The sequence below is a fragment of the Rhodopseudomonas sp. AAP120 genome (assembly GCF_001295845.1).
In the GTDB taxonomy this organism is placed as follows: Bacteria; Pseudomonadota; Alphaproteobacteria; order Rhizobiales; family Xanthobacteraceae; genus Rhodopseudomonas.
Genome location: NZ_LJIC01000018.1, coordinates 56,414 through 104,179, shown reverse-complemented (window position 1 = coordinate 104,179; position 47,766 = coordinate 56,414). Strand labels below are relative to the sequence as shown.

General features: G+C 66.0%; 44 protein-coding genes (1 of these 44 running past the window's edge). 14 read left to right on the top strand and 30 right to left on the bottom strand.

What is annotated here, in order from left to right; translation table 11 throughout:
• Window positions 1–112: 112 nt before the first annotated feature.
• The 6 genes from IP86_RS04345 to IP86_RS04320 all read right to left on the bottom strand — a co-directional run bounded on the left by IP86_RS04345 (window position 113) and on the right by IP86_RS04320 (window position 5,010).
• Window positions 113–1,354: an ABC transporter substrate-binding protein gene (locus IP86_RS04345; RefSeq protein ID WP_054161291.1), complete on the bottom strand. Its 1,242-nt coding sequence runs from the start codon at window positions 1,352–1,354 to the stop codon at window positions 113–115.
• Window positions 1,355–1,423: 69 nt separating this feature from the next.
• Window positions 1,424–1,888, bottom strand: coding sequence for an Lrp/AsnC family transcriptional regulator (locus IP86_RS04340; protein WP_054161290.1), 465 nt, complete (start codon window positions 1,886–1,888; stop codon window positions 1,424–1,426).
• Between the two features lie 178 nt (window positions 1,889–2,066).
• Window positions 2,067–2,825, bottom strand: a complete 759-nt coding sequence (locus IP86_RS04335; protein WP_054161289.1) for an SDR family NAD(P)-dependent oxidoreductase — start codon at window positions 2,823–2,825, stop codon at window positions 2,067–2,069.
• Between the two features lie 20 nt (window positions 2,826–2,845).
• Window positions 2,846–3,256, bottom strand: a complete 411-nt coding sequence (locus IP86_RS04330; RefSeq protein ID WP_054161288.1) for a PaaI family thioesterase — start codon at window positions 3,254–3,256, stop codon at window positions 2,846–2,848.
• Window positions 3,253–4,272, bottom strand: a complete 1,020-nt coding sequence (locus tag IP86_RS04325; protein WP_054161287.1) for a quinone oxidoreductase family protein — start codon at window positions 4,270–4,272, stop codon at window positions 3,253–3,255. The genes IP86_RS04330 and IP86_RS04325 overlap by 4 nt, the downstream gene beginning before the upstream one ends.
• A gap of 15 nt (window positions 4,273–4,287) precedes the next feature.
• A complete protein-coding gene (locus IP86_RS04320) occupies window positions 4,288–5,010 on the bottom strand; it encodes an aspartate/glutamate racemase family protein (RefSeq protein ID WP_054161286.1) in 723 nt (240 codons plus the stop codon).
• Window positions 5,011–5,437: 427 nt separating this feature from the next.
• Between IP86_RS04320 and IP86_RS04315 the strand changes: the two genes are divergently transcribed.
• Window positions 5,438–6,709, top strand: a complete 1,272-nt coding sequence (locus IP86_RS04315) for an acyl-CoA dehydrogenase family protein (RefSeq protein ID WP_054161285.1) — start codon at window positions 5,438–5,440, stop codon at window positions 6,707–6,709.
• 215 nt (window positions 6,710–6,924) lie between these two features.
• On the opposite strand, the gene purU is transcribed toward IP86_RS04315, so the two are convergent.
• The 5 genes from purU to IP86_RS04290 all read right to left on the bottom strand — a co-directional run bounded on the left by purU (window position 6,925) and on the right by IP86_RS04290 (window position 12,922).
• Window positions 6,925–7,788, bottom strand: a complete 864-nt coding sequence (purU, locus tag IP86_RS04310) for a formyltetrahydrofolate deformylase (protein WP_054161284.1) — start codon at window positions 7,786–7,788, stop codon at window positions 6,925–6,927.
• A 66-nt stretch (window positions 7,789–7,854) separates the two neighbouring features.
• The gene (locus IP86_RS04305; protein WP_156332394.1) at window positions 7,855–8,436 is read right to left on the bottom strand and encodes a sarcosine oxidase subunit gamma; all 582 of its coding nucleotides are present in this window, start codon (window positions 8,434–8,436) and stop codon (window positions 7,855–7,857) included.
• Window positions 8,429–11,392 (bottom strand): sarcosine oxidase subunit alpha family protein, encoded by a 2,964-nt coding sequence (locus tag IP86_RS04300; protein ID WP_054161282.1) that lies wholly within the window; start codon window positions 11,390–11,392, stop codon window positions 8,429–8,431. The genes IP86_RS04305 and IP86_RS04300 overlap by 8 nt, the downstream gene beginning before the upstream one ends.
• On the bottom strand, window positions 11,389–11,664 hold the full coding sequence (locus IP86_RS04295; protein ID WP_054161281.1) for a sarcosine oxidase subunit delta: 276 nt from the start codon (window positions 11,662–11,664) through the stop codon (window positions 11,389–11,391). Before IP86_RS04295 ends, IP86_RS04300 begins: the two co-directional genes overlap by 4 nt.
• A 7-nt stretch (window positions 11,665–11,671) precedes the next feature.
• On the bottom strand, window positions 11,672–12,922 hold the full coding sequence (locus IP86_RS04290) for a sarcosine oxidase subunit beta family protein (protein WP_054161280.1): 1,251 nt from the start codon (window positions 12,920–12,922) through the stop codon (window positions 11,672–11,674).
• Between the two features lie 82 nt (window positions 12,923–13,004).
• Here IP86_RS04290 and IP86_RS04285 point away from each other — a divergent pair, with 82 nt between their 5' ends.
• Window positions 13,005–13,970, top strand: a complete 966-nt coding sequence (locus IP86_RS04285) for a GlxA family transcriptional regulator (RefSeq protein WP_054161279.1) — start codon at window positions 13,005–13,007, stop codon at window positions 13,968–13,970.
• Here IP86_RS04285 and IP86_RS04280 read toward each other — a convergent pair.
• The 11 genes from IP86_RS04280 to IP86_RS28530 all read right to left on the bottom strand — a co-directional run bounded on the left by IP86_RS04280 (window position 13,950) and on the right by IP86_RS28530 (window position 24,541).
• The gene (locus IP86_RS04280; RefSeq protein ID WP_054161278.1) at window positions 13,950–14,606 is read right to left on the bottom strand and encodes a tetratricopeptide repeat protein; all 657 of its coding nucleotides are present in this window, start codon (window positions 14,604–14,606) and stop codon (window positions 13,950–13,952) included. The genes IP86_RS04285 and IP86_RS04280 overlap by 21 nt on opposite strands.
• Before the next feature lie 200 nt (window positions 14,607–14,806).
• Window positions 14,807–15,112 carry a hypothetical protein gene (locus IP86_RS04275; protein ID WP_054161277.1) on the bottom strand — a complete coding sequence of 102 codons (306 nt, stop codon included), beginning with the start codon at window positions 15,110–15,112 and terminating at the stop codon, window positions 14,807–14,809.
• A 3-nt stretch (window positions 15,113–15,115) separates the two neighbouring features.
• Entirely contained in the window at window positions 15,116–16,159 is a 1,044-nt protein-coding gene (locus tag IP86_RS04270; protein ID WP_054161276.1) for an aromatic ring-hydroxylating oxygenase subunit alpha, read from the bottom strand.
• Between the two features lie 54 nt (window positions 16,160–16,213).
• Complete coding sequence (locus IP86_RS04265; RefSeq protein ID WP_082363836.1) at window positions 16,214–18,613, bottom strand: N,N-dimethylformamidase beta subunit family domain-containing protein; 2,400 nt, start codon at window positions 18,611–18,613, stop codon at window positions 16,214–16,216.
• A 48-nt stretch (window positions 18,614–18,661) separates the two neighbouring features.
• Window positions 18,662–19,102 (bottom strand): N,N-dimethylformamidase alpha subunit family protein, encoded by a 441-nt coding sequence (locus IP86_RS04260; protein ID WP_054161275.1) that lies wholly within the window; start codon window positions 19,100–19,102, stop codon window positions 18,662–18,664.
• A 30-nt stretch (window positions 19,103–19,132) separates the two neighbouring features.
• Window positions 19,133–19,831 carry an urea ABC transporter ATP-binding subunit UrtE gene (gene urtE, locus IP86_RS04255; protein WP_054161274.1) on the bottom strand — a complete coding sequence of 233 codons (699 nt, stop codon included), beginning with the start codon at window positions 19,829–19,831 and terminating at the stop codon, window positions 19,133–19,135.
• A 2-nt stretch (window positions 19,832–19,833) separates the two neighbouring features.
• Window positions 19,834–20,574, bottom strand: a complete 741-nt coding sequence (gene urtD, locus IP86_RS04250) for an urea ABC transporter ATP-binding protein UrtD (RefSeq protein ID WP_054161273.1) — start codon at window positions 20,572–20,574, stop codon at window positions 19,834–19,836.
• 10 nt (window positions 20,575–20,584) lie between these two features.
• Window positions 20,585–21,691 (bottom strand): urea ABC transporter permease subunit UrtC, encoded by a 1,107-nt coding sequence (urtC, locus tag IP86_RS04245; protein WP_054161272.1) that lies wholly within the window; start codon window positions 21,689–21,691, stop codon window positions 20,585–20,587.
• 27 nt (window positions 21,692–21,718) lie between these two features.
• Window positions 21,719–22,621, bottom strand: a complete 903-nt coding sequence (urtB, locus tag IP86_RS04240; protein WP_054161271.1) for an urea ABC transporter permease subunit UrtB — start codon at window positions 22,619–22,621, stop codon at window positions 21,719–21,721.
• A 143-nt stretch (window positions 22,622–22,764) separates the two neighbouring features.
• Window positions 22,765–24,081 carry a transporter substrate-binding domain-containing protein gene (locus tag IP86_RS04235; RefSeq protein ID WP_054161270.1) on the bottom strand — a complete coding sequence of 439 codons (1,317 nt, stop codon included), beginning with the start codon at window positions 24,079–24,081 and terminating at the stop codon, window positions 22,765–22,767.
• Window positions 24,071–24,541: a hypothetical protein gene (locus tag IP86_RS28530; RefSeq protein ID WP_156332392.1), complete on the bottom strand. Its 471-nt coding sequence runs from the start codon at window positions 24,539–24,541 to the stop codon at window positions 24,071–24,073. The genes IP86_RS04235 and IP86_RS28530 overlap by 11 nt, the downstream gene beginning before the upstream one ends.
• Between IP86_RS28530 and IP86_RS04230 the strand changes: the two genes are divergently transcribed.
• The 5 genes from IP86_RS04230 to glnT all read left to right on the top strand — a co-directional run bounded on the left by IP86_RS04230 (window position 24,522) and on the right by glnT (window position 29,617).
• The gene (locus IP86_RS04230) at window positions 24,522–25,175 is read left to right on the top strand and encodes a helix-turn-helix domain-containing protein (protein WP_054161269.1); all 654 of its coding nucleotides are present in this window, start codon (window positions 24,522–24,524) and stop codon (window positions 25,173–25,175) included. The two genes, IP86_RS28530 and IP86_RS04230, sit on opposite strands and share 20 nt — an antisense overlap.
• A 191-nt stretch (window positions 25,176–25,366) precedes the next feature.
• Complete coding sequence (locus IP86_RS04225; RefSeq protein WP_054161268.1) at window positions 25,367–26,263, top strand: class II glutamine amidotransferase; 897 nt, start codon at window positions 25,367–25,369, stop codon at window positions 26,261–26,263.
• Window positions 26,263–26,949 (top strand): GltB/FmdC/FwdC-like GXGXG domain-containing protein, encoded by a 687-nt coding sequence (locus tag IP86_RS04220; RefSeq protein WP_054161267.1) that lies wholly within the window; start codon window positions 26,263–26,265, stop codon window positions 26,947–26,949. Before IP86_RS04225 ends, IP86_RS04220 begins: the two co-directional genes overlap by 1 nt.
• A gap of 12 nt (window positions 26,950–26,961) precedes the next feature.
• Window positions 26,962–28,287 (top strand): FMN-binding glutamate synthase family protein, encoded by a 1,326-nt coding sequence (locus tag IP86_RS04215; RefSeq protein ID WP_054161266.1) that lies wholly within the window; start codon window positions 26,962–26,964, stop codon window positions 28,285–28,287.
• Window positions 28,288–28,318: 31 nt separating this feature from the next.
• Window positions 28,319–29,617 (top strand): type III glutamate--ammonia ligase, encoded by a 1,299-nt coding sequence (gene glnT, locus IP86_RS04210; RefSeq protein ID WP_054161265.1) that lies wholly within the window; start codon window positions 28,319–28,321, stop codon window positions 29,615–29,617.
• A gap of 234 nt (window positions 29,618–29,851) precedes the next feature.
• Here glnT and qhpR read toward each other — a convergent pair whose 3' ends face one another.
• On the bottom strand, window positions 29,852–30,889 hold the full coding sequence (gene qhpR, locus IP86_RS04205; protein ID WP_082363834.1) for an AraC-like transcriptional regulator QhpR: 1,038 nt from the start codon (window positions 30,887–30,889) through the stop codon (window positions 29,852–29,854).
• A gap of 325 nt (window positions 30,890–31,214) precedes the next feature.
• Between qhpR and IP86_RS04200 the strand changes: the two genes are divergently transcribed.
• Complete coding sequence (locus IP86_RS04200; protein ID WP_054161264.1) at window positions 31,215–33,170, top strand: primary-amine oxidase; 1,956 nt, start codon at window positions 31,215–31,217, stop codon at window positions 33,168–33,170.
• A gap of 180 nt (window positions 33,171–33,350) precedes the next feature.
• The gene (locus IP86_RS04195) at window positions 33,351–34,055 is read left to right on the top strand and encodes a sulfite exporter TauE/SafE family protein (protein ID WP_054161263.1); all 705 of its coding nucleotides are present in this window, start codon (window positions 33,351–33,353) and stop codon (window positions 34,053–34,055) included.
• Between the two features lie 17 nt (window positions 34,056–34,072).
• Here IP86_RS04195 and IP86_RS04190 read toward each other — a convergent pair whose 3' ends face one another.
• Window positions 34,073–35,413: an aspartate aminotransferase family protein gene (locus tag IP86_RS04190; protein WP_245290530.1), complete on the bottom strand. Its 1,341-nt coding sequence runs from the start codon at window positions 35,411–35,413 to the stop codon at window positions 34,073–34,075.
• A gap of 355 nt (window positions 35,414–35,768) precedes the next feature.
• On the opposite strand from IP86_RS04190, the gene IP86_RS04185 reads away from it, so the two are divergent.
• From IP86_RS04185 to IP86_RS04175, 3 genes are read left to right on the top strand one after another with little or no spacing between them, the layout of a single operon-like run.
• Window positions 35,769–36,605 carry a DeoR/GlpR family DNA-binding transcription regulator gene (locus tag IP86_RS04185; protein WP_082363833.1) on the top strand — a complete coding sequence of 279 codons (837 nt, stop codon included), beginning with the start codon at window positions 35,769–35,771 and terminating at the stop codon, window positions 36,603–36,605.
• A 59-nt stretch (window positions 36,606–36,664) separates the two neighbouring features.
• Window positions 36,665–37,609, top strand: coding sequence for a helix-turn-helix domain-containing protein (locus IP86_RS04180; RefSeq protein WP_245290529.1), 945 nt, complete (start codon window positions 36,665–36,667; stop codon window positions 37,607–37,609).
• A 45-nt stretch (window positions 37,610–37,654) separates the two neighbouring features.
• Window positions 37,655–38,452 carry an inositol monophosphatase family protein gene (locus tag IP86_RS04175; RefSeq protein ID WP_054161260.1) on the top strand — a complete coding sequence of 266 codons (798 nt, stop codon included), beginning with the start codon at window positions 37,655–37,657 and terminating at the stop codon, window positions 38,450–38,452.
• A gap of 231 nt (window positions 38,453–38,683) precedes the next feature.
• On the opposite strand, the gene IP86_RS04170 is transcribed toward IP86_RS04175, so the two are convergent.
• Both IP86_RS04170 and IP86_RS04165 read right to left on the bottom strand, forming a co-directional pair.
• Complete coding sequence (locus tag IP86_RS04170) at window positions 38,684–39,640, bottom strand: choline/ethanolamine kinase family protein (protein WP_054161259.1); 957 nt, start codon at window positions 39,638–39,640, stop codon at window positions 38,684–38,686.
• Window positions 39,640–40,593: a phosphotransferase gene (locus tag IP86_RS04165; protein WP_082363831.1), complete on the bottom strand. Its 954-nt coding sequence runs from the start codon at window positions 40,591–40,593 to the stop codon at window positions 39,640–39,642. The genes IP86_RS04170 and IP86_RS04165 overlap by 1 nt, the downstream gene beginning before the upstream one ends.
• 205 nt (window positions 40,594–40,798) lie before the next feature.
• On the opposite strand from IP86_RS04165, the gene IP86_RS04160 reads away from it, so the two are divergent.
• Together IP86_RS04160 and IP86_RS04155 are read left to right on the top strand one after the other, a co-directional pair.
• Window positions 40,799–42,199 (top strand): amidase, encoded by a 1,401-nt coding sequence (locus IP86_RS04160; RefSeq protein WP_054161258.1) that lies wholly within the window; start codon window positions 40,799–40,801, stop codon window positions 42,197–42,199.
• 11 nt (window positions 42,200–42,210) lie between these two features.
• The gene (locus IP86_RS04155; RefSeq protein ID WP_245290528.1) at window positions 42,211–43,428 is read left to right on the top strand and encodes a Zn-dependent hydrolase; all 1,218 of its coding nucleotides are present in this window, start codon (window positions 42,211–42,213) and stop codon (window positions 43,426–43,428) included.
• 385 nt (window positions 43,429–43,813) lie between these two features.
• Here the strand turns inward: IP86_RS04155 and IP86_RS04150 are convergent, their stop codons facing one another.
• The 4 genes from IP86_RS04150 to IP86_RS04135 form a co-directional block, all read right to left on the bottom strand.
• Complete coding sequence (locus IP86_RS04150) at window positions 43,814–45,640, bottom strand: ABC transporter ATP-binding protein (protein ID WP_054161256.1); 1,827 nt, start codon at window positions 45,638–45,640, stop codon at window positions 43,814–43,816.
• Window positions 45,640–46,554 carry an ABC transporter permease gene (locus tag IP86_RS04145; protein WP_054161255.1) on the bottom strand — a complete coding sequence of 305 codons (915 nt, stop codon included), beginning with the start codon at window positions 46,552–46,554 and terminating at the stop codon, window positions 45,640–45,642. Before IP86_RS04145 ends, IP86_RS04150 begins: the two co-directional genes overlap by 1 nt.
• Window position 46,555: 1 nt before the next feature.
• Window positions 46,556–47,536, bottom strand: a complete 981-nt coding sequence (locus IP86_RS04140; protein ID WP_054161254.1) for an ABC transporter permease — start codon at window positions 47,534–47,536, stop codon at window positions 46,556–46,558.
• A 74-nt stretch (window positions 47,537–47,610) separates the two neighbouring features.
• Window positions 47,611–47,766, bottom strand: partial view of an ABC transporter substrate-binding protein gene (locus IP86_RS04135; protein WP_054161253.1) — the end only. It continues 1,407 nt past the right edge of the window; 156 of the gene's 1,563 nt are visible here — the last part of the coding sequence; the start codon falls outside the window, past its right edge — the gene reads right to left on this strand; it ends in the stop codon at window positions 47,611–47,613.

Sequence of the window (47,766 nt, the reverse complement as noted above, 5' to 3'; positions counted from 1 at the left end):
CCATGTGGCAAGACGTGGATGGCCGGGACGAGCCCGGCCATGACGGGTTGAGAGATGCGTGCGCGTGCCGAGGCGTCGGAGCGTGCGGACGCACGCCGCGGGAAGGCCGCCGCTACTTCTTCACCAGCGGGCAGGCGCTTTCGGACAGCGGGCGGAACGCCTTGTCGCCCGGGATGGTCTCGAGGATGGTGTAGAAGTCCCACGGACCTTTCGAGTCCGCCGGCTTCTTCACTTCGGCCAGATACATGTCGTGCACCATGCGGCCGTCGATCCGGATCTTGCCGCCCTTGGCGAAGAAGTCGTCGACCGGCATTTCGCGCATCTTGGCCATCACGGTCTGCGCGTCGAGCGTACCGGCGGCAGCCACTGCCTTCAGATAGTGCATCGTCGACGAATAGTCGCCGGCCTGGGTCGAGGTCGGCATCTTGCCGAACTTGTCGTTGAAACGCTTGGCGAAGGCGCGGGTTTCGTCGTTGAGGTCCCAGTACCAGGCTTCGGTCAGCAACAGGCCTTGCGCAGCCTGCAGGCCGAGCGCTTTGGTGTCGTTGAGGTTGATGGCGAGCCCGACGACCTGCTGCTTGCCGTCGCGGCCGATACCGAACTCGGCCGCCGACTTGATGGCGTTGATGGTGTCGGCACCGCCATTGGCGAGCGCGATCACATCGGAGCCCGAGCTCTGCGCCTGCAGCAGGAAGGACGAGAAGTCGGCCGTGTTGATCGGGTGCTTGATGGTCGAGACCACGCTGCCGCCCGCCGCTTCGACGAACCGCGTCGCGTCGCCGGCGAGCTGATGCCCATAGGCGAAGTCCGCCTCGAGGATCGCCCACTTCTTCTTGCCGCGGCTGACGACGGCGTTGGCGGTGCCGCGCGCCAGCGCGTAGGTGTCCCAGGTGTAGTGGATGCTGTTGGGCGTGCACTTCTCGTTGGTGATCACCGAGGTCGAGGCGCCGTTGACGATGGCGATGCGATCCTTGGTCTTGGTCAGCTCCATCACGCCGAGCGCGACCGAGGAATTCATCAGGTCGGCCAGCATCACGACATTCTTCTCGTCGATCCAGCCGCGCGCCAGCGACAGGCCGATATCGGCTTTGTTCTGGTGATCGGCCGACAACACCTCGACCGGGCGACCCAGCAGCTTGCCGCCGAAATCCTCCACCGCCATGTTGACCGCGACCACCGCGCCGGGGCCGGAGATGTCGGCGAACAGGCCCGACATGTCGGTGAGCACGCCGATCCGGATCGGCGAAGTGTCGGCCTGCTGCGCAAAGGCGCCGCCGAGCCCCGCGAGGCCGAGCGCCGCGCCGAGAGCGAGCGCGGTGGCGCGCCTGGTGATCGTCCGCTGAGTCTTCGTCATGCTGTCTTCAATCCCCCGCTTCTGTCGATGTTCCAACTCGTGACTTGATGCGGCCTGCCCGGCTTTTTCTCAGACATCCGCGTAGTTCAGCGGCAGCGCGGTGGAGTATTTGATCGTCTCCATCGCGAAGCTCGAACTGACGTCGAACAGTTCGGCGGCGCTGATCAGCCGCTTGTAGACATTGTCGTAGGCCGCGACGTCCGGCACCACGATGCGCAGCAGATAGTCGACGTCGCCGCTCATCCGGTAGAATTCGGTGACCTCGGGAATCTTGGCGACCTCGCGCGCAAACGTCGTCATCCATTTGCTGTGATGCTTGCTGGTTTTCAGCGTGACGAACACCGTCACCGGCACATTGACCAGGTTGGCATCGAGCAGCGCGACGCGGCGGCGGATGATCTTCTTCTCGATCAGCGCCTGGATGCGACGCCAGCACGGCGAGGTCGACAGCCCCGCCTTCTCGGCCACAGCGGCGACCGGCATCATCGCGTCTTCCTGCAAGCAGCCGAGTATCTTCAGATCGATCCGGTCCATCAGCGCACCATCCTTGCCGCGTTGGATGCGCAGCGTTGCGGATGAATTGCATAAAGCACGTCACATGCCAAACATGCCGCGCACGTAGCACGATCGTGCACGAAACAGCAGAACGGGAGAGAAATCGTCCGGCGCGAACCCGGTTTCGGAGAAACACATTCGCGGCCGGATCGACGATTCATAGCCGCTGGCCGCCGCTCGCTTCGATGGTTTCGCCGGTGATCCAGCCGCCTTCCTTCGAGGCGAGGAAGGCGACGATCGGCGCAATGTCCTCGGGCCCGGCGATGCGGCCGAGCGCCACACTGTCGCGGACCGCGGCGGCGCGCGCCGGATCGGATAACGGATTGAGGTCGGTGGAAGTGGCGCCCGGCAGCACCGCGTTGACGGTGATGCCGCGCGGCCCGAGATGCGCCGCGAGGATGCGGCTCAGCGTCGACAGCGCCGCCTTGGTGGGCGCATAGACCGGCATGGTCGGAAACGACAGCCGCGCCGCCATCGACGAGATGTTGATGATGCGGCCGCCGTCGGCCAGCACCGGCAGCAGCTTCTGGATCAGGAAGAACGGCGACTTGAAGTTGATCTGCAGCATGCGATCGAAATCGGCTTCGGTCACCTGCTCGATGGTCTTGCGATCGTCGATGCCGGCGTTGTTGACCAGGATGTCGAGCCGCGGCGGATCGCGCCGCGCCCGCAGCTCGGCCGTCAAAGCGTCGGCAAGCTGCGTCGCGCCGGCCGGATCGGCGAGATCGGCCGCGATCAGAAAACCGTCGCCGCCGGCGGCGCGGATCTCGTCGAGCGTCTGCTGCGCCTTGTCGCGCTCGGCGCGATAATGCACGCCGACGAGCGCACCGTCCTGGCCGAGCCGGACAGCGATCGCGCGCCCGATGCCGCGGCTGGCGCCGGTGACGAGAGCGATCCTGTCGGCGAGCGGCTTCATCGCGGCGGCGCCTTTCCTCTCTAGATGGCGTAAGTGGCGCGCCCGATGGCGAGCAGCGCGCCCTTCTCGTCGTGCACGTCGACATCGGCAACGCCGACGGTGCGGCCGAGCCGGCGCACGCGGCCGGTCGAGATCAGCGCGGTGTTGATCGCCGGGCGGAAATAATCGACGCGGAAATTGATGGTCGGCAGGCCGCGGCCGACGAACATCACCAGCGCGTAGTCGCCGACGGTGTCGATGATCGAGGCGATCGGGCCGCCGTGCCACTGCCCGGTGCCCGCCTCGCGCTCGAATTCCGGCCGCATCGGCGCGCGCATCACAACTTCCTGCTTGGCGGCGTCGAGGCTCGACACCGTCAGCCCGAGGAAGGAGATGAACGGCGATGCCTGCAGCATCGCCTCGATCTGCGCGGCGGAGAGCGGCTCGCTCATGGCGTCACCACCACCTTGCCGATCACGGTGCGCTCGTCGAGCATCCGCAACGCATCGGCGGCCTGCTCGAGCGGGAACGCCTTGTCGATCCGCGCGGTGAGCTTGCCGCTCGACACCAGATCGAACAGCTTTTCCAGATCCTCGCGCTCCCAACCGTTGGAGCCGCGGACCTGCAATTCGAACGTCCAGATCACGCGCAGATCCTCGGCCGGATCGTAGCCCGCGGTCGCGCCGCAGGTCAGGATGCGGCCGCCGAGCTTGAGCGTGCGCAGCGACTTCACCCAGGTGTCGCCGCCGGTGAAGTTCACCACGACGTCGACGCCGCCATTGACAGACGAGCCGCCGCCGACCCGCGCCGGCCGGCCATGCCGCTCGCGCACCACCTTCATGAAGTCCTCCTGGGTGTAGAGGATGACTTCGTCGGCGCCGAGTTCCTTGAGGCGCTCGCCCTTCTCTTCCGAGCCCGCGCAGGCGATCACATAAGCGCCAGCGATCTTGGCGAGCTGCACGCAGCACACGCCGACGCCGCCAGAGGCGCCGAGGATCAGCACCTTCTCGCCGGCCTTGACCTGGCCGTTGGTGGTCATCATGCGATGCGCGGTGCCGTAAGCGACCGGCAGCGCCGCTGCCTGCTCGAAGCTGACGTTATCCGGGATGCGCAGCAGCTGATGCGCGCGCGCCTTGCACAGCTCGGCAAGGCCGCCATTCATGGTCTCGCCCATCAGCCCGCCTTCGACGCGGTTGAGCGGATCGACCAGCACGCGATCGCCGGCCTTCCAGCCCTCGACGCCGTCGCCGACCTTGACGATCTCGCCTGCGACATCGAGTCCCATGATCACCGGCAGCGGGATCTTGATGCCCGGCATGCCGCGGCGCGTGAAGATGTCGTGATAGTTGAGCGACGTCGCGCGAACGCGCAGCAGCACATCACCGGGGCCGATCTCGGGATCGGGAAAGTTCGAGTCGAACGAGAGCTTGTCGAGCCCCCCGTGCTCCCGCAGGACCATCGCGCGCATGTCTTGTTATTCTCCTTAGGCTGCGTCGGCGCGGCCGAGCGGGCCGCTGCCAAGGGCGAAGTCGACCGCCGCATCGGCATGCAGCAGCGTCGAGTCGTAGGCGGGTAAATCAATGTTCTCGGGCTGGATCAAGAGGCCGATCTCGGTGCAGCCGAGAATCACGCTGTCGGCGCCGGCGGCGCGGCCCCGCGCGATCGTCTCCATGTAGCGCTGCCGCGACGTCTCGCGAATGATGCCGCAGCACAGTTCCGAAAAGATGATGTCGTGCACCGCGGTGCGGTCCTCCGCCTCGGGGACGATCGGCGTGAGGCCGTGGCGGCGGATCATCCGCTCGCGATAGAAGTCGTGCTCCATCGTGTAGCGCGTCGCCAGCAGCAGCGGCTTGCGCGCGCCGGCCGCCTTCAGCTCGTGGGCGCAGATGTCGATAATGTTGAGCAGCGGAATATCGATGGCGCTCTGCACCGCGTCGGCGAGCTTATGCATCGTATTTGTGCAAATCAGCACGCAGTCGGCACCGGCAGCCTCGAGGTCGCGCGCGATCTTCTGCAGCACGCGCGTGGCGCCGTCCCAGTCGCCCGACGTCTGCATCGCGACGATGGATTCGAAATCGACCGAGCGCATCAGCATCTCGGCGGAGTGCAGCCCGCCGCACAGCGTGCGCACCTGTTCGTTGAGCCGGCGATAATACACCGCCGTGCTTTCCCAGCTCATGCCGCCGATCAGGCCAATCGTCTTCATCGTTCGTCCTCGCAGTCCGGCGCTACGTGCGCAGCGCGTGCCGTGATCGGCGCCTGCGGGCGGCGTCGCGTCGCCGACAGGTCGATCATCGATTGTCGGAAAACTGTAACATCGAGCGGCACGCGTAGAATTTCGTTGTGAGCAGCGCAACCGGTGTGTTTTAGAATCTGATTTCTCAGTATCGCATTACATGGGTATCAGAAACCATGTCTCTCCCGATGAACGGTGACGGGTTTCAAATCCGGGCGCGATTGTAGATTCGCGCCTCCCCCAGTCCGCCGGGCGGAATTAAACGCGAGCAGATACACTCGCGCGCAGGGTCATGCCCGCGTTCCCTTCGACAACGCCGCCGGAACGTGTCTATAAAGGACCGCAACCATCCATCCAGGATGGACCAACGCGATGATCACATCGGGAGGACGATACGATGCAAGTGGCCTATGTGCCCCGCCAGACCCCCTACACGCTGTCGCCGGAAGACGAACTGAATGATCTGCGGATGTCGGAAAAGGTCCGGCCGCTGTACGACCACGTCAAGAAGTTCATCGCCGAGACCGTCGAGCCGATGCAGCACGAGTTCGATATCGCGGAAGCGAAGAATCCGAACCGCTGGTCGTTCTCCCAGGAGCAGCTCGATCTGCTCGGCAAGGCCAAGGCTAAGGCCAAAGAAGAAGGCCTCTGGAACTTCTTCCTGCCCGACGCAGAAACCGGCGAAGGCCTGAGCAATCTCGACTACGCCTATATCGCGGTCGAACTCGGCAAGGCGCCGCTCGCCTCCGAAGTGATGAACTGCTCGGCGCCCGACACCGGCAACATGGAAGTGCTGGAGCGCGTCGGCACGCCGGCGCAGAAGGAGAAGTGGCTGAAGCCGCTGCTGAACGGCGAGATCCGCTCGGCCTATGTGATGACCGAGCCGAACGTCGCCTCATCGGACGCCAAGAACGTCTCGACCTCGGCGGTGCTCGACGGCAACGAGTGGGTGATCAACGGCGAGAAGTACTACATCTCCGGTCTCGGCGATCCGCGCTGCAAGATCATGATCGTCATGGTCAAGACCGATCCGACCGCCGCGCCGAGCAAGCAGCAGTCGCAAATCCTGGTGCCCGTCGACACCCCCGGCGTCGAAGTGCTCGGCCCGATGCACGTGTTCGGCCACGACCACGCGCCGCGCGGCCACATGCACATGCGCTTCAACAATGTGCGGGTGCCGAAGGAGAACATCCTGCTCGGTGAAGGCCGCGGCTTCGAGATCTCGCAGCTGCGCCTCGGCCCGGGTCGCATCCACCACTGCATGCGCACCATCGGCAAGGCCGAGAAGGCGCTCGACCTGATGGTGGCGCGTGGCCTCACCCGCGAAGCGTTCGGCAAGAAGCTGGCGCATCTCGGCGGCAACATGCAGATCATCGCCCAGGCCCGCTGCGAGATCGAAGCGATGCGGCTGATGGTGCTGAAGGCCGCCAAGGCGATGGACGTGCTCGGCAACAAGGAAGCGCGCGTCTGGGTCAGCATGGTCAAGGCCATGGTGCCGGAGCGCGCCTGCAAGATCATCGACCAGGCGATCCAGATGCACGGTGCCACCGGCATCTCGCAGTGGACCCCGCTGGCCGAGATGTACACCGACGTCCGCCACCTCCGCTTCGCCGACGGTCCGGACGAGGTGCACTGGATGGTGGTCGGCCGGCATGAGCTGACGCTGTAACGCCAGCCCTTCGCCTACTCATGGAAGCCCCGGCTCTGCCCAGAGCCGGGGCTTTCTATTCGTGTCCGGGGACGGGTCCTCATTGCGAGCCAACGGGTCGGCGCAAAGCGCCGCCCGATGACAGGCTCCGCGAAGCAATCCAGCTCCGCACACCGGTCTGGATTGCTTCGTCGCTTCGCTCCTCGCAATGACGCGAGCGGCGAATGCCTGTTCCCTCAATCCTTGAACACCACCGTCTTCGAGCCGTTCATGATGACGCGGCCGTCGAGATGCCAGGTGATGGCGCGGGCGAGCACGCGGCGCTCGATTTCCCGGCCCTTGCGGACCAGATCCTCGACCGTGTTGTGGTGGCTGATGCGCTCGACGTCCTGTTCGATGATCGGACCTTCGTCGAGATCCGGCGTGACGTAGTGCGCGGTGGCGCCGATCAGCTTGACGCCGCGCGCGAACGCCTGGTGATACGGCCGCGCGCCCTTGAAGCCGGGCAGGAACGAGTGGTGGATGTTGATGCAGCGTCCGGCCAGCTTGGCACACAAGCCGTCCGACAGCACCTGCATGTAGCGCGCCAGCACCACGAGGTCGGTGTTCGCGGCGCGGATCAGCTCCCAGACCTGAGCCTCCTGCTCCATCTTGGTCGCCTTGGTGACCGGCAGATAGTGAAACGGGATGCCGTCGAGGTCGAGATGCGCGTAGGTCTCGCGCGGATGGTTGGCGATGATGCCGACGATATCCATATCGATCTCGCCGGTGCGCCAGCGATACAGCAGATCGGCGAGGCAATGATCGAACTTCGAGACAAGGATCATGACCCGCTGCTTCTCCTTGAGGCTGCGCATCGTCCAGGTCAGGCCGAGGTCGTTGGCGACGGCTTCGAACTCCGCCTTCAGCGCCTCGATACTGCCGCCCGGCTTCAGGATCGCGAAGCGCGTCCGCATGAAAAACAGATTCGTCTCGGCATCGTTGAACTGATGCGCCTCGACGACATTGCAGCCGGCGTCGAACAGCGTCTTGGCAACGGCCGCGACGATGCCCGGCTGATCGCGGCAGGACAACGACAGCACGACATTGGTGTGGGGCATGGCAGACTCCATGGAAAAGGCGCGGGTCATCCGCGCCGTGTCGGACGTCAGGACAAGTGAGAGGCGTCAGCCGCGCTCGGGCGTCACCGCGAGGCCGTGCACGGCCGCGGACGCTTCGAGCCAATGCAGCAGACCACCGACCAGACTGCGCGCGACCGCGATCGCCACACCGCCGTCGCCGGTGGCCCAAATGGTCGCGCCGACATGATGCACGCTGGTGACCGCGGCGCCGTTCGCGCCCAAGGCCGCGCAATCAATCTGAAAGCCCTTCTCCAGCACAGCCGGCAAATCAGGGCCGGACAGATGCAGCATCGCAAGCCCGTCGGACTGCTCGACCACCGAGGCGAGTCCGTCGAGTTGTGCGGCGAGCACCGCCACGAAGCCGGTCTCCGGCCGTTGCGAAACCGCCAGCCATTTGCCCGGGCCGATGCCGATAAAGGACGCGCGCTCGCCGGCGACACGTTTTGGGGCATCCTCCAAAGCGACGCCGTAATCGGCCTGCACGCGCGCAATTAGTTCGGCGAACCGGCCCTTGCGCGCCATCACGGTCGCGATGCCGGGGCGCTCGATCGGCGTCGCGACGATGCCAGCGCCGCTGCCGCGCGGAGCGAGGGCCCGCCAGGGGCTCTGAACCATCAACTCAACCACGCAGCCGCCCTCCCTCGGGATCGACGAACACCGGCGACACGATCTCGGCCTCGTAGTCTTCGCTGCGGATCGGATCGTAGATGCGGATGCGTTCACCGATGCGCTCCGGCCCGCGCGCCAGCAGCGCCAGTGCGATCCAGTGGCCCAGCGATGGGCTGAAAGCCGACGAGGTGATGTAGCCCTGATCGGTCTCCGGCGACGGCGTGACGCCCGGCGCGAACAGATGCGCGCCGTTGCGCAGCCGCGTCGCGCGATCGACCGGGCGCAGGCCGATCAGCGTCGGACGCTGTGGGTCGATCAGCGCCGGCCGGCCGGCCATCACCCGCCCGACGAAATCCTTCTTGGTCGACATCATTCGGCCGAGGCCGAGATCGCGCGCGACGGTCTGGCCGCTGAGCTCATTACCGGCGGCGTGGCCCTTCTCGATGCGCATGACGCCGAGCGCCTCGGTGCCGTAGGGCACGACGCCGAGCCCCGCACCCGCCGCCATCAGCGCGCGCATCAGCGCGTCGCCATAGTTCGCCGGCACCGCGATCTCGTAAGCGAGTTCGCCCGAGAACGAGATTCGGAACAGTCGCGCCGGCACGTTACCGAGCTGGTACTCGCCGCAGGCCATGTAAGGAAACGCCGCGTCGGACAGGTCGGCGCTGTCGCCGAACAGCTTCTGCAGCAGCGCACGCGCCTGCGGGCCGGCGACCGATACCTGGGCCCATTGCTCGGTGACCGACACCATCTGCACGTCGAGTTCGGGCCACAGCACCTGATGGCAGAATTCGAGATGCTGCATCACCTTCACGGCGTTCGCCGTGGTGGTCGACATCACGTAGTGATCATCCGCCAGTCGCGCGGTGGTGCCGTCGTCCATCACGAAACCGTCTTCGCGCAGCATCACGCCGTAGCGCACCTTGCCGACCGGCAGCGTCGAGAACGTATTGATGTAGACCCGATCGAGGAACGTGCCGACATCGGCGCCGCACAGCGCGATCTTACCGAGCGTGGACACATCGCAGATGCCGACGGCGCTGCGCACCGCGTTCACTTCGCGCACCACGCTCTGCAGCCAGTCGGTCTCGCCGGGCTTGGCGAACCACTGCGCGCGCAGCCACTGCCCGGTCTCGACAAAGGTCGCGCCCTGCTCGATCGCCCAGTCGTGGCTGGCAGTGAGCCGCGTCGGCTTGAAGTGCTTGCCGACGCTGAGACCGCCGAACGCCGCGATCGCCACCGGCACCTGCGGCGGCCGCGCCCGCGTCGTGCCGGTCGCGGCGATATCACGGCCGGTCAGCGCCGCCATCATCGCCAAGCCGTTGACGTTGGAGGTCTTGCCCTGGTCGGTCGCCATGCCGAGCGTGGTGTAGCGCTTCAGATGCTCGACCGAGCGAAACCCCTCGCGCGCCGAGATCGCGATGTCCTCGGCGGTGACGTCGTTCTGCAGATCGACGAACGCCTTGCTCCGCGCTCCGGCGACCTGCCACAGCGGCGATACTGCGAAAGCTTCGTCACTCGCCCGATAACTCGGCGGACTGCCGCTGCTGTGACCACAGCGGCTCGCGGCTTCGACGCCCCAGCGCGCGCCATCCTCCAGCGCCTGCGCCGTCGTGAGGCGTCCGGCCGCCGCGCCCGCTAACGTCATGCCCTTCGGCACGCCGGCAGCGACGAACGCCGACAGATCGTCACGCCACTCACCCTTGCCGCCGAGATGAGTAGCGAGGGCGATATTCGGATTCCAGCCGCCGGAGACGGCCAGCAGATCGGCCTCGAATTTCTGACGCTCGCCGTCCGCGCCGACGATCTCGACGGCGCGCAACCGTTGGCCACCGATCGCATCGGTGACGCTGGCGCCGAGATGCACCGGCACGCTGCCGGCCAGGTCGCGGATCGAAGCAGCGACCTCGCGGCGTGGATCGACCACCGCGGCTATGCCGACGCCGGCACGCGCGAGGTCCGCGACGCTGCGCCAGCCGTCGTCGCTCGAGGTGAACACCACCGCGCGCTGACCCGGCGCCGCGGCGAAGCGATTGACGTAAGTCCGCGCCGCGGAGGCCAGCATCACACCGGGGCGATCGTTGCCGCCGAATACGATCGGCCGCTCGATCGCACCGGTCGCCAGCAGCGTCTCACGCGGCACGATCTTCCACAATCGCTGTCGCGGCGTGGACGCCGGCGGCACCGGCAGATGATCGGCGACGCGCTCCAGCACGCCGACCTCGTCGTCATAGATTCCGAACACGCTGGCGCGGCGCAGAACGCGGACGTTGCCGAGCGACGCGAGCTCGGCTTCAGCCTGCTGAGCCCAGTCCGCGCCAGAGCCGCCGTCGATCTCGCACACCTCCGACAGCAGCCGGCCGCCCAGCCGGAAATCCTCTTCGACCAGGATGACCCGCGCGCCGGAACGGCCAGCGGCGAGCGCAGCCGCAAGCCCCGCAGGCCCGGCGCCGACGATCAGCAGATCACAGAACGCCGTCGCTTTCTCATAACTATCCGGATCAGCCTCGCCGCTCAGGCTGCCGAGACCGGCGGAGCGGCGGATCATGGGCTCGTACAGCTTCTCCCAGAACGACGCCGGCCACATGAAGGTCTTGTAGTAGAAGCCCGCGGCGATCAGCGGCGAGGCGAGCTGATGCACCGCGCGCAGGTCGAGCGCCAGCGATGGCCAGCGGTTCTGGCTGTGCGCCTCGAGGCCGTCATACAGCTCGACCGTGGTCGCCTTGGTGTTCGGCTCGCGCCGCGCGCCGCTCCGCAGTTCGACCAGCGCGTTCGGCTCCTCCGGGCCGGCGGTGAAGATGCCGCGCGGCCGGTGATACTTGAACGAGCGGCCGACCAGACGCGTGCCATTGGCGACCAGTGCCGACGCCAGCGTGTCGCCGGCGTAGCCGGTCATCGGCTTGCCGTCGAAGCTGAAGCGCAACGGCTTGCTGCGGTCGATCAGGCCACCGCTGAGACGAGAGGGCATGCTCATCGCTGCGCCTCCGCGGCCGCCAGCGTAACGTCGAGGATCTCGTGGGTCGACGGGTTGCGCATCACCACCAGCCAGCTGCGGCAACCGGAGCCGTGATACCACAGCCCGCGATGCGGCCCGGCCGGATTGTCGCGCAAATAGACATAGTCGAAGAACGCCGCCTCGACCGCGGCTGGCTCGCCGGCCGGGTCCGGCCGCTGCGGCGCCGCGTCGCCGATGTAGCTGAACTCGGAGACATCGCGCGAACCGCAATACGGGCAGGTGATTCTCATGGCGCCCTCAATGCAGATTCGGTTGGGCACCCTGGCCCTTTTCGTCGATCACCGCGCCGCGCGCGAAGCGATCGAGCCGCAGTTCGGTCGCGGCCGGATGCGGCTCGTCGCGTGCAATCAGATGCGCGAACACCAAGCCGGAGCCCGGCGTCGCCTTGAAGCCCCCGTAATTCCAGCCGGCGTTGAGATACAAGCCCTGCGTCGGCGTGCGATCGATGATCGGCGAGCCGTCCATCGACATGTCGACCAGGCCGGCCCAGGTCCGCAGGATACGGGCGCGGCCGATCGCCGGCATCAGCGCCATGCCACCTTCGCAGATGTCCTCGATGGTCGGCAGATTGCCGCGCTGCGCGTAGCTGTTGTAGCCGTCGAGATCGCCGCCGAACACCAGCCCGCCTTTGTCCGACTGGCTGATGTAAAAATGCCCGGCGCCGAACGTGATCACGCCGGGAATGATCGGTTTCAGCCCTTCCGACACCATCGCCTGCAGCACGAAGGATTCGATCGGCAGCCGCATCCCCGCCATCGCGGCGACCTTGGAGCTGCTGCCTGCGACCGCGATGCCAACCTTGCCAGCCGCAATCGGCCCGCGCGTGGTCTCGACGCCTGTGACGCGGCCATTCACGATGGTGATGCCGGTGACTTCGCAATTCTGCACGATGTCGACGCCGCGATCGGACGCGCCACGGGCAAAGCCCCAGGCGACCGCGTCATGCCGCGCCGTCCCGCCGCGCGCCTGCAGCAGGCCGCCCTGGATCGGGAAGCGCGCCTGATCGAAGTTCAGGAATGGATACAGCTTGCGGACGGCTTCGCGGTCGAGCAATTCGGCATCGACGCCGTGCAGCCGCATCGCGTTGCCGCGGCGGACATAAGCGTCGCGCTGGGCGTCGGAGTGATACAAGTTGAGCACACCGCGCTGGCTGACCATCGCGTTATAGTTGAAGTCCTGCTCCAGCCCCTCCCAGAGCTTCATCGACAGCTCGTACAACGGGATGTTGCCGGGCAAGAGATAATTGGAGCGGATGATGGTGGTGTTGCGGCCCATATTGCCGCCGCCGATCCAGCCTTTCTCCAGCACTGCAACGTTGCGGACGCCGTAGCGGCTGGCGAGATAATACGCGGTCGACAGCCCGTGGCCGCCGCCCCCGATGATCACCACGTCATAAGCGGGCTTGGGCGCCGCATCGCGCCAGGTCGGCTGCCAGTTGCGATGGCCGGAGAGCGTGTTGGCGAGCAGCGAGAACAGCGAATAGCGCATGTGCGATCCTTCACCGGCACTGTGGCGCGGGACGAAATCCAGCACTAGACTGAAAGCGACATCTACTTGTCCAGGAGCGCCATTGCCCCGCCCCCCGCCCGAGACGACCCGGCCCACCCGCGTCGGCTTCCTGCTGATCGACGGCTTCGCGCTGATGTCGTTCGCGTCTGCCGTCGAGCCGCTGCGCGCCGCCAACGCGATTTCGGCAAGGCCACTGTATCAATGGTTTCACGTCTCGATCGATGGCCGGCCGATCGGCGCGTCGAGCGGCCTGTCGATCACGCCGGACTGCGCGATCGACGGGACGCAGGACTTCGACCTCGTGCTGATCTGCGCCGGCGGCAATCCCACCAAATTTTCGGATCGCCGGACGATGACGTGGTTGCGCGGTCTGGCGCGGCGCGGCGTCGCGATCGGCGGCATCTCGGGCGGCCCTTACATCCTGGCGCGCGCCAAGGTGCTGGACGGCTATCGTTGCACCATTCATTGGGAGCACGCGCCCGCCTTCGCCGAGGCGTTTCCACATCTCGATCTGACCCGCAACCTGTTCGAGATCGACCGCGAGCGGCTGACCTGCGGCGGCGGCGTCGCCGGGCTCGACATGATGCAGGCGCTGATCCGGCGCGACCACGGCCCCGAACTGGCATCGAAGGTCAGCGACTGGTTCCTGCAGACCAACATCCGCCTCGGCGATGCCAGCCAGCGCCAGGCGACGCGCGACCGCGGCCGGCTCGGCCACCCTGCGGTGGCGGCGGCGATCGGACTGATGGAGCGCCGGCTGCGCGAGCCCGCCGGCCGCGGCGAGATCGCGCGGGCCGCCAAGGTCTCGCTACGCCAGCTCGAACGGCTGTTCGCCGCGCATCTCGGCACCAGCATCGAGCGGCACTATCTGACGATCCGCCTGCAGCGCGCGCGCATTCTGCTGCGACAGACGTCGCTGCCGGTGACTCAGATCGGCACCGATTGTGGCTTCGTCAGCCCGACGCACTTCTCGCGCGTCTACAAGCAGCGCTTTGCGCGCACGCCGTCAGCCGACCGCAACCTGTGAGGCGGCCCCGCGGCGCATCGCCTGGTCGCGTGCGGCGAGCCGCTGCTGCGCCTGCGCCTTTTGCTCCGCCGACATGCCGCGTACCAGCTCTTCAAGCTCGGCCATCGCCAGGCCGACGCCGTGGCGGCTCGCCAGCGTCAGCCAGACGAACGCCTCGACCGCATCGGGCTTGGTACCCAACCCCTTGGCGTAGCAATAGCCGAGCCGGGCCTGTGACGGATAATGCCCGCCTTCCGCGGCGCGCGCATACCAGCGCACGGCCTCGGCGAGATTGGGCGCGACGCCCATGCCCTTGGTCAGCACCACCGCGTAGTTGAATTGCCCCAGCGCGTCGCCGGTCTCGGCCGCGCGCAGAAACCACGCCGCGCCATTTTTTGGGTCTGCGGCAACGCCCTCTCCCTTGGCGTACATCGCCCCGACATTGTTGGCGGCGAGCGCGTTGCCGTGTTCGGCGGAGCGGAGATAATAGGCGAAGGCGCGCGCGACGTCGCGCTCGACGCCGAGCCCGTTGGCATACAGCGCGCCGAGCCATGCTTCCGCCTCGGCATGGCCCTGCTCCGCCAGCGGCTCCCAGATCGTCCTGGCGCGATCGAAATCCTTCGCGAGATAAGCGCTTTCGCCGTCCTGCACGTGCATGGGGGTTCTCCTCAGTTCTCGACAGATTTGCGACGGAACATCATCGGCTCAGCCGTCATTGCGAGGAGCGAAGCGACGAAGCAATCCAGCGCCGTGGACTGATCCTGGATTGCTTCGCTGCGCTCGCAATGACGTTGAAACTCATCAGGATCCCTGCGACGGCATCGCACGCCGCGTTGCCAGCAAGGACTTCCGACACTCTAAGGGCGCGTGTGTTCGGCGATCTTGTACAGATACACGCAGTCGAACTCCTCCGTCTGCGGCGCATCACGGGCGCCGGCCGTGCCGAGGTGCTCGACGAAATAGTCCTGCACGGTGCGGGCGGCGCGGTTGGTGAGGAGCTGCTTGTACAGCCAGGGATCTTCGCTATCCCGGACGCCGTGCTGATCCATCAGCGCGCGCTTCGGCTCGTCCGCGAGGCCGACATACCAGTTCGCGAAGATCGGATCGAACTCCTTGATGTAGGCGAGAAACTCGTACTTCACCTGCTGCACGCTGAACACCATGGCTCAGCGCCCCAGCCGCGCCTGCATCAGCGGCGCGTTCCAGTACACCGGATGCTGCGCGGCGATGCGGTCGATCAGATGCTGGTTGAACTTCCACGCCGAGCGCGACGCCTCGGTGGTGTCGCAGGTGGCGGGGCGGACGATCTCCTCCTGCGCCGTCACGGCGGTCGCAGCGGCGCGCTCCACCAGCGCGAGCAGGCTGTCGCAGGCCGCGCTGGCGCTCTGCTCGTGGGTGAACACCGAGAGCCGCAGCAATACCTGATCGAAGCCGGTCGGCTGCAGCACGATCGCCAGCGCCGCACGGCGCGACTTGATGATGACCAGATTTGGAAAGTGCCATTCGGCCGAGACATAGTTGCTGGCGCCGCCGCCGTCGGCGTGCGAGCGCGCGGTGTCGACCAGCGCCGCGCCGGCGAGCTTCCAGTTCGCCGCGACATCACGCCAGTCGCCGGCGACGCGGATGGCGTTGCGCTCGATCGCCCCCTCGACCGACGGCAGCTCGGCGGTCGCGCCGCGGGCCGGATCGATATTGACGTAGATGAACGGCCCGAGCCGCTTGATGCTGATCGGCAGCAGGCGATCCGGATTGCCGCCGAGATATTGCCCGGCCTGCGGCGTCATCTCGCCGGACAGCACGGCGCCCTCGATCACGCCGCGGTCGCGGCTGTGGCCGCAGGAGGTGTAGGAACATTTGGTCTTGCGGCCGGTGCGACACTGCGCCGGAACCTGCCGGCAGCCACCATGCTGCGCCTTGTTGAAGCGGCCGATCAGCCCGCCGGCGGCGAGCCGCTGGACGTGGATGGCGTGGTTGCCGACCGTGTAGGGCAACAGATCGCCGGTGTCGGGGATCTCGACGGCGGTGCCGACGCAAACCCAGTCGCGCGTCCACACCTTTTCGTTCTCGAGCTCCTGAAACACCAGAGAGCTGTAGGCCTGCCGCGGCAGCGCGGTGGCAACGCCGAACCGCGTGCGGCACGAGGCGTAGAGATCGGCGCGCAGGAAGTCCACGCCGCCGTCGACGAAGCCAAGGTCCGGATGTGCAAGCATGGCCGCCTCGCAAAGGGAGAAAGGCGCCCGCCTCGCGGCGGACGCCCTGATCTGTTACTTCCGCGCCTTGTTCATCGGCTGGTCATAGTCGGCGCGGCCGCGATGCACGATCGCTTCGGGGCTCGGCGTCGGCAGCGGGCCGTCCTGCATGAACCGGTTCAGCACGTTGCCGACCAGCTTGGAGATGTTGTTGTCGCCGTTGTTCCAGGGCAGCGAGCCGCAGAACGCGATCGAAGAGAACGCGAAGGACGCGCCGCCGTTCGGCGTCTCGTGATAGGCGATGTCGGAGCGGACGCGCGGATGCTGGGTGCCGTCGAGGCCCTGCTGGTTGAAGCCGTAGTCTTCCATCACCAGCAGATAGCCCTCGGTGTGACGCCCCGCCGAGGTGGCAACCACCAGCGTGTGCGGCGGGCTCCCCAGCATGGTGTCGACGATGTCGAGCTCGGTGCCGGCCGCACCGCCGCCGACCAGGCCGAAATTGCCGAGCTTCTCGTCGTAGTCGATGCCTTCGAACGCCCACGCCACGCGGGCGTCGTTGCTCTCCGGCGTGCGCGAATAGTAGGTCGAGATATCGAAGCCTTCCGACGACATGCCGGTGCCGGCGATGGTGTGCAGATAGCGTCCGCGGAACCGCCACATGCCGCCGAGTTCGCCCGTCCCCTGGTGATAGTACTCACCGGGATCGGCCCGCCAGGTGCGGATGCCGGATTCGCAGCGCCGCATTTCGGTGACGACGCCGCGGCCGCGGTCGTTGTAGGCCGGATGATAGGAGTGGACCCAGTACCAGCCGTCCGCGCCCATATACATGAAGCGACCGCCGCGCTGCATGTAATTGTGCAAGGCGTCGAGCTGCGGGCCGCTGTTGTGCTCGGGATGCGAGCCGGAAATCACGACGTTATAGTTCTCCAGCCGGGCCAGGCCGTCATAGGTGACGTCCTCGTCGGTGATGACGTCGTATTGGTAGCCCATTTTCTCCAGCCAGTAGATCATGTGCAGATCGGCCGGGTACTGCCAAGGCGCCTGCGCCAGGAAGTGATCGTACTTCGGCCGGATGCTCAGGATCGGACGCAGCCGCGACGACAGGCAGAGGCCGCTGCCATCGGTGTGGGTGTCGTAAATCGAGCCGCCATACTCGCGATGCTCCGACAGGAACATGTTCTGCTGCTGCATGATCGGCACGCGATACACGAGGAGTTCGGCGCCGCCGGCGTTGTTGGCGAGGTGCTCGTTGGCGTAGGCCATGTAGCTGATGGTCGGCACCATGAAGGCGATCTTGGACTGCTCCTGGCCGACGCGCGGCACCACCCAGAATGGGATGTAGTCCTCGTCGCCGTCCTTGGAGGTCAGCTTCGCCGCGTAGAACTTGCTGCTGGTACCTTCCGGAACTTTCCACTCGAAGCTGGTCTGCCAGCGCGCATCATCGATATCGTCGTCGTGGAAATGGATCGCGCCGTACTGCTCGGGCGCCGACTTCCAATCGAACACCTGGCCCTGCCAGTTGTAGCCGGTCATCGCCCGGGTCGGGCAATTGACGATGGTCAGGTCGAACAGATATGGCCCCTTGTCCTTGCCGACGATGGTGTTGATGCCGTCGGAGAATTCCCAGGCGGCGACGATGGTCTCGGACAGCTTGCCGGTCGGGCCGGAGTTGCGCCGTTCCGACAAGCCCGGCTGCGCGCCCTGCTTCATCGTCTCGATCTCGAGCCGGGTCAGCGCCTTGCTGGAGATCCGAGGGCTGTCGATCTTGCCGTTGTAGTGGCCCTTGATCAGGATGCCAGGCGGCACCGAAGCCTTGGCGACCGGCGCATCCGTGATGCTGCCGCAATAGCCGGCGACCACCGTGGGCGTGCCTGGCGTATAGGCGAGCTTGGTCGACAGCTTCTTGGTGACCGGCGGGATCTCCGGATCGAGCGCATAGACCACCTGGGGCTCGTGGTACAGCACGGCCTCACCGGTCTCGCCATCGAAGCTGGCGGCGATGAAGTGCCAGGCGTGATCGCGCACCGGCGCGCCGGTGGTGATCACCTGGTCGTTGATGCGGAATTCGACGCAGCCGTCTTCGTTGATGAACAGGCCGTAGCCCTTGCCGTCCAGCCACTTGGTGACGAGTCCTTGCGCGCCGTGCTTCCAGTATTTCGGATGCGTCTTCGGCGTTGTCGGCCAGATCCAGCATTGCAGCGTGACGCTTTCGACCTGGAACTGCGGCTTGTCGACGATGAAGCCGTAGGAGCCGGAATAGATCTCCTGCTTGACGCCCTTGTAGGTGCCGTTGCAATCCGCCTTGATCGGCTCTTCGATGAAGCCGGGGCCGCGCGGGTTGGTGTCGCCGTGGATCATCTTGACGAGTTCGGCCCGATACTCGGCGGGGCCGTCGCAATTGACGAAGAACTTGATGGTGTCGCCGGGATGCGCGCTGAACTTGTCGGCGTATCCGGTAATCTTCATCCAACTCATGGCAGCTTCCTCGGAGGGGTGCGAGCGCTTAACGGCGTTGTGCGGTGATCAGGTCACGGTCCAGAAATCATCGCGACGCTTCCAGCCTTCGCGGAAGTGCTCGGGGAAGCCGTCGGTCTCGGCGAATTCGTCGAGCCGCATCACGAAGATGTCGTGCTGCGGATCCTGCTCGTTGTCGTAGACCTTGTCGGTGACGAACTCCGGCGGCACGCCGCGGATGCCGCTGAGCCGCGCGATCCGCCATTCTTTTTCGACCTTGGTGCAGACCACCACCAGCTTGCCCTTGGCGGGCGCCGCGCGCATGCGCAGCAGCACGCGGTTGAGCTGGAAGTCCTCGTGGATGCCGCCGGTCACCGTGGTGGTATCGCCCGGCGTCGCGCATTTCAGCACGCTGTTGCCGGCGACGCCCTTCATCGAGTCGATGCACTCCTTGTGCACCTTCATCATCCGCTCGGCATCCGCGGTGGTCTTGCGAGGAATGGGAATCATCGTAATCCTCCTGCTGTTGGTTGTTGTCGATCAGATCGTCAGGTGCTTGTGGATCAGCGCGTCGTCGAGTTCGCCGATCGCGCCGGTGGCGACGACGCGGCCGTTGTCGATCATCAGGAAATCATCGCCGAGCCGGCGTGCGACCTTGATGTGCTGCTCGGTGAGCAGCAGCGTGATGCCGAGCTCCTTGTTCAGCATCATCAGCGTCTCGCCGATTTCGTGAACGATGTTGGGCTGAATGCCTTCGGTCGGCTCGTCGAGCAGCAGCACTTTGGGATCGACCGCGAGCGCTCGCGCGATCGCGAGCTGCTGCTTCTGGCCGCCTGACAGCAGACCGGCGCGACGATCGAGATTGGCCTTGAGATACGGAAACAGCCGCAGGCAGATCTCGGGAATCTGGCCGTCGCTGTCCGGCCTGGCGAAGGTGCCGAGCAGGATGTTCTCGCGCACGGTGAATTCGGACAGAATGCCGCGGCCCTGCGGCACGTAGCCGATGCCGAGCTTGGCGCGGTCGTAGGTCTGGGCCGCACTGATGTCCGCGCCGTTGATGGCGATCGCTCCGGTGGAGCGGTCGGTCAGCCCCATGATGGTGCGCATCAGCGTGGTCTTGCCGACACCGTTGCGGCCGAGCACGCACAGGCACTTGCCCTGTTCGAGGCCGAAGGAGAAGCCCTTCAGGATCGGCGTCTTGCCGTAATAGGAGGTGACGTTGTCCATCGCGAGCAGCATGGTCAGGCCTCCGCATCGCCGAGATAGACTTCGCGGACGCGCGCGTTGGCCTCGATCTCCGCGATCGGCCCGTGCGCCAGCAGGCTGCCCATGTGCATCACCGTGACCACATCGGCGATCTCGCGGACGAACGCCATGTCGTGCTCGACCACAACCAGCGTGTTGGTCTGCTTCAGGCCCTTGAAGATCTGCACGGTCTTCTCGATCTCGGCCTCGGTCATGCCGGCGACGGGCTCGTCGAGCAGCAGCAGCCGCGGGTCCTGCATCAGCACCATGCCGATCTCGAGCCACTGCGTTTCGCCATGCGACAGGATGCCGGCCTCGACGCCGAGACGCTCCGTGAGGCCGGCGAGTGCCGCGACCTCGTCGAGCTTTTGCGCGAAGCCGGACGAGCGGAAGCGGAACATGTTCTTGATCGGGCTCGTGCTCTTGCTGTAGGCGACTTCGAGATTCTGCCGCACCGTGAGATCGCGGAACACGGCGGGGACCTGGAATTTGCGACCGATGCCGCGGCGCGCGATCTCGTGCTCATCGAGCCCGGTGATGTCGTCGTTGCAGAACAGGATCTGCCCGGAGGTCGGTTTCTGCCGGCCGGTGATCAGGTCCATCGTGGTGGTCTTGCCGGCGCCGTTGGGCCCGACCAGGCAGCACAGCGTCGCCTCGACGATCTCGATGCTGAAATCGACGATCACCGGCGTGCTGTCGAAGCTCTTGCTGAGGTTCTTGATCTCGAGAAAGCTCATCGCTGCGCCCTCATTCGCCGGGTTGCGGAACGAGGCGGGAAGCAGCGACGCCGTTGCCGTCGTCGCGACCGCGCCGAGAGGTCAGGCGGCCAAGCGCGCTCTCGATCAGGCCGGCGAGCCCCTTCGGCAGGAAGCGCACCACCAGGATGAAGAAGCCGCCGAGCACCAGCAGCCAGGTGTTGAGGAAGGTGTCGCCCAGATAGCTCTGCGCACCCTGGATCAGGAACGCGCCGACGATCGCACCGAGCAGCGACAGCCGCCCGCCGATGCCGGCCCAGATCACCATCGACAGGCTAAACGTTGTGTCGAACTGCGCCGGCGAGACGTATTGCGTCAGCATCACCCAGCAGCAGCCGGCGACGGCGGCGATGAAGCCCGCGATGGTGTAGACCAGCGTCTCATAGCCGGCGACGTTGTAGCCGAGGAAGCGCACCCGCTCCGCGTCGCCACGCACCGCCTGCACCACCAGCCCGAACCGGCTCAGCGTCATCAGCTTGGCGGTGACGGTCGCGACCAGCAGCAGCAGCAGCACGGTCCAATACGCCGCCGGGCTGTAAGGATCGACGCTGTACTCACCGAGCTTCAGCGGCGACGGCGGCGTGATGCCGTTGGCGCCGTTGGTGTAGGGCTGCACGTCCAGGATCAGCGTGTACCACGCGCTCAGCATCGCCAGCGTCATGATGGCGAAGAACGGCCCGGAGACGCGGGCGCGGAACATCAGCCCACCGAAGATGGCGCAGAACAGCGTCGGCACGATCAGAGACAGGATAATGCCCAGAGTGGTGTTGCGAAACGGCTCCCAAAACATCGGCAGATGGTCGAGGCTGTTGTTGAGCATGAACGGCGGCAGCGGGTTCGCCGCGTCCTGCGTCTGCATCTGCATGGTCATCGCCATGCCGTAGGCAGCGAGCCCGAACGGGATGCCCTGCCCCAGGTTGAGGATGCCGCCGAAGCCCCAGCACAGGCTGATCGACAGCGCCAGCAGCCCGAACACCCCATAGGTGGCGAACTGATTCAGCAGGAAGGAATCGCTGACCAGCACCGGCACCACCGCGAGCGCCGCGAAGAACACCGCATAGGCCAGCCACTGCGCCTTGACATTATGATAGATGTTCATGGTCGCCTCGCTGATCGCTCGAAGGGGCTAACGTCGCCTGGCCGACGGTGCGAACAGGCCCTGCGGTCGAATGCGCAGGAACACCACGATCAGCACGTAGAGAACGAAGCGGGCGAAGGTGTCGTTGGTGAAATAGGCGAAGATCGACTGCAGCTCGCCTGTGGCGCCGCCGGCGATGACGCTGCCGGCCAGCGTGCCGCCGCCGACCACCACGACCAGAAACGCTTGCACCACATAGCCGGTGCCCATCGTCGGCAGCACGATGTTGAGCACGCCGAACAGCGAGCCGGCGATGCCGGCTAGTCCGGCGCCGATCGCGAAGGTGAGCATATAGACGCGGTCGGAGTTGATGCCGAACGACGCCGCCATCTCTTTGTCCTGCATCACGGCGCGGACCTGGACGCCGAACCGGGTCCGATAGAACAACGCCCACAGCGCGACCACGAGGCCGATGGTGATCGCCAGCACGACGACACGGAACGCCGAGATGTTGACGAAACCGAACTGGAAATTGCTGGTGAAGATCGGCGGCACCGCGAGATATTTCGGATCGCTGCCGAAAATCAGCCGCACGCCCTGCATCAGCACCAGCGACACGCCGAACGTCGCCAGCAGGGTATCGAGCGGACGTTTGTAGAGATAGCGGATCAGCCCGCGCTCGAGAAGCAGCCCGACCAGCCCGACGATCACGAAGGCGGCGGGGACACAGAGGAAGAACGGCAGCCCGACATAGCTCTGCAGCATGTAGGAGCTGTAGGCGCCGAGCATGATGAACTCGCCGTGCGCCATATTGATGACGCCGGCGGTGCCGTAGATGATGGTCAGGCCGAGTGCCGCGATCAGCCAGATGCTGGCAATCGACACGCCGAGGATCAGCGCGTTGATGAAGGCGTTCCAGTCGAACGAGCCAAAGAACGATCCGACGGCCATAGTCGCTCCAAATCATGCGGCAGGTCATGCGGCAAGGTTCGGCGAAGGCGGCATCGCCTTCGCGCGTTGTCGGATGGGGCGGCGCCGACGGGCAGGCCCGGTCGTCGCCGATGGTCAGGCGCGAGCGGTCGCAGCTCGAGCGGTCAGATCACGCTCTTGCGCAGCTTGCCGTCCGGTCCCTTGAGGCCGTCGGCGGTGCATTTGCCGATGTCCGGGTAGATCGAATACGGATCCGGCGCGACCTGCTCCTCGGCAGCCTTGACGATCTTGAAGCTGCCGTCCGCCTGGCATTGGCCGATCTTCGGCTTCAGCCAGGTGTTGAAGTTCTGGTCGTCGATCCAGATCAGGCCTTCAGGGGAGATGTTGTCCTCGACCTTGACGCCGCCGGAGTGATCGCGGATCGCCCGCGGCGTCACGCCCTCGACGCCGACCGCCGCGATGGTCTTCTCGAGCCCGGCCTTGAACACATAGGCGGAGAGATACGTCTCCTCCATGTTGTAGTGCGTCGTGCCGTTCTTGCCGTATTTGCTCTTGAGGAAACCCTCGACGAATTTGTGGTTGGTCGGGTTGTCCAGCGCCTGGAAGTACGGCGCGGACAGGAAATGGCCGGCGCCGAATTCGTTGCCCATCGCGCGGGTTTCGATCTCACCGGTGGTGAGCGAGGCGATCGGCATCGAGTCGACCTTGAAGCCTTCCTGCTTGAACTGCTTGTGGAACGCGATGTCGGACGCGCCGACCACGGTCGAGAAGATGAAGTTCGGCTTGGCGTCGCGGATCTTGTTCAGCACCGGGCCGAATTCGGAGCTGCCGAGCGGGATGTACTCCTCGCCGAGCAGTTCGCCGCCGGCCTTCTCCAGCCAGATCTTGGCGTTCTTGTTGGATTCCTTCGGCCAGACATAGTTGGAGCCGACGAAGAACACCTTCTTGCCGAACTGCTGGACCATGTAGGGGATCAGGTCCTTGGAATGCTGGTTGGCCAGCGGGCCGGTGCAGATGGTGTTCTGCGTGCATTCGGCGCCTTCGTAGCAGGTCGGGTAGTAGAGCAGATGATCCTGCGCCATCACGGTCGGCAGGATGGCCTTGCGGCTCGCCGAGGTGTAGCAGCCGAAGATCGACACCACCTTGTTGCGCAGGATGAGTTCCTTGGTCTTCTCGGAGTAGACCTTGAAATCCGACTTCGCATCGACGATCATCGGCTCGATCGGCATGCCGGCGACGCCGCCGGCCTTGTTGATCTCGTCGATCGCGTATTGCATCACCAGAGTGGAGTCTTCTTCGGGCACGGCGAGGCCGCCGGACAGCGAGAACAGCAGGCCGACCTTGATCGGCTCACCTTTCTTGATCCACGACTGGGCGCCCCACGCCTGGTCGATGGTCCGGACAAACATGTAGGGCGCGGCAATGGCGGCACCCGCCCCGAGCGCCGTAGTTTTTAGAAATGACCGCCGACTAGTTCGCATCGATCGCCTCCAGGAGGTGTTTTCTCACCACGAAATCTAGTTTCCGGACGATATCGAGCGGTAACTTATTCTCAAGAGTAAACTTATTGCATTGGTAGTCACAGCTTTCGGCGGCGATGGATGAAAGCCGCGCCATTGATTTCAGTTTTGCCGCGAGCGATCCGGCGATGCGTAGTGGATTGGCATGGAACTGATAGGTCGGAAGGCACGGGCGCATCGTGCTTGTGCAGAACACCCGACAACGCTTGGTCGCGTGAACGGCAGGTGCTCCGTCGCCGGGGCCAGCGCGATTTGTCCGAGAGTCCGATAAAGCTGTCGCGAGGATGCGCCGGAATCCATCTGCCGCCGACCACACAACCCCGGATTGATCGGTTGAAACCACGCCTGTGTGCGGCATATTGATGAGCGGACAGCCTCGTTTGATAAGGATTTTTCCAGCAATGAAGAAGACCGAAGCCAAGCCGGCGGAGCCGGGCCGCGGCTCAGCCGACTATCGCACCGGGTCGAGCGCCCCGCAGGACGGCGAGCGCAGCCTGGAACGCGCGCTCGGCGCAAAAATTCGCGCGATCCGGCGCGAGCGGGATCTGTCGGTTTCCGATCTTTCCAGCGCCTCGAAGATTTCAGCCGGCATGCTGTCCAAGATCGAAAACGGCCAGATCTCGCCGTCATTGTCGACGCTGCAATCGATCGCCGGAGCCTTGAACGTGCCGCTCAGCCTGCTGTTCGCGGCTTCCGAGCAGCGGCGGGATTGCTCCTTCGTCCGCGCCAAGCAGGGCGTGACGATCGAACGGCGCGGCTCCAAGGCCGGCCACCGCTATCAGCTGCTCGGCCATGTGATCGGCGGCGACGTCGTGGTCGAGCCGTATCTGATCTCGCTGCAGGAAGGCGCCACCACCTACACCGCCTTCCAGCACGCCGGCATGGAGTTCATCTACATGCTGACCGGCGAGGTGATCTATCGCCACGGCGACAATTCCTATCGGCTCCGCCCCGGTGACTCGATGCTGTTCGATTCCGGCGCGCTGCACGGCCCGGAAACGCTGGTGAAGCTGCCGATGACCTATTTGTCGATCATCGTCTATCCGCGGAGCTGACGAACCTCCGGCGCAGAGGCTGCGCGCCGTCCCGCGGTCGAGGCGTCAGTTCCCCAAGGCCCGCCCACGGCCGGAACTGTCGCCACCAATTCGGGCGGACTGGCTAATTTCTTATCAGGAAACTTACGTTCCCCAGAGTTGACGGGACGATTTGTCCGTGGATATGCTGGCGCCAACAATGGAGTCAGCCCATGTGCGGGATCGTCGGACTTTTCCTCAAGAACAAGGCACTCGAGCCGCAACTCGGCGCCATGCTGTCGAAGATGCTGGTGACGATGTCGGCCCGCGGGCCGGACAGCGCCGGCGTCGCAGTGTACGGCGCCGGCAGCGCCGACGAGGTCAAGCTGACGCTGCGCGCCGAAGACGCCAGCGCGACCGAAGCACTGGCGCAGGAGTTCTCGGCCGCGCTCGGCGGCCCGATTACCCTCACCGTCCGCGCCAATCACATCGTGGCGCGGTTGCCGCGCGATGCCGAGCCCAAGGCGCTGCAATGGGTCAAGGCCAACGCCGGCAAGGTGCAACTCGTCAGCGTCGGCACCCACATGGAGATCTACAAGGACGTCGGCCTGCCGGAACACGTCGTCAACGAATTCGCGCTGCCGGCGATGAGCGGCAGCCACGGCATCGGCCACACCCGCATGGCGACCGAGTCGGCGGTGACCATCAACGGCGCGCATCCGTTCTCGACCGGCGAGGATCAGTGCCTGGTGCACAACGGCTCGCTGTCCAACCACAACAGCATCCGCCGCACGCTGGTGCGCGAAGGCATGAGCTTCGCCACGCAGAACGACTCGGAGGTCGCCGCCGGCTATCTGACCTGGCGGATGAACCAGGGCGACAGCTTGAAGCAGTCGCTGACCTCGAGCCTCAACGATCTCGACGGCTTCTTCACCTTCGTGGTCGGCACCCGCGACGGCTTCGCGGTGCTGCGCGATCCGATCTCCTGCAAGCCCGCCATCATGGCCGAGTCCGACGACTACGTCGCGTTCGGCTCCGAATATCGCGCGCTGTCGGTGCTGCCCGCGATCGAGAAAGCCCGGGTATTCGAGCCCGAGCCCGCCACCGTCTACGCCTGGGAACGTTCGTAATGCCGACCTGTGACCTCGCCGTCAGCTCCGTGCGCGAGCTGAACGCAGCGCTCCACCGCCTCACGCCGGACACCAACCAGACGGCGTGGGAAATCGACAACCCACAAGGTAAGCACGCCATCGGCGCCGGCCTCAACGTGCCGATCGAACTCGATATCAAGGGCCACGTCGGTTACTACTGCGCCGGCATGAACAAATTCGCCAGCGTGCGGATTCACGGCAATGCCGGCACCGGCGTCGCCGAGAACATGATGTCCGGCACCGTGCATGTGATGGGCGACGCCAGCCAGTCCGCCGGCGCCACCGGCCGCGGCGGCCTGTTGATCATCGACGGCGACGCCTCGGCGCGCTGCGGCATTTCGATGAAGGGCATCGATATCCTGGTGAAAGGGTCGATCGGCTCGATGAGCGCCTTCATGGCGCAAGCGGGCAATCTCGTGGTGCTGGGCGATGCCGGCGAAGCGCTCGGCGACTCGATCTACGAAGCCACGATCTTCGTCCGCGGCCAGGTGAAGAGTCTCGGCGCCGACTGCATCGAAAAGCCGATGGCGGACGAAGATCGCGAGCGGCTCGCTGCCCTGCTCGGCCGTGCCGGGCTCGACGACACCAAGGTCGACGACTTCCGGATGTATGGCTCGGCGCGCACGCTCTACCACTTCCACGTCGACAACGCCGCCTCTTACTGACGGGGACTTCTGATGTCTGCTACTCCTCCACGCACGACCCCGCGGGTTTCGGCGACGTTCGATCCCTACACGATCTCCGAGATCCAGCGCGCCGCGGCGACCGGCATCTACGACATCCGCGGCGGCGGCTCGAAGCGGCGGCTGCCGCATTTCGACGATTTGCTGTTTCTCGGCGCCTCGATGTCGCGCTATCCGCTCGAGGGTTATCGCGAGAAATGCGGCACCGGAGTCGTGCTCGGCAGCCGCTTCGCCAAGAAGCCGATCGAGCTGAAGATCCCGGTCACCATCGCCGGCATGAGCTTCGGCTCGCTGTCCGGCGCTGCCAAGGAAGCGCTCGGCCGCGGTGCGACGCTGGCCGGCACCAGCACCACCACCGGCGACGGCGGCATGACCGAGGAGGAGCGCGGCCACTCCCAGACGCTGATCTATCAGTATCTGCCGTCGCGCTATGGCATGAACCCGGACGATCTGCGCCGCGCCGACGCGATCGAGATCGTGATCGGCCAGGGCGCCAAGCCGGGCGGCGGCGGCATGCTGCTCGGCCAGAAGATTTCCGAACGCGTCGGCCACATGCGCACGCTGCCGGCCGGCATCGACCAGCGCTCGGCCTCGCGCCATCCCGACTGGACCGGCCCCGATGATCTCGAGATCAAGATCGAGGAGCTGCGCGAGATCACCGACTGGGAGAAGCCGATCTACGTGAAGGTCGGCGCCAGCCGGCCGTATTACGACACGGCGCTGGCGGTGAAATCCGGCGCCGACGTGATCGTGATCGACGGCATGCAGGGCGGCACCGCCGCGACCCAGGAAGTGTTCATCGAGAACGTCGGCATCCCGACGCTGGCGGCGATCCGCCCCGCCGTCGAGGCGCTGCAGGATCTCGGCATGCATCGCAAGGTGCAACTGATCGTCTCCGGCGGCATCCGCAACGGCGCCGACATCGCCAAGGCGCTGGCGCTCGGCGCCGACGCGGTCGCGATCGGCACTGCGGCGCTGATTGCGCTCGGTGATAACAGCCCGGCGCTGGAAAAGGACTACGAGGCGCTCGGCACCCATGCGGGCGCCTATGACGACTGGCACGAGGGCCGCGACCCGGCCGGCATCACCACGCAGGATCCGGAGCTGGCGCGCCGGCTCGACCCGATCCTCGCCGGCCGCCGGCTCGCCAACTACCTGTCGGTGCTGACGCTGGAGACCCAGACGATCGCGCGCGCCTGCGGCAAGAGCCACGTTCACAATCTCGAGCCCGAAGACCTCGTCGCCCTGACGGTCGAAGCGGCTGCGATCGCCCGCGTGCCGCTGGTCGGCACCGACTGGATTCCCGGACAACGTTACTGACGAAGCCTCACAGCAGGATCAAGAGGACTCCATGACCGTCGACCTCGTAGCGGCCGCCAAAGAGAAGAACATCAAGTACTTTCTGATATCCTTCACAGACCTGCTCGGCACCCAGCGCTCCAAGCTGGTGCCGGCAGAAGCGATCGCCACGATGGCCAAGAACGGCGCAGGCTTTGCCGGCTTCGCGACCTGGCTGGACATGACCCCCGCGGACCCCGATCTGTTCGCCATTCCGGATCCCGACAGCCTGATCCAGCTGCCGTGGAAGCCGGAAGTGGGCTGGCTCGCCGCCGATCTGTGGATGAACGGCAAGCCGGTCGAGCAGGCGCCGCGCAACCTGCTGAAGAAGCTCAAAGCCAGGGCGGCCGAGAAGGGGCTTCAACTCAAGAGCGGCGTCGAATGCGAGTTCTTCCTGATCGCCGCCGACGGCCAGAGCATCAAGGACGGTGCCGACCGCCAGAGCAAGCCCTGCTATGATCAATCGGCGCTGATGCGGCGGTTCGACGTGGTCCGCGAGATCAGCGACGGCATGCTGCAGCTCGGCTGGCGGCCCTACCAGACCGACCACGAGGACGCCAACGGCCAGTTCGAGATGAACTGGGACTACGACGACGCGCTGGTGACCGCCGATCGCCACGCCTTCTTCAAATACATGGTGAAGTCGATCGCCGAAAAGCACGACATGCGGGCGACCTTCATGCCCAAGCCGTTCTCCAATCTCACCGGCAACGGCTGTCATGTCCACGTGTCGCTCTGGAAGGACGGCAAGAACGCGTTCGAGGACGAGGACGGTGAGCTCGGTGTCTCGCCGCTCGGCTATTACTTCATCGGCGGCATCATTCATTCGGCCGACGCGCTCGCCTCGATTCTCAACCCCACGGTCAACTCCTACAAGCGCATCAACGCGCCGCGCACCACGTCCGGTGCGACCTGGTCGCCCAACACGGTGACCTATTCGGGCAACAACCGGACCCACATGATCCGCATTCCCGAGGCAGGGCGGTTCGAACTGCGGCTGGCCGACGGCGCCGCCAATCCCTACGCGATGCAAGCCGCGATCCTCGCCGCCGGTCTCGACGGCATCGAGCGCCAGCGCGATCCCGGCAAGCGGCTCGACATCAACATGTATCAGGACGGCCACACGGTCGCCGATGCCAAGCGGCTGCCGCTGAACCTGCTCGACGCGCTGCGCGCGCTGGAGGCGTCCGAACTGCTCAAGACCAGCCTCGGCGAATACGTCCCAGCCTATCTGAAGCTCAAGCACCAGGAATGGAACGACTTCGCGCGCCACCTGACCGACTGGGAACGCGACATGACGCTGGATTGCTGACGATCCACATCCATCCACATCACTTCGGCTTCACTCGGCCGACTGAAGCGATGCGGCCTCCCGAAGGCACTGCTCCTCATCCTGGGGCCCGGCGGAGCCGGGCGTCTCGAAGGATGGGCCACAAGGCGCCCGCGGCACATGGTTCGAGACGGCGCTACGCGCCTCCTCACCATGAGGTCGTGCTTGTTAAACGACCCGAATCCCCCCGGTTTGCGTTCGTGCCTGGTTCGGCTGCTACGCTGCCGCCGCCGCTTCCACGCCGCGCCTTCGCTTTCGGAATTCGACCGGCGTTTCGCCGACCTGGCTCTTGAAACCACGCGAGAACGCGCTGGTCTCGCTGTAGCCGAGTTGCAGCGCGATCGAGGTCACCGGCGTGCGGGTCTCGATCAGCATGCAGCGGGCGATATCCGCGCGGACGCGGTTGCGGATGTCCAGATAGTTGGCGCCGTGATCGGCGAGCTTGCGCTGGAACGAGCGCGTACTCATGCCAAAATCGCCGGCCGCGACCTCGATATCGGTCGTGCCCGAGCGGCACAGCGAGGCCGCGATCCACGCCTCGACGCCGCGCACCAGGTCGAGGAGGTTCTCACGTCGCCGCATCGCCTCGGCGAGATCGACGCGCAGCCGGGCGTGGCGGTTGCGGTCCGCCCACGGCACGGGCGCATCCAGCAGCCGCGCGGGGAACAGCAGCGCATTGTCGCGCCGGCCGAACCGCAGCGGGCAATCGAAATGTTGCTGATAGAACGGCAGATCGTCGCCGGCGGCATGCTCGAAGTCGACGCCGATCGGACGCCAGGCCCGGCCGAGCAGGCCGCGCAACATCGAGTGCTCGATCGCGAGCGAGAAACCGGCATCCTGTTCGCGAAACCGGATCGCCGGGTCCTGGATTGCATAAGCCAACCGCGCCACGCCGTTACTCACCGACAGAGTTGTGTGCGTATTCGTCTGCACGCAGGCGAAGAAGCGGCTGAAGCCCTCCAGCGCGTCGCCGACGGTTTGCGCGCTGTGCACCAAATCACTGATCGGCCCGAGGGCAGCGAGGCGAAAATCCTTGCCGAGTTCCAGGCCGAGCGTGCGGTTGCCGCTTTCATGCGCAGCCGCCTCGAGCATCGAGGTGAACGCAGCCAGCGGCAGCATCTCGGCGGAATCGTCGAGCTTCGCCCGCGAAATGCCCGCACGGGCATTGATTCCGGCGGATTCCGGGCGAAGCCGGACCAGCGCGGATAGTAATTCCTGCACGGCACCCGCCGTGATGGTTCCCGATGAAGACATCTCCGACGACTCCAGAGGAAGACGAAGGATCACTAAGCAAGAACGACGCCAACGCCGATCCAGATCGCCCGCGTCACGTCGCGAAGCACACGCCGAGCCCAGAAGCACGACAAACAAGAAGCACAGAACATCGCCGGCTTCGGCGGCGCAGCAATCATCCGGAGTTTCGTCTCACGCTTAGCTCGCCACTACGCGCTCGCGTGATAGCTGCCCAGCGTCGCCGAGATTGGCGGCTAGTGTCAATCCTGCCTCCCACCGGGCGATGCAGCATGGCGGCGAACAGCGTGCTCGACGCGCAGCCACAACAATCAAGGGAAGCAACACCATGAGCCTCGCGGAAGACCTCAGCTGCTGTCACACCGCCGCCGCGCCGACCTCCTCCGTGCTGCATCCGCTGCAGCCGCTCACGCCGGACGAGATCACCCGCGCCGCCGCGATCGTCCGCACCGACCCGCCCTACGGTGCGGCGACGCGGTTTGAGACCATCGAACTGCTCGAGCCCGAGAAGAGCGCGGTCCGCGCGTTCAAGCCCGGCATGCCGATCGCCCGCAGCGCCCGCGTCAACGTGTTCAGCACCGAAGCCCTCGGCGTAACCCAGCTGTTCGTCTCGCTCGACAGCGGCAAGATCCTGTCGCGCAAGGAATTCCCGACCGCGCGGCCGATGATCCAGCTCGAACAGTTCCTCGCCATCGAGGGCTATGTCCGCGCTCATCCCGACTTCATCGCCGGCTGCGCCCGGCGCGGCATCACCGACATGACCACGGTCTGCGTCGATCCGTGGTCGGCCGGCAACTTCTCGATCCCCGGCGAAGAAGGCCGGCACCTGTGCCACGTCTTCGCCTGGCAGCGGCTGCGCGAAAACGAGAACTTCTACGCGCATCCGATCGAAGGCCTCAATGCGGTGATCGACCTGAAGACCTGGGAGGTGATCCGGGTCGACGACTACGGCGTGATCCCGATCCCGACCATCGAGGCCAACTACGAGCGGCAATTCATCGAAAAGCCGCGCGCGCCGCTGAAGCCGATCAACGTGACGCAGCCCGAGGGCGTCAGCTTCAAGATCGAGGGGCGGCACCTCAGCTGGGACAAATGGTCGTTGGTGGTCGGCTTCAACGCCCGCGAGGCGCTGACGCTGCACGACATCAAGTATGACGGCCGCTCGGTGGCGCATCGCGCCTCGCTGGTCGAGATGGTCGTGCCCTATGGCAGCCCGGACAACGGCCATTTCCGTAAGAACGTGTTCGACGTCGGCGAATACGGGATCGGCAAGCTCGCCAATTCGCTCAGCCTCGGCTGCGACTGCCTCGGCGCGATCGAATATCTCGACGTTCATCTCAACACCATGAACGGCGAGGTGCTGACGATCGAGAAGGCGATCTGCATCCACGAGGAGGATTCCGGCCTGTTGTGGAAGCACTGGGACTTCCGCACCGACCGCGCCGAAGTGCGGCGCGCCCGCAAGCTGGTGGTGTCGACGATCTGCACGGTCGGCAACTACGAATACGCGCTGTATTGGTACTTCCACATCGACGGCGCGATCGAATTCGAGATGAAGGCGACCGGCATCATCAACACCGCGGCCTGCATTCCGGGCAAGCCGGGCAAATACGCCCGCGAGGTGTTGCCCGGCGTGGTCGGCCACATCCATCAGCACATCTTCTGCGCCCGCCTCGACATGGCGGTGGACGGCGAGCAGAACAGCGTCGTCGAATGCAACACCTATGCGGAGCCGGCCGGCCCGGCGAATCCTTACGGCAACGCCTTCTACGAAGCCGAAACCGTGCTCGCCACCGAGAACCAGGCGGCGCGCCGCGCCGATGCTGCGTCGCATCGCTATTGGAAGGTGGTCAATCCCAACAAGCTCAACTACGCCGGCACGCCGGTCGGCTACAAGCTCGACGCGATGAACTGCGTCACGCCGTTCGTCGGTGCGTCTTCGCCGTCCGGCACGCGTGCGGCCTTCACCCAGAACCACGTCTGGGTGACGGCGTTCGATCCCGAGGAGCGTTTTCCCGCCGGCGACTATATGAACCACTCGGACGGCAGCGGCGGCCTGCCCGCCTTCATCAAGCAGGACCGGCCTATCCAGAACACCGACATCGTGCTGTGGCACGTGTTCGGCTTGCACCATCCGGTGCGGCTGGAAGACTTCCCGGTGCAGCCCTGCATCTCCACCGGCTTCAAGCTGGTGCCGCACGGCTTCTTCGACGGCAACCCGTGTATCGACCTGCCGCCCGAAGTGAACGCCGCCAGCTGCTGCGCCAACGCGACGAAGGCGTGAGAGGGGTGTAGCAGTGATGCGCCCCTCCGTCATTGCGAGGAGCGCAGCGACGAAGCAATCCAGCACAATTTATGGCGCTGGATTGCTTCGCGGAGCCTGCACTCGGACGGCGCGGAGCGCCGATCCGGGTGCTCGCAATGATGGGGGGAGACGTCGGCGCAGATCGAGCGCGGTGAGCGAATGATGATGACCAGCGGACTACATTTTATCGGCGGCGCGGTGCTTGGCCTGGCCGGCAGCCTGCATTGCGCCGGGCTGTGTGGCGGCATCGCGTCATCGCTACTGCTGGCGACCTCGTCACCGGATGTGACCGCGTCCGGCCGGGCCGCGACGCTGCTGCGGATCCAGCTCGGCCGCGCGCTCAGCTACACGCTGTTCGGCGCGGCCGTCGGCGCCGGCGGCGCGGCGTTCGGTGGGCTGGTGGCGCTCGCAGGGGTCCAGCCGGCGATGCGGATCGCAGCAGCCTGTGCGTTAGCGTGGACCGGATTGTCTGTCGCCGGCCTCGTCCCCGGATTCCGGGTGATCGATCGCGTCCTCGCGGCGGCGTCCTCGATACGGACGCGCTCGTCGCGGCGGCTTCCGCTGCCGTCCTCCCTCGCGCTCGGCATGGCCTGGGGCTTCGCGCCGTGCGGCATGGTCTACGCGGCGTTGCTGAATGCAATGCTGAGCGGATCGACCTTGGCGGGTGCGGAGTTCATGGCGGGTTTTGGCCTCGCGACCATTCCTGCCGTCGCCGCAGCAGCCTTCGGCGTGACGACACTGGCGAGCGCCCGTGTCTCACGGCGTGGCTTTCGCAGCGCGCTCGGCGCCACGCTGGTCGCGCTCGGTGCCGCCAGCATGATCGAGCCAGCGATGTCGCTCGCGGCGCTCTGCGTCGGCGCGTGACGATCGACGGGATCTGACTAGATCGGCAGCGTCTTCAGCACCTCGTCACAGGCCGACACGACGATATCGGCGTGTTCGCGGGTGAAGCAAAGCGGCGGGCGGATCTTCAGCGTGCTGCCGAACGGCCCCGCGGCGCCGATCAGAATGCCGTGCTCACGCAGCCCGTTGATCACATGCGTGGCGATCTCCGGCGCCGGCGCCTTGGTCTCGCGGTCGCGCACCAGTTCGAGGCCGACAAACAGCCCGCTGCCGCGCACGTCGCCGATCTGGATGTGGCGATTGCCGATCTCGCGCAGGCCGTCCATCAGATAGCCGCCGACCCGGCTGGCATTGTCCATCAGACCCTCGTCGCGGATCACGTCAAGCACCGCGAGCCCGGCGGCGGCCGCCACCGGATTGCCGCCGAACGTGTTGAAGTACTTGGTCCCGGCCGTGAAGCGATCGATCAGTTCAGGCCGCGTGGCCACGCCGCCCATCGGAAAGCCGTTGCCCATCGGCTTGCCCATGGTGACGATATCCGGCACCACGCCGTGCCGCGCAAAGCCCCAGAACGCCGATCCGGTGCGGCCGAAGCCGGGCTGGACTTCGTCGGCGATGAACACGCCGCCCTGCGCATGCGCGAGTTCCACCGCTGGCGCAAGGAACCCGGCCGGATCAGCATAGACGCCATCACTGGAAAAGATCGTATCGACTAGCAGACCCGCAAACGGGATGCCGTCGCGCTGCAAATCGGCGATCGCCGCTTCGATGCTCTGCGCGAAGCGAGCGCCGATGTCGTCGCCCGGAGTGCGGAATGTTTCCGGCGCCGGCACCACGCGAACATGCGCGGGCGGCTCCCGCCCCGGCCACGACGACGGCGACACGTCGCTGACCGCCGCAGTGTTGCCGTGATACGCGCTCTCGGTGACGATGATGCCGCGCCCGCCGGTCGCCGCATTGGCGATGCGCAGCGCCAGATCGTTGGCCTCGCTGCCGGTGCAGGTCAGCACCAGCTGACTGATCGGATCCGGAAACGTCGCGAGCAGCCGCTCGGCGTATTCGTCGACCACGTCGTTCAGATAGCGGGTGTGGGTGTTGAGCTGGCCGGCCTGCCGGCTGATTGCCGCAACGACCGCCGGATGCGAGTGCCCGACGGACGGCACGTTATTATAGACGTCGAGATAGCGGCGGCCGTCGGCGTCGTGCATCCACACGCCTTCGGCGCGGACCATCCGGATCGGCTCCTGATAGAACAGCACCGAGCCGGAGCCGAACGACCGCATCCGTCGCTGCAATGCAGCGCGCAGCTCCGGATCGGCGGACCCGGCCGCATTCGGATCGAACGCGTTGAGCGCCAGAATTTCCTTGTCGCGCGCCACGTTCTCTCCCTTGCTGATCTCGCCGAGCTGTGCATCGCAACACATCTTGTGCGGGCACTGTGAGCCAAGGTGGAAGCTCCCACAACCACGGCACAACCGCGGCAACGGCATTGCAGAACAACAGGCGCTGCTCCGTCTGGTTCACACAACCTGCAGCTGATTGGGCAGATGCACAGCGCGTCGTCGGCGTATCACGATCGCCACCAGCCTACTATTTACGCAGAAAGACGCCCAACATATGGGGGACCTGCCACATTATTAGTGTGGACTCACAACTCGATCGGCCCGAAGCTACACACTACCAACCGGGCCACGTCCTCTCACCGTGAGACGCAAGCCGGTTCATCGAGGGCGCATGGTCAGCATCCCCGTCACAGCAGACGTCGAACAGCTCGCCGGCCGGAAGGCGCGGCGCGCCGACGGGGACCGGCTGTCGAAGACGGCGCGCCATCAGCACATCATCTCGCAGCTCACCGCCGCGCCGACACTGCGCGCCTCCGAACTCGCCGCGGTGCTGGGGGTCTCGACCGAAACGATCCGGCGCGACCTGATGGAGCTGCAGGAGCAGAAGCTGATTAACCGCACCTATGGCGGCGCATCGCGGCCGTTCGCGCTCGAGCCGTCGCTGGTCGATCGCAAGCGGCTGCTGATCGCCGAGCGCGAAGCCATTGCGGCCGCGATCGGCGACCTGATCCAGCCCAACGAGGTGCTGATGCTCGGCGCCGGCGCCACGACCTTTCACGTCGCCCGCCGCCTCGCCGCGACGGCGCGGGACATCACCGTGATCGTCAACGATTTCGCGATCGCCGGCGCGCTCGCCACCAACGCCTCGATCCGCATCCTGTGCTGCCCCGGCCGTTATCACGCCACCGAGGGCTACGTATTCGGCACCCAGACGATCGCCAGCATCAACAGCTACGAGGCTAACCGCGCCATCGTCGGCGCCACCGGCGTCGGCGCGCGCGGCATCAATGATGCCGACGAGGAAGCCGGCGCGGTGTATGGCGCGATGGTCAAGCGCGCGGCCGAAGCCATCATCGTCGCCGATCACAGCAAATTCGAGCAGCGCGCCCTCACGGTGTTCGCACAGTGGAGCGAAATCGACCGCTTCGTCACCGACCGCGCGCCCGAAGGCGCGCTCGCCACCGCCGTGCGTGAAGCCGGCACCGAACTCATCGTCGCCCCATGCTGACCTCGCGAACCTCCTCTTCGTCCGCCCCGCCAGAAAGGGTTATTGCCATGCATGACACCATGACCAGAAGCAGCCCGACGACGACGCGGCAGATCCACATCGGACGCCTGCGGATCGACAGCGTCGCCGCCGACCAGGCCTATGTGTGGAAAAGCGACACCGCCGACGTCGAGCGCGACGCCTGCTACATCCTGGCGATCCCGATTTCCGGCTGCATGACGCTGACGCAGTGCGGCGAGACCAAGATCGTCCGCGCCGGCGAATATGTGCTGCTCGGCCAGCGCGGCTCCACCGCGCTGTCGGCCGCCGCCGGCCTGCGGCTGCTGATGCTGCATATTCCGGCGACGGAGCTGCGCGGCCGGCTGGTCTCGGTCGAGGATCACATCGGCGGCCGCTTCTGCGCCAACGAACGCATGACCTGCCTGCTCGTCGACCTGGTCAAGGGCATCGCCGAACTGTTCGCCGACCGCGCGCCGCCGAATCCGCAGGCGCTCGCCACCGAGATCGTCAGCTTCGTGGCGCTGACGCTCGGCGCCGAAGATCGCGGCGCCGCGATCGACGTGCGCAACACGCGCTACCAGCTCCGCCGCCGCATCTTCGATTTCATCGAAAAGCATCTCGGCGACCAGAATCTGTCGCCGCGCAAGATCGCCGAGAGCAGCCGGATCTCGATGAGCTATCTGTACAGCCTGTTCAACGACGACGAGACGACCGTCGGGCAGTTCGTTCAGGTCAAGCGCCTGCAACGCGCGTATGAACTCCTCGTCGCCGATCCCAAGGGCCATCGCACCGTCGCCGAAGTCGCCTACGAGGTCGGCTTCAAGAACGTCTCCCACTTCTCGCGCAGCTTCAGCCGGCACTTCAGTATCGCGCCGCGCGACGTGCGCCAGGTCGGAGCCGATCCGGGCGCGGCCGCCCGGCCGGCGCGTGATCGCAAGGTCGCCGGCTCCCGCGGTTTCGGCACGACCTATTGGGAAGCCGATCGGCTGCAGGAGACGGCGTAGTCCGTCTCCGCCTCTTTGTTTGTAACTGCCCTGCCGGAGTGTCCCGTGGCCGCCACGCCCGATCAGGCCTCGATCGAGGCCGACCTTGCGCCTTTCTTCGACGAACTCGCCGACGCCGCCGGCGTCATCGCGCGGCATCACTTCCGCACCCGGATCGATTTCGAGCGCAAGGACGATCTGTCGCCGGTGACGATCGCCGACCAGGGTATCGAGCGCGAGCTGCGGCGGCGGATCGAGGCACGCTTTCCGGATCACGGCATTCTCGGCGAAGAAATGGGATCGACGCCGGGCGAGCGATACACCTGGTATCTCGACCCGATCGACGGCACCAAGAGCTTCATCTCGGGCATGCCCTTGTTCGGCACGCTGATCGCGCTGAACGACGATCGAGACGGCCGCGTGGTGGCCGGCATGATCGACATGCCGGCGCTCGGCGAACGCTGGTACGGCACCGCCGCCGGCACCACCTTCAACGGTCTGCGGGTCAATGTCAGCTCCATCTCGGAGCTCGCCGACGCCCAGATCTACACATCGTCGCCGGACTTCTTCACGCCGGAGGATTGGGAGCGCTACGATACGCTCAGCCGCAAGGCGATGTTCCGCCGCTTCGGCGGCGACTGCTACCAATACGGTCTGCTTGCCTCCGGCTATTGCGACATCGTGGTCGAAACCTCGCTGAAGTCGTTCGACTTCATGGCGCTGGTCCCGGTCGTCGAAGGCGCTGGCGGCATCATCCGCGACTGGTCCGGCCGCCCGCTGGACCCGACCTCCGACGGCCGCGTCGTCGCCGCGGCCAACGAGAAGCTGCTGGAACAGGCGCTGGAGGTTCTGGATCAATCCTAAGGGCGCCGTTTAGGCGTATCCCTCCGTCATTGCGAGGAGCACTCGGATCGCCGCTTCGCGGCGTCCGAGCACAGGCTCCGCGACGAAGCAATCCAGCGCCGCGTGCAGGGAGCTGGATTGCTTCGCGGAGCCTGTCATCGGGCGGCGCTTCGCGCCGACCCGGTGGCTCGCAATGACGCAGGAATTCGCGTCAGGTCGCTCGTGGGATTCACAGGCGCAATAAGACCGCGATCACACCATCCTGAGCCAGCTGTCCCAGCGCGGATCGTACATCAGGCTGCGGGCGCGCATGTATTTCCAGATGCCGTATTTCTGGTAGTCGAAGTCCCACTCCTTGAGCTTGCGGTTGACCACCGCCCAGGACGCCCACTTCACGTCGGCGAGCGCGCGGTTGAGGATCACGCGCGCGACCATCGACGGCCGGACCTCGCCGCAATATTGCTCGATCAGGCTGAGCGTCAGCTGTTCGTCGAAGAACATCTCGGCAAACAGCACGCCGAGTTCGTAGCTGCGCTCGTTGTTGGAGGCGAATTCGTAGTCGATCAGCCGCATCGGCTTCGGCGCCGACGGATCGGCGCTGATCAGGAAGTTGCCGGGCATCGGGTCATTGAAGCACGGCACCAGATCGAGGCCCGATGCCATGAAGGCGTCCTTGGCCTGGCGGTAGCGATGCTCGATCCACGGCATGTCGGCCGGGAAGTGCGAGCCGAGCTCGCGGCCCTGCTCGATATGCTCCTCGATCATGTCGAAGATCGTCTTGGTCTGCGCGAGCGCCGGGCCGGAATGCAGCCGGCGATACAGCGCCAGCACGTCCGACTGAATCGCGGCGTCGCCGAAATCGCCATTGGTGCAGGCACGGTAGCCTTCGAGAAACTCGCTAACTTCGAGGCCGTCCTCGGCATCGAAGAACACCACCTCAGGGGCGATCTGCATCGCATGGGCGTTGCGCGCCGCCTCGTTGGCGGTGACGCGGTCGATGAACATCTCCGAGCCCTCGCCCGGCACCTTGACGAAGTAGCGCCGATCGTCGCCGTCGACCTCGACGATCCAGTTCTGGTTCATCAGCCCGCCGACCAGCGACGCGTAGCTGAAGCTGCGGCCCTGCCATTGCGGCACGCGCTTCACCGCCGCTTCCAGGGCCTGTTCGTGATCGGTGCCGGCTTCACCGACGCGCCGCTTGATCGACATCAGACCCTCCGCACCATGTCGCCGAAGCGCGGCTCACGCACGGCCATCGAGCAGCGCAGGAAGCGCCAGCTCGCGAATTTGTAGAACTCGAAGGTGTTGCGCGGCGATCGCGCCGACAGCAGCGCGCCGATCAGCCCGTGCCGCAGATCGTCGGCGATGCCGTAGACCCGAGTTCGGTTGAACGCCGCCTCGTCGAAGCCGCCGGTGGCGCGGATGAAGGCGTCGCGCGCCTCCGGCTCGCGATCGAACGCCTCGACCAGGAAGCTGCCGAGGTCCTCCAGCGGATCGGCATTGCCGGCACGGTCCCAATCGATCAGTCGCACCTCGCCGGCGTCGCTGATCAGGATGTTGGAAACGTTGCCGTCGCCGTGGATCGGCACGGTCTCGACCTTGACGTTCGCCAGCGCCGCCGCGGCGAAGCGCAGTTCGGCCATCATCCAGTCGATGTCGGACGGGAGCTGCGCGCCGATCTCCTTCACCGCCTGATAGAACCGCTCGATCTCCGCGAACACGCTCGCGCTGCGCGGCAGCGGCGGTCCCGCGTGGAAGCGCTTGCGCGCGGCAATCACTGCATCGACCAACTTTGGGTCGAGCATCCGCTCCAGCGTGCCGACGCGCCAGCCGGCGTTGAGATCTTCCATCACCAGCACGCCGGATGCTGGATCCGCCACATGCACCTTCGGACCGATGCCGAGATCGGATGCGCGCCGGGCCGCCTCGAAGGCGCAGGCGATGTCGATGTACATCGCCGCGTCGGGGTCCATCACCTTGACGAACAGGCTGTCGTCACCGGCCTTGTCGGCGGCCCGCCACGGCGCGCCGTCGACGCCGCGCCAGCTCGGCGACGCCAGCACCGACAGCGCCGGCTCGATCACCAGCGATCGCCCGCTCCAGCCCGGCACCAGCGCGACGTGGCTGCGAACCTGCTCCATCTGCGCGTCGAAACTGATCATTCAAACTCCCGACCTTGCGCGCGCCGCGCGCCATCGCCGGCGCGGGCATGTCTCCTGCGTGAAGTTTCCTCAGGATCGCCGCAAAGGGGATGCCCGATGTTCCACCAAATCGTGCCGATGAAATCTCCCGTCGTTTGCCGACCGGCAAACTCCGCTATCCCGAAGGGCAAAGGCCCCGCTTGTCCGGGGCGGTGCGGAGTGGACGATGTCGATTGAAGAGCTGATTGCCATGAATCTCGGCGACCTCGCCGATGCCTACGCGGCGCGGACGCTGTCGCCCGTGGAGGTGCTGCAGACCGTCATGGCGCATGCCGAAGCCGTCAATCCCGCCATCAACGCGCTGTTCAGCTTTCGCCCGGACCAGGCGCTGAGCGCCGCGCGCGCCTCCGAGGCACGATGGAAAACCAATGCGCCCGCCGGCCCGCTCGACGGCGTGCCGATGACCGTCAAGGACAGCGTCGCGATGGTCGGCTGGCCGTATCTGCACGGCATCAAGGCCAATGCGGAGCTGCCGCCGTCCACCTACGACTCGCCGCCGGCTATCGCGCTGCAGGAGAGCGGCGCGGTGATCTTCGCCAAGACCACGATGCCGGATTGCGGCCTGCTCGCCGCCGGCGTCAGCTCGATGCACGGCATCACCCGCAATCCGTGGGGCCTGAAGTGGAATACGGGCGGCTCCTCGGCCGGCGCCGGCGCCTCGGTGGCGGCGGGCGCAGGCCTGGTATCAGTCGGCACCGACATTGCAGGCTCGGTGCGGCTGCCGGCCGGGCATTGCGGCCTCGCTTCGCTGAAGCCGACGCACGGCCGCATCCCGCATCTGCCGGCCGACACGATGCGGATGGCCGGCCCGATGGCGCGCAGCGTCGACGACGCGGCGCGGCTGCTCACCGTGCTGACCCGCGCCGATGAGCGCGACACCTGGAGCTTCCCGAACGACGGCACGCAGTATCACCAGCACCTCGGCCGCGATATCAAAGGCCTGCGCATCGGCGTCCTCACCGACATGGGTTTCGGCCCAAAGCCGGAGCCGGCGGTGCGCGACGCGGTCGAAGCCGCGGGGCGCTTGCTCGCCGGCGCCGGCGCGATCGTCGAGCCGATGGCGCCGCCGCTCGATGTCGACGGCTACGCGCCGATCGACCTGTTCCTGCAGGTGCGCGGCTTCGTCGAAGTCAGCGGCCTGCCGCCGCATCAGGATGGCGGCATCAATCCGTATGTGAAGGCCTGGGCGCTCGGCGGCGAGCGTCATTCGGGCGCCGACATGTATCGGGCGCTCGGCGCGATTACCAAGATGAAGACCGCGCTGCTCGCCGCATTCGATGGCTGGGACTACGTGATCGCGCCCGTGCTGCCGGTGGTGAACTTCCCGGCAGAAGAGCCCGGCGTGTCGCGCGACGTGCCGCTCGCCCACACCATTTTCACCGCGATGTTCAACCAGACCGGCCAGCCGGCCGCGACGGTCTGCACCGCGTTCGACGACCGGCATCTGCCGATCGGCATTCAGGTCATCGGCCATCGCTGCGACGATCTCGGCGTGCTGCAGGTCGCCAAGGCGCTCGAGCAGCTGCGCGAGGTGACGATGGATTGGCCGCTGACGCCGCGGGCGTGAGGGAGATGCCCGTGGGCCAGCAACTACACGATCTGCTCAGCCGTTTCGCGACCTTCGGCGCGACGGACAATGGCGGCGTGTGCCGTCTCACCGGGACGCCGGAGGACAAAGCCGCGCGCGACCGCTTCGCCATCGAGCTCGCGCAGCGCGGGCTGCGGCTCGAGATCGACGCCATCGGCAACATGTTCGGCACCGCGCTGCTGGCGCCGGACTCGCCGGACATCGTGTTGGTCGGCTCGCATCTCGACAGCCAGCCGACCGGCGGACGCTATGACGGCGTCTACGGCGTGCTGGCGGGCCTGCTTGCGGTGGAGACGATCGCGGCGCGCGCGGCGGCGATGCCCGGCGCAGCGAAGCGCAACCTTGCGGTGGTGAATTGGACCAACGAGGAAGGCGCGCGGTTTCAGCCGAGCCTGACGGGGAGTTCGGTCTATGCCGGCACGCAGTCGCTCGAGCACGCGCTGGCGCTCGCGGACGGCAACGGCGTGACGCTCGGAGATGCGCTGGCGGCAATCGGCTATCGCGGCAATGGCGCGCTGGCGCTGACGCCGCTGCGCTATGTCGAACTGCATGTCGAACAGGGCGCGCGGCTCGAAGACAGCGCCACCGAGATCGGCCTGGTCGAGGGCGCCTGGTCGGCCCGCAAAGTGTCGATCGTGTTCGAAGGCGAAGCGTCGCACACCGGACCGATGCCGATGCCGCGACGGCGCGACGCGCTTCGCGCCGCCGCGCGTTGCATCGACATGCTTTACGACGAATTGGAGCAAGGCGCCCACGCCTCAGCGGCGCGGATCAGCGTCTATCCGAATTCGCCGAACGTGGTGCCGGCGCGCGTCCAGGTCTGGTTCGAGATCCGCCACGAGGACGAAGCCGTCGCCACCGCGATCGGCGACCGCTTCCTGTCGCGGATCGATACGGCGATCGCGCCGCTCGGCGTGTCGGCCTCGATCGCGATCGACGAGCGCCGCGGCACGGCATCGCTCGACGCTGCCGGCGTGGCGTTGGTGGAAGGCGTCGCGGACGAACTCGGCTTCAGCTCGATGCGGATGAAAACCGTCGCCGGCCACGACGCGCTCGCCTTACAGAAGCGCCTGCCCGCCACGCTGATCTTCGTCCCCAGCCACAACGGCCTCAGCCACAACGCCCACGAATTCACGCCGCCCGAGGCGCTGGATAAGGGGCTTGCGGTGCTGACGGAGACGCTGTGGCGGATGGTGACGGCGGAGTAGCGCGGGCGCGGGCGCCGCAAACGCTCACGAGAGTGAGAGAGTCCCGTGTCCCGGGCGCGATGCGGCATGCAATGCCGCTTCGCAGACCCGGGATCCCGGTTTCTTTTCTGGCCGTTGCCTAGGGCCCTGGTTGGTCGCCTACGCAACCGGGGCCCCGGATCTGCGGCGCACCACGCCGCAAGAGCGGCGCGCTGCGCCGCGTCCGGGGCACGGGAAGTTTGCGGCTCACGTCGCGGCTTACGACCTGTTTACACCGAGCCTCTCCGTCATTGCGAGCGAAGCGAAGCAATCCAGCTTCGTGCACTGCGCTGGATCGCTTCGTCGCTGCGCTCCTCGCAATGACGTGGGGAGAGACTGCGGCGACCTCGCAGCGTCGAGGCGCTTGCTACGCCGCCGCCGGCTCCGCTTCAGCGCTATCGAGCAAGTGACACGCCGCAAACCGCCCCGGCTGATGTTCCTGCAGCCGCGGGGTTTCCACACGGCAGCGGCCAAACGCTTTCGGGCAGCGCGAGGCGAAGCTGCAGCCGGGGGGGATGTCGATCGGGCTCGGGGGCTCGCCTTCGAGCAGGAAGTCGCCAGCGTTGAACGGTTTCTCTTCCAGCGTCGGCGCCGCCGACAGCAGCGCCTTCGTGTAGGGATGCTGCGGATCGAAGAACAGGTCGCGGTTGTCGGCGATCTCCACCATCTCGCCGAGATACATCACCGCGATCCGGGTGCAGACCTTCCGCACCATCGCGAGGTCGTGCGAGATGAACACGTAAGTGAGATCGTTCTTGGCCTGCAGCCGCGAGAACAGATCGATCAGCTTGCTTTGCTCGCGCTGATCGATCGCCGACAGCGTCTCGTCGAGGATCAGCAGCTTCGGATCGAGGATCAGCGCACGCGCAATCGAGATGCGCTGGCGCTCGCCGGTCGACAGCGCGTTCGGCAGCGCGTCGTACAGCTTCGCCGGCAGGCCGACTTCGGCCATCGCGGCGGTCACCTTCGCGCGCATCTCCTTGCGCGGGATCTCGCCGCGAATCCGCAGGCTCTCCTCGATCATTCGACCGACCGTGGTGCGCGGCGGCAGCGCCGTGTAGGGGTCCTGCAGCAACAGCTGGAATTCGTTGCGTTTGCGGATCAGCTCGCGCGGGGTCAGCTTCGCGAGATCAGTCCCGCCGAGCACGATCGTGCCGGTGTCGGGCGTCTCCAGCCACGCCAGCATCCGCGTCAGGGTCGACTTGCCGCAACCGGACTCGCCGACGATGCCGAAATTCTCCCGCGGCATGATGTCGAGCGTGACGCCGCGCACCGCCTGGATGTTGCGATAGGTGTTGAAGGTGCCGCGCTTGCGCTGGCGATAGGTGCGATGCACCCCGGCAACCCGCATCAACGGCGCTTCGCCCTCAGCGTGGCGCCGGACCGGCGGCCCCTCGCCGGCCGACCAGATCCGCGGCACGCTGTCGATCGCGCTGCGCGCGGCATCGGTTTGCGGCGCCTTGAGCAGGTCCTCAAAAGGCCGCTCCTCGACGAAGCGGCCGTGATGCATCAGCGCGGTGCGCTTGCCGAATTGGCCCAGGATCGGCAGCGACGAGGTCAGATAGATCGTCGCCATCTTGTGGCGCAGACAAAGATCGTGCAGCAGCGCCACGATCTGCGCCGCGATGGTGACGTCGAGCGGCTGGGTGATGTTGTCGGCGATCAGCACCGCCGGCTCGGCACAGATCGCGTCGACGATCATCGCACGCTGCATCATGCCGCCGGAAAATTTCGACGGATATTCGTAGTAGCGCTCCGCCGGCGACGGGATTCGCACCTCGCCGAGCAGCTGGATGACGCGCTCACGGCATTCGTTCGGCGCCCATTCGGGCCGCACGCTGTGCAGCTTCTCGGCGATCTGAATGCCGACCGGCATGGTCGGATCGAGCGAGCTCTGCGGCTTCGATCCGATATAAGCGATGTCGCGGCCGACGCGGAACGTGCCGGTCGAGGTCTTCTTCAGCGTATCGTGGCCGGCGAACAGCACGCGGCCGGACCGATAGGTCAGGCTGTCCGGCAGCCAGTCGGCGAGCGCGCTGCTCAGCATCGTCTTGCCGCCGCCGCTCTCCGCATAGATGCCGAAGATCTCGGAGGTGTGCAGGCGGAAGCTGATGTCGTCGAGGATCGGCGGCGTGCCCCCGGCGCGCGGCCCGACGGTGAGATTGTCGACTTCGAGGATCAGCGACAGATCCATTACAGGCCTCCGTACACCCGGTTGCGGGCCTTCTCGAGCGCGGCGCCCATCAGGTTGATCGAGGTCAGCGCCACCGCGAGGAACACGCCGGGGCTGGTGGCGATCCACCAGGCGTTGATCAGATATTTGCGCGAGTCGGCGATGATACTGCCGAAGCTCGGTGTCGGCGGCTGGATGCCGAGGCCGAGGAAGCCGAGGATCGCCTCGAAGATCATCATGCGAGCGACGTCGAGCACCGCCACGAAGGCGATCGGCGGCAGGATGTTTGGCGCGGCGAACAGCAGCAGGATTCGCCAGTCGCCCGCGCCGAGCACACGTAGTCCCCGGACATATTCGAGCCCGCGCTCGGTGACGGCGGCGCTGCGCGCGACGCGGGCGTAGAGCGGCCAGCCTGATAGCGCCAGCACGATGATGATGGTCGGCACCGTCGGGCGCGACACGCCCAGGATGGTGATCGCCAGGATGATCATCGGGATCGACAGCTGCGCGTCGGTGATGCGCATGATGATGGTGTCCCACCATTTGCCCTTGAAGCCGGCGAACAGGCCGAGGCCGCAGCCGATGATGAAGATCAGCAGCACGGTGACGATGCCGATCAGCAGCGAGTAGCGCAGCCCGATCAGGCAGCGCAGCAGCATGTCGCGGCCGAGCTGATCGGTGCCGAGCGGATGGCCCCAGCTCCATTTGTCGCCGAGGAACAGCGGCGGCAGGAACTTGTCCTTCACCACCATCTTGGTGGCGCTCATCGAGGAGATTTCCGGCACGATCGCCGAGGCCAGCAGCAGCGCCAGGAACACGAACAGCCCGATGCGGAAGCTGGTCATGCCCCAGGCAGCGGAGAGGATGCGGCGATTGACCGAGCGCGTGGCGGCGGCGGGCTCGGGCGCGATGGTCACGGTCGAGGCCAGCGTCATCTCAAAGCTCCACGCGCGGATCGATCAGATAGGCGACCAGATCGACGATGATGTTAATGAACACGAACACCGCACTGGTGGTGATGGCGATGCCCTGAATGACCGGGAAATCGCGGCCGACCACCGAGACCACGGTGAGATTGCCGAGGCCCGGATAGTCGAAGATGTATTCGATCACCAGCACGCCGCCGATCAGCGTCGACAGCTGGATGCCGAGCAGATTGACCAGCGGAACGGCGGCGTTGCGCAGCGCATGCGCGTAGACAATGCGACGGCGCGACAGGCCGCGCACGCGCGCCTCGTCGATGAACGGCGCTTGCATCACCTCGCTGAGCGAGGTCGTCAGCGTGCGGATAATGAACGGCGCGATCTCCACCGACAGCACCAGCGCCGGCAGCAGCACGTAGGAGAAGCCCTGATAGCCCAGCGCCGGCAGCAGATTGAGCTTCACCGACAGGAACAGGATCAGGACGATCGCCAGCCAGAAATTCGGGATCGACACGAACAGCGACTGCAATCCGAAGGCCAGCTTGTTCGGCCAGCCGTCAGGTCTGAGCCCGCCGGCGATGCCGACCGGAAACGACAGCAGCAGCGCGAACACCAGCGCGACGGCGCCGAGCTGCAGCGTGAACGGCAGGCGCTCGAGGATCAGGTCGATCACCGGCGCCATGTCGGACTTGGTCGGATCGACGTACTGGCCGCCGGCCGCCACCATGCCGCTGCGCGGCCGCAGATACGACTGGCCGAGATCGCCCTGCAGCAGGCCGACCATGTAGCGGCCGTATTGCACGATGATCGGATCGCGCAGCCCCATCTTGGTTGCGACCTTCTCGACCACGTCGGCCGGCGCCATGCCGCCGACGATCAGCCGCACCGGATCGCCCGGCACGACGCGCAGCAGCGTGAAGATGATAAACGAGGTGATACCGATGATCAGGAAGCCCTGCAGGATCCGCTTGATGAGGAATTCCAGGATCAGCATGAAGGCGTCCTATGCATTGCCAGAAGAAGGCACGACGGACCGGGATGCCCCCGGTCCGCCGCGTGGATGACCGATCAGGCCAGCGTGGCCTTGGTCATGTCCTGCATGCCGTTCGGGTAGATGTAGAGACCGTCCAGCTTCTTGCTGTAGGCATGGATGAACACCGAGGTGAACAGCGCCAGCGCCGGCGCCTTCTTGGCGATGGTCGGCAGCGTCTCGGTCTGCAGGAT

What these genes read in the sequence shown, in the direction of transcription:
- IP86_RS04265 (WP_082363836.1), bottom strand. Translation starts at nt 18,613, where the DNA reads ATGAGTTGGATGAAGATTACCGGATACGCCGACAAGTTCAGCGCGCAT.
- IP86_RS04195 (WP_054161263.1), top strand. Translation starts at nt 33,351, where the DNA reads ATGATGATGACCAGCGGACTACATTTTATCGGCGGCGCGGTGCTTGGC.
- IP86_RS04280 (WP_054161278.1), bottom strand. Translation starts at nt 14,606, where the DNA reads ATGCACGTGCAGGACGGCGAAAGCGCTTATCTCGCGAAGGATTTCGAT.
- IP86_RS04290 (WP_054161280.1), bottom strand. Translation starts at nt 12,922, where the DNA reads ATGCGCTATTCGCTGTTCTCGCTGCTCGCCAACACGCTCTCCGGCCAT.
- IP86_RS04325 (WP_054161287.1), bottom strand. Translation starts at nt 4,272, where the DNA reads ATGCGCGCGATGGTCCTGCGGGAGCACGGGGGGCTCGACAAGCTCTCG.
- IP86_RS04180 (WP_245290529.1), top strand. Translation starts at nt 36,665, where the DNA reads ATGACCAGAAGCAGCCCGACGACGACGCGGCAGATCCACATCGGACGC.
- IP86_RS04295 (WP_054161281.1), bottom strand. Translation starts at nt 11,664, where the DNA reads ATGAGAATCACCTGCCCGTATTGCGGTTCGCGCGATGTCTCCGAGTTC.
- IP86_RS04235 (WP_054161270.1), bottom strand. Translation starts at nt 24,081, where the DNA reads ATGCGAACTAGTCGGCGGTCATTTCTAAAAACTACGGCGCTCGGGGCG.
- urtB (WP_054161271.1), bottom strand. Translation starts at nt 22,621, where the DNA reads ATGGCCGTCGGATCGTTCTTTGGCTCGTTCGACTGGAACGCCTTCATC.
- IP86_RS04300 (WP_054161282.1), bottom strand. Translation starts at nt 11,392, where the DNA reads ATGAGCATGCCCTCTCGTCTCAGCGGTGGCCTGATCGACCGCAGCAAG.
- IP86_RS04270 (WP_054161276.1), bottom strand. Translation starts at nt 16,159, where the DNA reads ATGCTTGCACATCCGGACCTTGGCTTCGTCGACGGCGGCGTGGACTTC.
- purU (WP_054161284.1), bottom strand. Translation starts at nt 7,788, where the DNA reads ATGCCCCACACCAATGTCGTGCTGTCGTTGTCCTGCCGCGATCAGCCG.
- urtD (WP_054161273.1), bottom strand. Translation starts at nt 20,574, where the DNA reads ATGAGCTTTCTCGAGATCAAGAACCTCAGCAAGAGCTTCGACAGCACG.
- IP86_RS04220 (WP_054161267.1), top strand. Translation starts at nt 26,263, where the DNA reads ATGCCGACCTGTGACCTCGCCGTCAGCTCCGTGCGCGAGCTGAACGCA.
- IP86_RS04185 (WP_082363833.1), top strand. Translation starts at nt 35,769, where the DNA reads ATGGTCAGCATCCCCGTCACAGCAGACGTCGAACAGCTCGCCGGCCGG.
- IP86_RS04320 (WP_054161286.1), bottom strand. Translation starts at nt 5,010, where the DNA reads ATGAAGACGATTGGCCTGATCGGCGGCATGAGCTGGGAAAGCACGGCG.
- IP86_RS04225 (WP_054161268.1), top strand. Translation starts at nt 25,367, where the DNA reads ATGTGCGGGATCGTCGGACTTTTCCTCAAGAACAAGGCACTCGAGCCG.
- IP86_RS04330 (WP_054161288.1), bottom strand. Translation starts at nt 3,256, where the DNA reads ATGAGCGAGCCGCTCTCCGCCGCGCAGATCGAGGCGATGCTGCAGGCA.
- IP86_RS04150 (WP_054161256.1), bottom strand. Translation starts at nt 45,640, where the DNA reads ATGGATCTGTCGCTGATCCTCGAAGTCGACAATCTCACCGTCGGGCCG.
- IP86_RS04215 (WP_054161266.1), top strand. Translation starts at nt 26,962, where the DNA reads ATGTCTGCTACTCCTCCACGCACGACCCCGCGGGTTTCGGCGACGTTC.
- IP86_RS04260 (WP_054161275.1), bottom strand. Translation starts at nt 19,102, where the DNA reads ATGATTCCCATTCCTCGCAAGACCACCGCGGATGCCGAGCGGATGATG.
- IP86_RS04140 (WP_054161254.1), bottom strand. Translation starts at nt 47,536, where the DNA reads ATGCTGATCCTGGAATTCCTCATCAAGCGGATCCTGCAGGGCTTCCTG.
- IP86_RS04160 (WP_054161258.1), top strand. Translation starts at nt 40,799, where the DNA reads ATGTCGATTGAAGAGCTGATTGCCATGAATCTCGGCGACCTCGCCGAT.
- IP86_RS04335 (WP_054161289.1), bottom strand. Translation starts at nt 2,825, where the DNA reads ATGAAGCCGCTCGCCGACAGGATCGCTCTCGTCACCGGCGCCAGCCGC.
- qhpR (WP_082363834.1), bottom strand. Translation starts at nt 30,889, where the DNA reads ATGTCTTCATCGGGAACCATCACGGCGGGTGCCGTGCAGGAATTACTA.
- urtC (WP_054161272.1), bottom strand. Translation starts at nt 21,691, where the DNA reads ATGAACATCTATCATAATGTCAAGGCGCAGTGGCTGGCCTATGCGGTG.
- IP86_RS04345 (WP_054161291.1), bottom strand. Translation starts at nt 1,354, where the DNA reads ATGACGAAGACTCAGCGGACGATCACCAGGCGCGCCACCGCGCTCGCT.
- IP86_RS04165 (WP_082363831.1), bottom strand. Translation starts at nt 40,593, where the DNA reads ATGATCAGTTTCGACGCGCAGATGGAGCAGGTTCGCAGCCACGTCGCG.
- IP86_RS04230 (WP_054161269.1), top strand. Translation starts at nt 24,522, where the DNA reads ATGAAGAAGACCGAAGCCAAGCCGGCGGAGCCGGGCCGCGGCTCAGCC.
- IP86_RS04275 (WP_054161277.1), bottom strand. Translation starts at nt 15,112, where the DNA reads ATGGTGTTCAGCGTGCAGCAGGTGAAGTACGAGTTTCTCGCCTACATC.
- IP86_RS04145 (WP_054161255.1), bottom strand. Translation starts at nt 46,554, where the DNA reads ATGACGCTGGCCTCGACCGTGACCATCGCGCCCGAGCCCGCCGCCGCC.
- IP86_RS04340 (WP_054161290.1), bottom strand. Translation starts at nt 1,888, where the DNA reads ATGGACCGGATCGATCTGAAGATACTCGGCTGCTTGCAGGAAGACGCG.
- IP86_RS04315 (WP_054161285.1), top strand. Translation starts at nt 5,438, where the DNA reads ATGCAAGTGGCCTATGTGCCCCGCCAGACCCCCTACACGCTGTCGCCG.
- glnT (WP_054161265.1), top strand. Translation starts at nt 28,319, where the DNA reads ATGACCGTCGACCTCGTAGCGGCCGCCAAAGAGAAGAACATCAAGTAC.
- IP86_RS04200 (WP_054161264.1), top strand. Translation starts at nt 31,215, where the DNA reads ATGAGCCTCGCGGAAGACCTCAGCTGCTGTCACACCGCCGCCGCGCCG.
- IP86_RS04170 (WP_054161259.1), bottom strand. Translation starts at nt 39,640, where the DNA reads ATGTCGATCAAGCGGCGCGTCGGTGAAGCCGGCACCGATCACGAACAG.
- urtE (WP_054161274.1), bottom strand. Translation starts at nt 19,831, where the DNA reads ATGCTGCTCGCGATGGACAACGTCACCTCCTATTACGGCAAGACGCCG.